This is a genomic window from Vibrio chagasii (assembly GCF_002954585.1).
GTDB lineage: Bacteria > Pseudomonadota > Gammaproteobacteria > Enterobacterales > Vibrionaceae > Vibrio > Vibrio chagasii_A.
In genome coordinates this window covers 1266-58936 of sequence record NZ_MSCI01000002.1, presented here as the reverse complement: position 1 = coordinate 58936, position 57671 = coordinate 1266, and the positions used below count along the sequence as shown (strand labels likewise).

Sequence of the window (57671 nt, the reverse complement as noted above, 5' to 3'; positions counted from 1 at the left end):
ACAAGCGATAAAGCCATCAATATTATCCATTAAGATATCAGACAGTTTTTGAATAGAGCTGTCACTACCCCACGCTACATGAGGTGTGAGTAGCAAATTTAGCAAATGGCTATTGGCCAACAGTGGATTTGAGTTGTCGGCTGGCTCTTGAGTAAACACATCCATGCCCGCTCCAGCAATGTGATTGTTCTTCAGAGCTTCAATCAAGGCCTGTTCATCTACTAGACCTCCGCGCCCGGTATTGATTAAGACTGCGCTCGGTTTCATCATTGTAAGCTCTCGCTCTGAAATCAGATTTTGGGTCGCATCAGTCAACGGGCAATGTAGGCTTATCGCATCCGCTTGCTGTAATACCGTATCAAAAGGCAGATACCCTTCTCGACAAGACTCTGCTCCTTTTCGTTCGGCAAACATTACCTTCACACCAATAGCTTTGGCTAACATTGCGGTGGCTTGGCCTAAACTGCCACTGCCCATTAAACCCAATGTACTGCCAGCCACGTCTTGAATCGGATGAGTAAAGAAACAGAACTGCTTGTCCTTTTGCCACTCGCCCGACTCAATGTCTTTATGATACCCGACAAGGTTTCTTTTAAGTGCAAACAGCATTGCGATGACATGTTCAGGAACCGATTGAGTCGCGTAGCCTTGTACGTTTGTCACTGCAATGTCTTTAGATTTGCAGTATTCCACATCGACATTATTAACACCTGTCGCTGAAACCGCGATCAACTTGAGCGTTTTCGCACCAGCTAGATTCGACTCATTGAGCACTACCTTGTTAGTGATCACCACATCAGCTTCTTCAACTCGCTCCGATACTTGCTCAGGAGCTGTGAAATCATACTCTACCCATTCATGCTCAAAGCTCAGAGGTTTTAAATGAATTTGAGACGGGATGGTCGCTCTATCGAGAAACACAACTTTCAGCGTTGGCATTGTTCTTCCTTGGTTAGATCTATAATCAGTCCATTCTAAGCTTTTAGCTTACTGTAGTCTGGAAGCTCAGGCGCAATTTCAAAGTGCTGTTCGATTTGCGGAGATGCTTGAGGGTAAAAGTCACAGGGAACAAAGGCTTTGAACAGCTGATTATTCGCTGGATGATAAAAACTCAACTCACACGCATGTAAAGCTAGCCTATCACTGTATTCAAACGCTTCTGGAGTTGCGTAAAACTCATCGCCCACAATCGGTGCGCCTATTTCCATGCAATGCACTCTCAATTGGTGAGAACGCCCGGTAATTGGCAGTAACTTCAGTAAAGTCGTTTGGGGTTCTTGCTGTTCTACCACATAACGAGTCTGTGATGGTTTACCGTCTTCAAAACAGACTTTCTGCTTGGGGCGGTTTGGCCAATCACAGATGAGTGGTAGATCGATCAAACCTTCTTTGTGCTCAACCGCTCCCCATACGCGTGCGTAATACAGTTTGTGCGTCAGGCGATATTGGAACTGCTTCTTCAAGTGACGTTCTGCCTGCTTATGCTTAGCCAATAACATCAAGCCAGAGGTCGACATATCCAAGCGGTGAACCACTTGAATATCAGTGAACTCCTCCACCAAACGACTCCACATGCTGTCGTAATGCTCTGGCAACCTGCCCGGTACTGAAAGTAACCCCGCAGGCTTGTTGACCACCAAAATATCATCATCTTGATAAACAATATCAACCCAAGGTTCACGTGGTGGTGTGTACTGCTCTAGCGCCATTGAAGCCTCTTATTTACTAGTGAAAAAATAATTCACAGTTAATTCGTTTATTAATAAATACAATTTTTAATGTTTTCGTACATAAAAGTTGACGAGTTTACAAAACATGGTATTGATAGGGTAACGGAAAATAACAAGCCAACATCGAAGGAACCATGATGGACAGTACGGTTAAAACAACCACAACAAAAACCTCAGCTCCCCTATCCAGTTTAATTAAATCTCTTGGCCCAGGTATTATGATGGCCGCTGCTGCAGTCGGCGGTTCACACTTAGTTGCCTCAACCAAAGCCGGCGCCATCTATGGTTGGCAACTGGCAGCTCTAATCATCCTAGTAAACCTATTCAAGTACCCATTCTTTCGAGCCGGTATCCAATACACACTTGGTACTGGACAAAGCTTGGTTGAGGGTTACTCAAACCTAGGTCGCCCTTACCTAGTGATCTTTTCGATACTAAGTGCTATTTCAGCCGTCGTAAACACAGCCGCACTACTGCTGTTTAGTGCGAGTTTACTTAGCTACTTCATTCCTTTTGAGTTAGCAACCAGTACGCTTTGTATGATCGTACTCGCGACCTGCTTGATCATCTTATTTGCAGGGCATTATCGTGCTCTGGACACCCTTTCAAAAGCGATCATGGCGATCCTTACGATCACCACTCTAGCCGCTGTCGCCATTGCTATCGGCTCGCCTGTCGAACCAGATGCTGCTTTTGTTCCACCATCACCTTGGTCATTGGCAGCAATTGGCTTTATCGTGGTGACCATGGGTTGGATGCCTGCCCCTATCGAGATTTCAAGCATCACCTCTATGTGGCTAAAAAGCCAAAAAGAGAAGCAAGAAGTCACAGCTCAATCTGCCTTATTCGATTTCAACGTCGGCTACATTGGTACTGCACTGCTTGCGTTAGTGTTTGTCGCTTTGGGTGCTCTCGTACTTCACGGTTCAGGTGTAGAACTGTCTCGATCTGGTGTGGGCTTTACTCACCAATTAGTTGGTATTTACGCATCGACGATTGGCGAATGGTCGCGTCCACTAATCGCTATCATTGCTTTCTTCTGTATCTTTGGTAGCACGATTACGGTTATCGACGGCTACTCTCGCGTGCTTGCGGAATCACAACGTCTGTTACTTAATAAAGAGTCGAGCCCGCGCATGCTACAAGGCTGGATCATCATTGTCTCTATCGCCGCACTCGCGATTGTGATGTTCTTCAGCGCTGCGTTGATGCCAATGCTGGATTTCGCAATGGTACTTGCTTTCGCAACGACGCCATTCTTCGCGCTGCTTAATTTCATCTTGGTGAACAAAGCTAAGCTTCCAGAAGCGTTAGCCATTGGCAGCAAACTAAAATTGTTGTCTGTCGCAGGCCTAGTTTACTTGTTCGGTTTCTTAGCCGTATTTGTTTGGTGGAAATGGTTGATGTAACCCATCAATCACTACCATCTACAAACTCGAGATAAAAATAAGGCCTTCATGGTGAAGGCCTTATTTGTTGTTCACGGACTAGCTAATATTAATTGTGAGAAACTACAATCAAGCGTAGCGAGTCTAGTTGAACCTGAGCTTTGCTGATGTAGCCGGTCAGTTCGTTAATCTGAGCTTCGATAACTTCTAACTCTTCATCACGAATGTTCGGGTTCACCGCTTTCAGAGCTTGTAGACGCTCTAGTTCACCGTTGAGGTTTGTCTGCATATCTCTTTGCGCTTGCTGACGCACTTCTTCAACTTTAGGAAGAACTTGTGCCTCACCCGCTTCGATTAGCTTGTGAATTTCGCCTTGTACCGAGTTAACTAACTTACTTGCTAGATGACGGTTCACCGGGCTCAACTGGCGGTTAAAGCTATCAAATTCAACCTGAGAAGATAGGTCGTTACCACGGCCATCCATCATCAAGCGAATCGGAGTCTTAGGTAAGAACTGGCTGATACCACTGCGTTTTGGTGCTTGTGCATCCACCAGGTAAACCAGTTCAAGCAAGATAGTACCAACCGGCAGCGCTTTGTTCTTAAGTAGTGATACCGCAGAAGTACCCACCCCTTCGCTAAGTAGTAAATCAATACCACCCTGAATCATTGGGTGTTCCCAACTAATGAAGTTCATGTCTTCACGAGAAAGCGCTGTATCACGGTCGAACGTGATAGTTGCACCTTCATAAGGTAAGCCAGGGTAGCTTGGTACCATCATGTGCTCAGATGGCGTTACTACTAGCGCATTTTCACCTTTGTCGTCTTGGTTCAAACCAATGGTATCGAACAAGCTCAATGCAAAAGTAACTAGGTTAGTATCGCCATCAGTTGATGCGATCTTCTCTGCAATCTCGTGCGCTTTATCACCGCCGTTTGAGTGCATCTCTAGTAGGCGATCTCGGCCTTTTTCTAGATCCGCTTTTAGGCTTTGATTTAGCTTAGCTGATTCTTCGATCACTTCATCAAGCTGCTCTGTGTTACCAGAAGCTAGCATCTCGATCAGCACGTCTGAATACTTGTCATAAACTGTGCGACCTGTTGGGCAAGTTTCCGCAAATGCATTCAGGCCTTCATCAAACCAACGCGCTAGTATTGCCTGTGATGTGCCTTTCAAATAAGGAACATGAATATCGATATCACGCTGTTGACCGATACGATCCAAACGACCAATACGTTGCTCAAGCAAGTCTGGGTTGAATGGAAGGTCAAACATCACTAATTGGTTAGCAAACTGGAAGTTACGGCCTTCAGAGCCGATTTCACTACAGATAAGCACCTGAGCACCGCCCTCTTCTTGAGCAAAATAAGCCGCCGCTTTGTCACGCTCTAGAATCGACATACCCTCGTGGAATACAGTTGCACGTACACCTTCACGCTCGCGCAGTGCCTGCTCTAGTTGCAGAGCCGTACTTGCACGCGATGCGATCACCAGGATCTTTTCGCTACGCTTGTCTTGGATCTTTTCAATCAGCCAGTTAACACGTGAATCGAACTGCCACCAGCTTGAGTCTTCACCTTCAAACTCTTGGAAGATCTCTTCTGGATAAAGCATCTTCATCGCGCGAGCTTCTGGTGCCATCTTGCCACCGATCATGCCTGATACACGCATCGACGTGGTGTACTGCGTTGGAATGTCCATCGGCAGTAGGTTTACGTTACGCTTAGGGAAGCCTTTGATAGCGGCACGTGTGTTCCTGAATAGAACACGACCAGTACCATGACGATCCATAAGGTTATCAATCAGTTCTTGGCGCGCTAATGCTTGCTCTTCTTCGCTGCTATCACCTTCAATAACACGGAATAGAGGCTCAACATCTTGTTCAGAAAGCAGCTCAGTAATCTGATTCTTCGCGCTGTCTTCAAGTTTCACGCCTGAGAATAGTGCGGTGACAGCATCAGCAACCGGTGCGTATTGATCTTCTTCTTCAACAAACGCTTCGTAATCGTAGAAGCGGTCAGGATCCAATAGACGCAGACGTGCAAAGTGACTCTCACGGCCCAGTTGCTCTGGAGTCGCTGTCAGCAAAAGCACACCTGGAGTATTTTCTGCCAAGCCCTCTACCACTTGGTATTCACGGCTTGGTTTGTCTTGGCTCCACTCAAGGTGGTGCGCTTCATCGACAACCAATAGATCCCACTCACCTTCCAGTGCTTGCTCATAGCGTTTGCGGCTCTTACGTAAGAAATCTAACGAACACAGAACGTATTGCTGAGTATCAAATGGATTATCTGATTCTGCAAAGGCTTCAATACAACGCTCTTCATCAAAGATAGAAAAGTGCAGATTGAAACGACGCATCATCTCAACTAGCCATTGGTGTTGTAGTGTTTCAGGTACCACAATCAGAATACGTTCAGCGCGGCCAGACAACACCTGCTGGTGAATGATCATACCCGCTTCGATGGTTTTACCTAGACCAACTTCATCAGCTAATAAAACACGTGGCGCATGACGACGCCCCACTTCATGAGCGATGTACAACTGGTGAGGAATTAGGCCAGCACGCATACCACACAAGCCACGCATGGGGCTCTTATGTTGTTGGTATTGATTGCTTAGTGCACGGTAACGCAACACAAAATTATCCATACGGTCGATTTGACCTGCGTACAGTTTGTCTTGTGGCTTATTAAAACGAATCTGATTGCTTAAGAAGATTTCACGCAGAGTCACTTCTGATTCTTGAGTATCCTCACGTGTACCTAAGTAGGTCAGCAGCCCTTTATCTTCGATTACTTCTTCGACAGATAGAGACCAACCTTCTTGGCATTCGATGACATCGCCTACATTAAACGTTACTCGGGTTACGGGAGCATCCGTACGTGCATACACACGGTTTTCTTCTGATGCTGCAAACATTAGTGTCACTGTGCGAGCATCCATTGCTACAACGGTACCTAAACCTAAATCGCTCTCCGTATCGCTTATCCAGCGTTGCCCCAAAGCAAATGTCATGAATCGACTACCTCAATCTTTTAGTTGGAATTTGACCTTTTTAACTGATATTTGAAACAAGAACCTTACCGCTCTTGAACTAAAAATATAGCCAAAAATGCCTAGTTTGCAGCCACTTTTTAAGTGCGCTCTAGATAATAAATATCTCGAGAAAATGGTGCAGAAAAAGGTCGCTAATCTTACTCGATGCTGTGATTTAGGTCACGTCTAAAGGAGATGATTTCATGCTTTTTTTCTGTTTTCGCCAATGCAATCAAACTGTCAAAAAAACATGGTTAACCTATTGGTAGTAGATTGCTGCCGTTAGTGAACATGGCATATTCATCCATCACAATATGGCAATATTTCTCTCGTTGAACTTTAGGTGAGCAGTTGACTATCACCAGAATGAGAGACTAACCTTTAAGTGAGCTTAATCTACGTTCAATCGATGCAAAGCAAGCCGTACGCGGCAAGGAGATGCTATGGGCGAGACCAACCGGAAGCTATTTGTTCTAGACACCAATATCCTACTTCACGAACCCTTCGCTATATTTTCTTTCCAAGAGCACGATGTCGTTATCCCCATGACAGTGCTAGAAGAACTAGACAGAATCAAAGACAGTAAGAGGGACGTTGCAAGAGATGCAAGAATTGCAATTCGAACTCTCGAAGATTTATTCAGGGAAGCCACACCAGACCAAATATCGGAAGGCATCCCTTTCACCAAAGACATTAAGGCCTCAGGCAGTATCTCAATACTCGCCGATTACGAACTTCAAGAAAGCATCAAAGCCTTTGCCGACGACAAGGCTGGCGACAACCGAATCCTCAACGCTGTTCTTTACCTTCAAAATAAACGTGCGCCACGTGAAGTGGTTCTCATCACCAAAGACATCAACATGCGTTTACGTGCAAAAGGCGCGGGCGTACGCTTCGTTGAAGATTATCAAACCGACCAACTGATTGATGATATCCAATACCTCACCAAAGGTTTCCAACAACTTGAGGGCGCATTTTGGGATGGTATCGACAATGTGGAAAGTAAAACCCTAGCTGGTAAAACCTTCCATACGCTAGCAAGAGAGCCTTTCGAACCAACCTTCCTTAATCAATATGTGATTGATGAAGAGAGTGACTTTGCAGCAAGAGTGGAAGAGATCGATACCGAAACCGTCACACTCAGAGACTTAAGTCGTGAACGCTTAATGAATCGCAGGGCCTGGGACATCACACCAAAGAATATTTATCAGGGAATGGCTATTGATGCGCTACTCGACCCAGATATTGACCTGGTGATCCTAACGGGTGCGGCTGGTAGTGGTAAAACGCTGCTCGCGATGGCCGCAGCGCTTGAGCAAACCATTGAACGTAAACAGTTCGATAAGATCATCGTCACCCGAAACACACCTGACATTGGTGAGTCTATTGGCTTCCTTCCTGGAACAGAGGAAGAGAAGATGCTGCCTTGGTTGGCTGCCGTGACCGATACACTGGAAGCGCTGCACAAAAATGACCACTGCACCGAAGGGTCACTGAAGTACATCTGTGATAAAGCGAATATCCAGTTCAAATCTATCAACTTCATGCGCGGCCGTTCAATCCAGAATGCGTTTGTGCTTCTCGATGAGTGTCAAAACCTGACCGCTTCACAAATCAAAACCATTATCACCCGTTGTGGTGAAGGCACCAAGATCGTCTGCTCAGGTAACCTAGCGCAGATAGATTCTTCCTACTTAACCCCTGTGACTTCAGGTTTAACCTACATGGTTGAGCGTTTTAAAAACTTCGAAGGCAGTGCCAATATCCACCTCAACGGCGTGGTACGTAGCCGACTGGCAGAGTTTGCGGAAGAAAACATGTAATCACTTTTTGCGATTACTCCCCCTCCTTTAAAAACAAAAAGCGCCTCACAATGGAGGCGCTTTTCAATTCTATTTTTGTGCTAACATTGCTGCAGCGAGCCTGATTTACTCAGTACCACCAACCGTTAACGAATCTAGCTTCAATGTTGGTTGACCAACACCCACTGGCACACTTTGACCAGCCTTACCACACACACCCACACCACGATCGATGCTTAGATCGTTACCCACCATAGACACTTGCTGCATCGCTTCAATACCAGAGCCAATCAGCGTTGCGCCCTTCACTGGGTGAGTGATCTTACCGTTTTCAATCATGTACGCTTCAGAAGCTGAGAATACAAACTTACCAGACGTAATATCTACCTGACCACCACCGAAGTTTGGTGCGTAGATACCTTTATCTACTGTCGCGATGATCTCTTCTGGTGTGTGCTCCCCCGGCAGCATGTATGTGTTCGTCATACGTGGCATTGGAAGGTGCGCGTAAGACTCACGACGACCGTTACCTGTTGGAGCAACCCCCATTAGACGAGCATTCAGCTTGTCTTGCATGTAACCTTTTAAGATGCCGTTTTCGATTAACGTATTGTACTGACCGTTAACACCTTCATCATCGACGTTCAATGAACCTCGAAGATCAGTCAATGTACCGTCATCGACAATCGTACATAGGCTTGAAGTAACTTGCTCGCCAACTTTACCAGAGAATACTGAAGACTCTTTACGGTTAAAGTCCCCCTCTAAACCGTGACCTACCGCTTCGTGTAGTAGAACGCCCGGCCAGCCAGAACCCAGAACGACAGGCATTGCACCAGCAGGCGCAGCAACGGCTTCAAGGTTAACAAGCGCTTGGCGAATCGCTTCATCTGCAAACTGATAAGCAACTTGAGTGCCTTTATCATCGCTTAGAAAGAAGTCGTAACCAAAACGGCCACCACCACCAGCACTACCACGCTCACGGCGATCGCCTTTCTGAGCAAGAACACTAATAGATAAACGAACCAGCGGACGAATATCGCCAGCGTACGTACCATCAGTCGCGGCAACAAGCATCTGCTCATGTACACCGCTTAGGCTCACTGATACTTCAGTCACCATAGGCTCTTTAGTACGAATGTAAGCATCTAATGATTTTAGTAATTCTGTTTTCTGCTGTTTTTCCCAGCTTGCTAGCGGGTTAACTGCATCATAGTAAGTTTGGTTAGCGTTGCGTTTGAAGGCTTGTACCTTGCCGTTTTGACCTTGTTTCGCGATACCACGAGCTGCAATTGCGCTCTGTTTAAGGCCATCCAATTGGATTTGGTCTGAGTAAGCAAAGCCAGTCTTTTCACCAGATACTGCACGAACGCCAACACCGCAATCGATATTGAAAGAGCCGTCTTTAATAATGCTGTCTTCTAGCACTAAAGATTCGTGCCAGCTTGACTGAAAGTAGATATCAGCATAATCAATTTGGCGTGTAGCAATGCTCGCCAATGTATCTGCGATATTTTGCTCCGTAAGCCCTGTTGGGTTCAGTAGCGCTTCTTCAATTTGATTAATGCTCATAGATGGCTCTTGTTTGTAATTAAAATTGATTGGTAAATCGAGTGTGTTGTGTGATTGGCATATTTTGCCTAATGGATTCACAACTGGATGTGTCTATCTCGACAACCATACTTTTAGGATCTTGGTCTAACTGTGCGACCACTCTTCCCCAGGGATCAACCACCATAGAGTGTCCCCATGTTTCTCTTTGGCAAGGGTGCTTACCACCTTGCCCTACCGCAACAATCCACGATTGTGTTTCGATTGCCCGGCATCTTAACAGTGCTTCCCAATGCGCCTGACCGGTTACCGCAGTAAACGCCGCTGGTACCACTATGATCTGCGCGCCTTGCTTGCGTAACTCTGAATACAAGTGAGGAAAGCGCACATCATAACAAATACTTAAACCTAAGTGACCAAAAGGCGTTTCCGTTGTCACAACTCGATCACCTGGAGTGAAAATATCAGACTCTCGATAGCACTTGTGAGCATCAGCGACATCCACATCAAACATGTGTAACTTGTCGTAATGAGCCACTAAGCTGCCAAAGTCGTCTATCACCAAAGTCGTGGTAGTGACACCTTTCGCTGCGCTTATCGGCATACTGCCCACAATGATCCAAATACGATGAAGCCTAGCTAGCTCAGCCAGTTTTTTCTGCAATGGACCACCATTCAATGGCTCGGCATGCTGGTGATAATCCGCTTTGCTACCGAATACCAATGCATTCTCTGGGCAAACGACCCATTTAGCCCCTAACGCCTTACACTTAGCTACCTCTTTGGCGAGATAATCAAGGTTACTGTCAGGGTCAGGGCCCGAAGTCATTTGAATCAAACCAACACAATCCATGTGTAATGCTTCTCCATTCATTATGATTCAGAAATCACTATTTATCTGTATATTAGGGCTTACTTTTACTCAGCCAACTTTCTTAGATTTTCTGGAAGTTGGAACTCACCAGAGCTACGAGAAAGCTCACTTACCGTTGGTGAATCCAGAGGACCTTTCACCGAGTAATTAACCTGAGTAAAGACCTCAACAACCGGTGAAATAACCGTAGTTACCGCCAACACATACAACGCTGTTTGAGGTGTTACCGCAAACGCTGTTAGCACTGGAATACCCGATGTGATATCTGGCGTAAAGTTTACTTCTGCATCTACCTGACGAGTATTTAGGTTAGCAATACCTTTGATCTTCATCTCACCCGCCACGGCATCCATGTTCAGGTCGTTGGTCAGGAAGATACCATTTTGCATCTTGCCCGTGCCTGTAATGCTGTTAAATGCCATGCCTTTATCAAACACATCAGAGAAATCGAGCTGCATCTTACGAATGATCGAATCTAAACTGAACAAACCAAGCAAGCGAGCTGCCCCGCTCACATCTGAGATAATACCTTTACCAAACTTGGTTTTTACGTCGCCATCTAGAGTATCCATCTTGATACCCCAAGGTGAGCCGTCCCAGTCAAGTTGAGCTTCTAGCTCAAATGGTGCTTTTTGAATCCCCGAGGTGATGCCAAAGCGCTCCATCAACTCACTGTTATTTTCACCTTCCACATCAACTTTCAGCGAAGAGTGACTCTTGTCGCCATTCAATTCCCACCAGCCACTGACATCCGCTTTGTTGCCACCGCTGCGTACCTGAATTTTCTTCCACGCAAGGCGGTTTTCTTCTCTCGCTAGTTCAACATCTACCTTGCCAACTTTATAGCCTTGTAGCCAGAAGTCGTTCAGGGTTAGCTTGAGATTCGGCATCACATCATGAACCTTTCGATCCAATTCAGAGATCAACGGTGCTTCTTGCTCTTTGCGTTGCAGCAATGGCTCTTGCTTTGATTTGTCGCTCCATTCTGGAACAAACAGATGTAGGCGATCCAACGACACAGTTAAATCATAAGGGGGCAGATAATTAATATCCCCCTCTAACTCTTGGCTCGATACTTCCATTTGCCAAGCTTGTTTATTCTTGCGTGCACTAAAATCTACATCATTCCAAGAAATACCACCAAGAGTCAGCTCTTTACTTTCAAAAGTCACACGACTTGGAGCAGGAATTGTTGGTGTGTTCATTTGGCTTAAAACAGCAGTTGATGGCTGTACTGGCTCCATGATCACCGAAAGCCAATCATCAGCATTAAACTTATCAGTACGAATCAATGCATGGTGCCCAACCACAGGGCTAATCTTATAGCCGCCTCGACCTAATACTAGGTTGGTCGCGGTTAGTTCAGGCACATCACCTGTGATATCAATTTCAGCTTGGTACTTGGTATTCGGCAACTGCAAACGCGCAGTAATCGCTTCTTGGTTACCTGATGCTTGTAGCCTTGCTGAACCACTCTCTAATGACTTCTTGGCCAATGGATACGGGTAATCACTCGCGAGATATTTTAGGTCAGACTGTAAATCCAATTGGTAAGTAAAGCCGATGTCATTCAATTGGATATCAATCTGGCTTTGCCATTGCGCATGACCAGACAGACGACTCAGCCATTGCTCACCAATGTAAGGCTCTAAAGGCTTCACATCCCAGTCGCCTAGCACATCGATATCAACAGCATAGCCAGGACCATCATTCTGTCCTTTAAAATCAATAGAGATGCCTTGTTTAAGCAAGTCTGCGGCTAAACCATTCGCTGTCACCACATCATTATCAAACTCAATCCGACCTGTGGTGTTTTCCAACACCATCGGTGGCGCTTCAATTTCAACATGATTGCCGCTTAGGTCAGCGTAACCCCACGCTCTGGCTTCTTTATCAGAGTCGAATGGGATATTAAGCTGGAATTCAGAAGAGACATCACCGCTCACTTGAAGTGCGGTTAACGCAGCGCCCACCGAGTCAACCAGTGGCGAAGCTGTCATGTAATCACGCACCGCATTGCCTGACGCGGTGGCCTTAGCTTCTATCTCGATATGGCCGCCTTCACCCAAGTAAGGAATACGACCTGTGATTCGATCGGCAGTCACATCCATTAGTTGTGCAGAGCGAGAATCGAGATACATCGCATCATTCTCAAAAAACAGATCAAGTTGTAGGTCTGTGATCAATGGCCATGCGGTATCAAAGCTAAATTTAGCGTCCTCTAATCGAGCCCAAACTTGAAAAATACCATCGTGATTGGTGTACGGATAGTTATCCAATTGACCGTGCCACAGCAACTTCACCGTATCAGCCTTACCCGCCTGAATCGCGGTGGAAAGGTAATCCGTCAACTCTTGACCAAGTGCTAAGGCCGGTAGATAACGCCATGTTTCACCGACGTTATAAGCATCTACTTCACCGTAAAATGATAAGAAAGGGCTTGAATCTTTAGGGAAATCTAAGCGAAATGCACCCAGCACCTGTAAATCTGGCGTGGCTGCCGTGACTTTATCAGACCAAAGCTTCCAGCCGTTCTCATCTTGCTGCCACACAATGTCAACCTGACCTTGTTTGATGTTTAAAGGTGCTTGGAAAACATCGCCATACGTGAATACATCGTCAATAATATATAAACTGGCTTTTGCTTCTGTCATAGAGCCGAACACGCTACCAGAGACTTGGCTAAAGCCCGGTACTAAATCCCACTGCTCGATCGCAAAATCAGAAAAACTAGCCGAGTAACGTAAGCTCTCAATACCAGACTCCATCGATAGACGAATATCAGACACCGTACCGCCCGGAGACAGCACATTTATCATCTTGGTTGAATCTTCTGAGTCTGGCAGCAGCTTAATCAGTGGTGTGATGGTCGAAATATCAAGCTCAGAGACGTTAAGCAGCCAAGGACCTTGTTGCCATTTAAATGCTACATCGAGTTCAGGCCAAGGCGTGTCATCGGTTCTCAAGTTAAGTGAGTGACCATTCACTTGCCAACCATCATCGATTGGAGATAACTTAAAAACGCCTGATTCAAGCATCAAGTCATGCTTACCATCTTCGTTCCAGGTCAATTCTGAAGGCAGCACTTCAACATAGGCGCTGACTGGCTTGCTATTCCGTAGCGTAAGCCAGCTATTTAAGCTTATGGTCCCCTTTTCAATGCCAGACTCAGCCTGTATGTAACGGGTTAACCAAGGTTTAATCGAGATTTTATCTGCGCTGACATAAAACTCACCCGTAACATCCGTCAGTGAGCCACCATCAATAAAGTTAGCACTTACTGACAAAGAATTGAGGTTAGCATCTTTTATACTTACTACGCCTTCTGCCAGGTGGTGTTTACCTGAGTTCTGCCACTTTAAAGTTTCGATATCAAGCTGACGCTCTTCATCAGAGACAGAACGATAAAAGATGGTAGAATCTTTCGCGGTGAAATCGACCAGTGTTTTTAGCAGTAGGTTATCCAGCTCTTTCATTACTCGCTTAGAGGAGCCAGAATCTTTAGGTTTATCTGTCTCGTTTTGCCCAGCAAATAGGTCAATAGATCGGATATCAAGATACATCTGGTTCATAACCAGATCAGCCACAACGGGACGCATTTGAACGAGCGATTGAATCAAGTCGAACTCGACTTCGACACGTTCAACAGAGAAGGTCACATCTTCAACATTAGGAAGGTTGGCTTTTACACCTTGCAGTGCAATGGAAGGGTGTGTGTTACGCCAGAAACCACCCACGTCTTGAATAGAAAACTCAAAACCAGAATGTTGATTTACCCAAAGCTCAATTTCAGATTGATACTTATTTAAATTGGGTAAGGCTACACGCAGTGTAGTGACAGCAATGGCTAGCGCTACTAAGAGAGTAACCACTAACCATAAGCATGCACGTAGAATCAGAGTAACGCTTGAGCTCACAAAATTTCCATTACATCATAACAACATCAAACTGCTCTTGTATGTACAGAGGCTCAGCCTGGATTTTAACTTGTTTACCAATAAACACTTCAAGCTCAGCAAGCGCATGAGACTCATCGCCTTCTAGCGCTTCAGCAACCGCTGCAGCAGCATAAACCACAAACTTGTCAGCGTCATAGGCACGGTTGACACGAGTGACCTCTCGAAGTATCTCATAACAAACGGTTTCAACTGTCTTCACACTGCCACGACCTTCACAAGTAGGGCAACTCGAACACAAAATATGCTCAATGCTTTCACGCGTGCGCTTACGCGTCATCTCTACTAAACCAAGCTGTGTGAAGCCATTGATGTTGGTCTTGACACGATCTTTGTCTAACGCACTCTCTAAAGAAGTGAGTACTCGCTTACGATGGTCTTCCGATAGCATATCAATAAAGTCGATAATGATGATGCCACCTAAATTACGCAAACGCAGTTGACGAGCAATCGCTTGTGTCGCCTCTACATTGGTGTTGAAAATCGTCTCTTCTAGGTTACGACGACCAACAAACGCGCCAGTGTTAATATCAACCGTAGTCATTGCTTCCGTTTGGTCGATGATCAGATAGCCACCAGACTTGAGCTCGACTTTACGATCCAGAGAGCGCTGAATTTCGTTCTCAGTGTCGTACATATCAAAGATAGGCTTATCACCTTCATACAGCTCAAGCTTATCAGTCAGCTCTGGCACGTATTCAGAAGTAAACTCTTTAAGGTTTTCATACTCAAGGCGAGAATCGACCTGAATCTTGCTCAGTTCCGTTCCCACAAAATCACGCAAGATACGCTGACTTAAACACAACTCACCGTACAAACGAGTACGTGCTTTATGCTTGCCACGACGTTCCAATACCTTTAGCCATAAGCGCTTCAAGAATGCCGCATCTTGTGCCAGCTCGTTCGAATCAGCGCCTTCTGCAGCAGTACGGATAATAAAGCCACCATGCTCATCACAGTAATGAGAGACGACCTTCTTGAGACGATTACGCTCGGATTCGCTATCGATACGTTGAGAAACACCAACGTGACTCGCTCCCGGCATAAACACGAGGTAACGAGATGGCAGAGTGATATCAGTGGTTAGGCGGGCACCCTTGGTACCAAGCGGGTCTTTTACGACTTGAACCACAATGTCTTGCCCTTGACGAACAAGCTCTGAAATATCGCGAACCTGAAATTGCTTCTTTTCATTTTCAGCGACACATTCAGTGTGTGGGACAATATCAGAGGCGTGTAGAAAAGCTGCTTTCTCAAGACCGATATCCACAAACGCAGCCTGCATTCCCGGAAGAACACGACTAACGCGACCTTTATAGATATTTCCTACGATTCCGCGTCGAGCGTCTCGTTCGATGTGGATCTCTTGAAGAGTTCCCCCTTCAATCATGGCCACGCGAGTTTCACTCGGGGTCACGTTCAGCAACAATTCAGCACTCATGGTGCACCTCAGATTAGTAATTATAAGAATTCTTGCAGTAGCTGGTCCGTTTCAAATAAAGGTAAGCCGACAACGGCGTAATAACTACCTTCGATTCGGGTGACAAAACGCCCACCCAAACCTTGGATCCCATAGCTACCGGCTTTATCGCATGGCTCCCCTGTTTGCCAGTATTGTTCTATTTCTTTTTCACTGAGGGGTTTAAACCATACGTCGGTAATAACGATTTCTGTTTTTTGTTTTTCTTTTGAAACCACTGAAACAGCCGTCATCACTTGGTGACGTCTATTCGCTAACTGAGTCAGCATACGCTTAGAGTCAGAAAAATCAGCGGGTTTCTCGAGCACTTGCCCTTGGCTTACCACTACAGTGTCAGAGCCAAGCACTACAGTATCAGAACCAGAAGCTACATGCTGCTTTTCAGAAGGATTCGTTGTTAATAAAGACAGCGCAGCTAGAGCTTTATCTAAAGATAGTCGCTTAACGTACTCTTCGGCGGTTTCTTGAGTGTGTTTACACTCTTCAACATCGGTGACTAAGACAGAAAACTCATAACCGAGTTGAGATAGTAATTCTTTACGACGCGGCGAACCGGATGCCAAAACTAAATGTTTCTTTTCCATCGTCTCGTTACCTCACATGCCAATGGCGACGTACGCGTCTCATCAACAAGAACATCCAAGGCCAAAGTATACAGTTTATCAATGCACTCCATAACGATAATGGATTGAAGACAACATCTTGAATCAAATATTCACCGAAAAATATCAGCACTTCAAACAATACAGTTAACGCCGCAATGATCATGGCTTGTTGCCACAGCGCCATATTACGAATGACGAGGAAGTTTAACGCAACAATGTACATCACTATTGCCATCATCATGCCTCGAATACCTAATGTCGAACCAATCAAAAGGTCCCACAAAAGGCCCAGAATCAAAGCGCTGCCTACATTAACACGATGAGGTAAAGCCAGAACCCAGTAACAAGTAACCAGCAGTAACCAAGACGGCCTGAACAGGTCTAAACTACCCGGCCATGGAATGGTTTGCAGAATAAGCGCGATCAATAATGAACAGCCAATTACTGTCTTGCTTCTTAAAACGCTATTGGCCATTTTCATCCTCTAACATTGCTTGCTCTATGTTGGATTGATCGGTCTGTTTCTGTTTGTTTTCGTCAGGCCACACAAGCAGCAGATATCTAAGCTTATCAAACTCAACCACAGGTTCCGCTTTGATTACCGCAAACTCACGTTTCGGATCGTAATCAACCTTAGAAACATAAGCGACTGGGTAACCTTCTGGATAAACACCACCAAGGCCTGACGTTACCAAGAGATCTTCTTCCTGAATGTCAGTACTGGTTGGAATGTGCTCTAGCTGAATTTCATCAATCATGCCATTACCAGAAGCAATCACACGGATATCGTTACGGATAACTTGAACGGGAATCGCATTGTTTGCATCCGTCAGCAGCAAGACTCGGCTATTGTGAGCCGCAACAAACGTCACTTGACCAACAATACCTTTCTCGTTGATCACCGGCTGTCCTTCATACACCCCATCAATCTGACCTTTATCGATCACAACTTGATGACGATATGGAGAGGTATCCACGGCCATAACTTCAGTAACGACTTTCTTTTCATCACGTATAAACGGGGAGCCTAATAGCTTACGAAGGCGCTTATTTTCTTCTTGATATTGCTCAAGCAGAATAAGTTCGCTCTTCAGTCGCAAGACTTCTCGCTTCATCTTATGGTTTGATTCGATCAGCCCTTTACGAGTGCTAAAACGGTCGTATACACCGTCAAACATCGTACGAGGTAGGTTTGCTGCATATTGAATTGGGGCAACCATGCTGTTCAATAGATAGCGGACATTTGAGAAAGCATCTAAACGACTATCAGCCAGCATAAGGCTGGCTGATAAAATTACAGCAAAAAACAGGCGCAATTGTAGAGAGGGACCTCTACCAAAAATTGGCTTCATTCTATATTTGATCCTAGATCTACATTTGATCCTATAGACAAGGTCCTAGGCTCTTTACATAAAACTAGATAATAAAAGAGCCTAACACTAGATATTATTCTTCGCTAAACAGATCGCCGCCGTGCATGTCGATCATCTCTAGGGCTTTACCGCCACCTAGAGCAACACACGTTAGTGGCTCTTCTGCAACAACAACAGGAATGCCTGTCTCTTCTGTTAGCAGACGATCAAGGTCTTTAAGCAGTGCACCACCACCTGTTAGTACCATGCCGTTTTCTGAGATATCAGAAGCAAGCTCTGGTGGACACTGTTCAAGTGCAACCATTACTGCAGATACGATGCCAGATAGAGGCTCTTGAAGTGCTTCAAGGATCTCATTTGAGTTCAGGCTAAAGCTACGAGGCACACCTTCAGCAAGGTTGCGACCACGTACTTCGATCTCTTCTACTTCATCGCCAGGGTAAGCTGAACCGATTTCATGTTTGATCTTCTCTGCCGTCGCTTCACCGATCAAGCTACCGTAGTTACGACGAACGTAGTTGATGATCGCCTCATCAAAACGGTCACCACCGATACGAACAGAAGACGAGTAAACCACACCGTTTAGAGAGATAACCGCAACTTCAGTAGTACCACCACCGATATCAACAACCATTGAACCCGTTGGTTCTGATACGCGCAGGCCAGCACCAATCGCTGCCGCCATTGGCTCATCGATTAGGTAAACTTCACGAGCACCAGCACCCAGCGCAGATTCACGGATAGCACGACGCTCAACTTGCGTTGAACCACAAGGTACACAAACCAAAACGCGAGGACTTGGTTTAAGCACACTGTTGTCATGAACTTGTTTAATGAAGTGCTGAAGCATTTTTTCCGTTACGTAGAAATCAGCAATTACGCCATCTTTCATTGGACGGATCGCTGAGATATTACCAGGCGTACGACCAAGCATTTGCTTAGCAGCGTGGCCAACAGCAGCGACACTTTTTGCAGAACCCACACGATCTTGGCGAATAGCTACAACTGAAGGCTCATCAAGAACAATGCCTTGGCCTTTGACATATATAAGGGTATTGGCAGTACCTAAATCAATCGATAGGTCGTTTGAAAACATGCCACGAAGTTTTTTAAACATACTCTTCGCTCATCCTGCAAGAATTAGAAGACAAAAATTGCACTAAATGTACCAATGCCTTGCTGTCACGGCAAGGCATTGAAGTATAAACATGGACTGAAATCCGTAATTTCTTACAGATTCCTAACTTAACCATCAAAAATTATATTATTACTGACCTGTTAAGCCAGTTTCACCTCGGTAGATCACTCGATCGTTACCACGGTAGATGCCGAATGTGACGACAGTTGAGGGATCTTCATCGCCTAACTGACGCCAATTGTATTGCAACCAAGGTTGATCCTCGTAATCTGTCGAACATGATATCTCATTTTCGCCCGTCTTCTTGCTTGGCTTCGAGTTGCCCATTCTTGACCATAAACGAACTTGCTCGCGCGGTGTATCTTTACCAGCAGGCGTATTTTGATCCGCGGTGACCTCTTCTTCACCACTATCGACGCTGCCACTGCCGTTAAGCGAAGCTAACGTGGTTATCGCCCCGTCACTGTGCCAAATCACTTGTTTACAAGCTTTTGAACCATCAAAGGCGCTGCGATTATCATCATCGTTGACGACAAATTCGCTGCCATCCCAGAACTCAGCTCGCAATGGAATAGTTAAGGTAATGCCTGAGTTGCCACCAATATCATCTAGGGCCATTCGACCATATCGAGCAGGAGGTTGAACCAGAAACTCTGCAGAGTCTGTCAAAGTATCAGAATCAGTAAATGACACGGGATCAACGCCATCTACCGTCAAACCAAAATGTGTGACTGAAGAGTTAGCATCTGATGTATTAAAAGGATTATCCTTGCGGCTAATCCCATCAGTACCCGTAACTCGCTCAAGAATAGCGGCACCATCGTTCAACAACCAATGCTTGCGATCTGTAGACCAAGCCCCAGCATCGGTATCTAGTAAGAACCTATTATCGACGGCTGTGTCATCTAGAACCCCAAATTTCGCCTGTAAGTCTGGATGGAAGAAGCGATAATTGTTGAGCGCGTTGCCGACACTGCTTTCACCAGATGCCATTGGATACACTTGATGAACGCTTGAGTCATAAGGCTGACCTAAATAAGCAATGTCGTTTTGGTTAGCGACATTCCATTCAGGATTCTCTTGCAGGAAGTACTTCGGATAGAAGCGGCCAATGGCTAAGCGGCCATCCTCAATCTTAAATGCCTGACTGCCCAAATACACTGACTTACCAATGTCCCCACTACCAAATTGGCGTGCAATCGGAGCTTGGACAGTCAACTCAAAAGCACCCACTTCTGATACGGCCTGAGGTACTTTAATCTCTCCCTCCTTCCAAACAGCTCCTTCCGGAAGTGTCGTATTTAACAACTGTCCATCAACGCCTTGCACAGGGTATAAAACATGGTTACCCATCAACAGGTCACTTTCTTGGTAATTTCTCGCAACTGAATTATCGTATTGATAAGCAACTACCGTTGTTTCAAACACCTCCCCTGCCGCGACAAATCCTCTAGAGCACTGCTCAGTTGTATCCGAGCAATCTCCCTTGGTTCCCGCATGATTGTAAGCACTTAATCTGAGGCCAGCAGGAAAACTTACAAAACTCTTAAAGCCTGAAGAATCATCAATATCAGCCACACGTGCTTTAAGTTTAATTTTCCCTACTTCAGCGTATCTTATTTTAAACGCAGCGCTTCCTTTGTTATCAAAATACACATCCTTTAGCTTTGTATTACTCGTATTCAACTCGAAAGGTTGGCTCCAAAATAGCTCTCCACTCTTGCGTTTTTTCTGATAGATAAACGAAACAGGTTTTGAACGATCAACAGGTGCTACTTCATACTCGATCGACATATTAACGTCTCTTGAGAGCCCTTCTTGACTGGTGTTTTGACTACAAAATGACAAATAATTATCACCAGGGCTCTGTTTGCTCGCCACAATATCCTTAACTTTTACAGCTAGAACATGACTTGAGAAAGTGACTTCACAATTGGCAACAGATAACGGTCCTCCGTTAATACGGCATCGTGCTTCATCAAAACCAGATTGAGGGATTGAACTTTTGGCAATACCCAATTTGACTTTACCAGCTCGCTCTCCTTTCAATTTAAGACGAACTTCATTATCGAATCTAACTGATGTTCCTCCTTCCCAGTTTGCGACATCACTCCCTTGCGCAGGCAACAAGTCAACCGAAAGAGCAGGCAGAGAACCATCGTTATATGCATCTCGAGGATACAACTTAGAGCAACTCTCATTTAAACAAGCCCTCAAAGTAATATCTGAGCTTTGGCAGGTACTGCCCGACCCCGCGTAGTCAAACTCAAAATGATGGATACCTTCTGTGATTTTTTGGTGCTTGTCGGCACAGACTTGAAAGTTGTCGAGATCATGGACATTGGTCAACGACCCAGTTGAAGCCGTAATAGATACACGAAAGTTTTCCGGTATGACGGATTGACCATAACGCTGCATTACATCGAATCGAGGGATCACTGTTTGCCAGAGGTTAGTATCTCCAACCATGCGCTTTACTGTCACGAACACTTTCCCAGAGTCTCGGGAATCAATGATCATTTTATAGCGATGTGCTTGCCCTTTACGCCCATCTAAATTGCCCAGGCTATGATTACCTTTTATATAACGATACCCAACGACCCAATTACCAGCGGCATCCTGTCGCCCAGAACCTCGTAGCGCGACATTATTGGGGGTAAAACCAGGACCTATATCGGTTCCACCCGAGCGAGCATAGTTACCATACTCATCAATACCCAAGCCAAGCCACCCCCCAGCAAAGCCCTGAATCCCGGGTTTGAGCCCGTAACCCAAAGGGCCGCCAAAAGCCCCCGTTTGCGGTGGAACACTCGCATCAGAAAGTACCAACGCTAGGCCATCGGCACCGCTACCAGAGTGAGCATAATGATCAAATTCCACTTCCAAATAGTTATCGTCTGATGGAAACAGATAGTTATAAACAGCGGCCGTAGCTTGATCGTACCTCAATGAATTCATTCTAAAGCGACCATTTTCCACATGCGGTTTGATGCTATTTTTATAAGCAACGATCGACCAATTGTCGGTATTACTCGAGCTGAATGTCTCTTTTGGCAAATATTCACAACGAGCAGGCTGTATTTCTTGGTCTTCAATCACACTCTGATCACTGACGGTCAGCATTTGAGTATTCACCCTGCCACTGATCACAGAGCCATTATTGAGGCTTACATAAGACTTGGCGTATACATACCCTGATATTTTTGACTGTTGCTGAGATGACCAACTGTAATTTAACTCGACACCATTTCGAGAAACCAATATCAGTTGAGCTTTAGAATCTGCATACTCAATCTGTGAGCCATTTAACTGGGCTGTTTTTTTCACATGAATTTTGACATGGCCGTGTATGATGATACGCGAGCCGTCATGCATACCGAGATCTTCAATCCAATGCTCACCATCAAAAAAATGAATTACAGAAGCTTCATAAAGCACTAAGCTTTTTATTTTATGCTCAGAAGTCATGAAAGCAGCATGACACCCCTGAAAACCGGTAAAGAATTTCAAGTCTGGTGAATAAATGTTTTGCGGTGCAGTACAACTAACACTGTCACGACCACTGGCCTTTTGAAAAGGCTTTAATTGCAATGCTGGGTATTGTGTATAACTTATCGAACAAGCTCTACGGCCGCCATATTGATCGTCGCATGAGGTAGAGGGCATATAGTTAAAGCCACGACAGAAATGCAAATCGAGGCCTTTTGTTCCTTTGATGGTGGCATCATTGTAGACAAAAAGCTGACTCGCATTTCTTGATAAACTACACTGTATACCTCTATTCGCATGTCCCTGCACAACATTTGGAAAGTGCTCAATACCGATTTCATCGTAAGCGTACGAAGGTGTAGCCACACCGAATGCCACAACACACAAAAAGAAAAAAATCACTGAGGGAAAGCGAATGAGTATACTAATCACGAAGCCATACCTCTTGAATGCGCTGCACTTGGTTAATACCCGAACCACAGATTACCGAAGACTCTAAAATATAGAAAGTAAAGCCATCAAGCTCTCCCCGATTGGAACACTGTATTCGGTCAAGAGAACAATTCACTGGAGCTGTGTTAACCATAGAGCTTGCTACAGCAAAGATCCCACCTCCAGGCTGCAGGTCATTACTGTTACAAACACTACCAACGGCAGAAGAAGCCGCAGGGTCAGGATCTGGGTAGAACTGAGTCATAACATATTCGTTAACAGAATGGCTTAGCAGCCAAGCTTGCGAGCCCAGTACAACTCGAGTGTTTGAATCGTTATCAGACCAACTCGTCCGACTCAAACTTGTCGCTAAGAAACCAAGCACCACGATAACAAAGATGACAATGACAAGCGCACTACCTTTTTGGGTTGATTTACGGGACATTAATCACCTGTATATCTTGCTCAAACACTGTGGACTCATTATTTTCTGAAAACTCAAGGGTCAACTTAACAACCCCATTCCTCTGAACTTCCGCAGGTTGATAACTCAGAGTACTATTCTCACTCATAACTCGATCGCTTATTGTGACACCATTACGAGTTAGTAAATTGCCATTCGCAAGGCAATACTCAACAAGGTTGTTTGAGTCAAAGATGTAGTGCCTTTTACCTACAGATTCACTGACAAGAGTATTGGCTCCGTTTGGAATAGAAAAGTATGCAGCGGATGCACTTGGAGGAACTACATTATTGAGGGGGTATATATTATTTAGGTTGCTGATATCAGTATGTGGTCTAGTCGGGTTTATAACCAGTGACATAGATTGTAATGAGCTGCTTGTCGCTCCTGTATCACTAACTAAAAAGTTAATATCTGCTCCCGAGGTAGCGTAAAAACCTGAATCAACAATTGGATAAAATGATACGCAACCGCTACTTACAGAAGCAGGAAACAGATTAGGTACAGCATGCCTCACTTCACGCGAAAGCTTTTCCAGTACAAACCTAGCTTCGGTTTGTAGTCGAAAGCGCTCTACTGAGCCAAAATAGCCTCTCATTCCGAGTTCAGTAAAATTCGCGACACCAAGCAAGACAATACTTGAGATGACAATAGCTAAAATCATCTCTATAAGCGTAAACCCTTTCCCTTTCATTAATACTCCCCTTTATAAGCGACTAAAGTGATAGGTGGATTATTGCTTGCGGTAATTGTTAACGTAAATTTCTGCATCGAAGCAGTTGGGGTATCGTTGGCGACAACCAAATCCACATTAAAATTAGTATAAGTGCTGCCAAGTTCAATTGGAGTACCAGAGCTAACCGAGCCGTAATCTCGCGCTAAAAGATCGGTCATAATACTTTGAGCTAATGCTGAAGCTCGGTTGGAATAATTCACTTGCCCTGAAAGTGCGGATTGTGGTGCAAGAAAAGTAGAAAATGCGAGCATTGCAAACCCAAGTAGCACAATAACAATGATCGACTCGATAAGCGTAAAGCCATTATTTACGTACTTCATGGGCATACCTGATTACTTGGATAAACAAAACCTTGAGAATTGATACAAACCCAAGCCCTGTCTGAACTATTTCTTGGTGAAATGGTAATTTGAACGCCAGCTGAAGCGGCACTCTCAGGGTTACCCAATAAGTTGAATTCTATTGGGGAAGAAGTCGTAGAGAGAGGTTGAGATGAAAACGTGTAATCATCACTAGAAATAACATCACTTCTAGTTTCGACTAGATTGTCACAGCCCGATTGAGAGCCAAGGCAACCATTAGCTGCCACCAAACGTAAGCTTTCAGCCCCAGACGCAGACATATCCATATTCGATTGCATTCTATTGAGCTGAATCTGTCGAACAACAGAAGAGACTTGCTCTTGAAGAGCATATAATTCATAAATTTGGCGACCACCAAATCGGCTGATAGCTGTCACAGAGATAATCGCAAGTAAAAGAATCACCACAATTAATTCTACTAGAGTGAAACCTTTGTTTGGCTTTGTATTCATATAAGCCTTAATTGGTTAATTTGACTATCTAGATTATAAATTACTGTATGGAAGGATAAAGTAGCAGTTTAAACATATTAAATACAAAAAAAGACCAGCCGAAGCTGGTCTAGAACAAAAACCTAGTTACCACCACAGCCATCAGCTGCAGTACCTAAATTTACAGTAGTAGTTGCAGCACTTGCCGCTGTTGTACCAGTAGCTTGCGTATAAGTAACGATACATGCCGTTGCGTTAGCATTCGCACCTACAAATGAGTATGTAATACTGGTATTTGCAACACTAGCAGTTACAGCCCAATCTGTAGACAAGCCAACAACTGCTGCACCAATACCATCAGCATCCGCTGTTGGGTAACCAAAAGAAGTTGTAATGCCTTCTACTTCTGGAGCTGGGTTTGCTGTGTACTCTTGAGACTCAACGCCCTCTACAGCAGCTTTGCCATAAACGATACCAGCAGCACTATCAATTGCACCTTTTAGACCTTGAAGTGAAGACTCACGAGCATCATCTTGTAGGTTAAGGAAACGTGGTGCAGCAGTTACAGCAAGAATACCAAGAATAACAATTACCACCACGAGTTCGATTAGGGTGAAACCGCCTTGTCTTTTCATAGTTAAGCTCTCTCTATGTTTAATTTTACGCAGACTTACTGCAAAGTTACGGTCACACGACCAGTTTTAATTTCGTAAACAAATTCATGCTCGGTACTACCTTCTAATTGAACGTAAGTACAGGTTGCATCACCAGAATTTGCTTGCGCTGAATACTTGTAGTTTGAGTCGTTCGCTACATCTGAAACAGAGCCCACTTTCGGTGGGTTTTGCAGCAAGTTTTCCATCAACTCAGAGCATGCTTTATCTGAAATAGTTTGTGGGGCAGTGCCCGATTTATTATTCAGAGTCCATGGGTAGCCATCTCGGAAGCCAGTCTCAAGATTGCTACTGTTCTTCGAACGGGTTAACCAAAAATCAACACCATCGTAATTAACGGTGTTGTACCTTTCGGAACCGATCGTCTCTGAGGGTCTCGCTTGTGCTTCCCACTGTGCTCTCGCCGACAAAACTGCCGTTGCAAAACCACCAGCGACACCTTCAATACTGGATTTTTTGGCTTCATCCGTCACATCGAGAAAACGAGGCAACGCAGCAACCGCCAATAGCCCCACTACAACGATCACGATCACCAACTCAACAAGTGAGAAACCCCTTTGATTTTTAAGCATTTCTACCGACTCGACTTATTATTAATTTGCATTATACATCTACCAATTTCTAACACCAGATAAATACGTCAAATTATCTACAAAGCCAAAATATTGGCTGTAACATTGAATCTTTCGTTCTTAAGCAGGATATCTATATGATATTTATCGCCATAATAATAAACACAATGAAACTGCATGTTATCACTTTGGTCTTCAACCCTTGGCGAGTCTAACCCCAGAATGCTCTTCGGTGGATATAATTGCTCTAGCCAGTAATGACAGTCTACCTTCGAGCCCAGAATCGGCATTACCCACCCGGTGCTGCTGTAACTTTTGGGAGATTCAGAGTCGCTTTGTTGTTCTGCGCCTTTTAACAAATAGTGTTGTTTGAATCGATTTGCTTGCTCAAGGATACGCTTACTCGCCACGATTAATGCCGTATTGGTCGCATCTTCTTCTACTGACTCCCATGCAGAAAGCAGCCCTATAATTAGAAAAAGAATCACCACAGTCCAAATAACAAAACGTGAACGTTGTAGGTTATTTAGCATTCCTTAACCTTTGATTGCATCCAGCATTCCCCACATCGGTAAGAAAATACCGAGAGCAAGAATCAACACCATGCCTGCTACTATGGTCAACAAGATCGGTTCTATTCTTGCGGTCAAGGTTTTCAGGTCATAATCGACTTCTCGATCATAATAGTCAGCCACTTCAAGCAATAACTCATCGATACGACCAGTCTCTTCACCTACCGAGATCATTTGTATCACAAGCGGCGTGAAAATTTCGCTGTTAATCGCCGTCGAAGAAACCGTACTACCCGCTTCGATAGCCGACTTCATGGCTTGTACCCGCAGCTCTAAAAAGCGGTTATCCAAGGCTTCAGCAGATAGTGCTAAAGATTGATTGAGCGGCACACCCGCTTTCAGCATCAACGCAAAGGTACGCGAGAAACGTGACAGTAATGCTCGGTTCACGACCCCGCCGATGACAGGTATCTTTAAGCGAATCCTATCCCACTTCTCTAGGCCTTTATCCGTCTTAACCCAAGCTTTAAATGCAAAGATAAGACCAAAGATCACACCGAGCATGATCCCCCAGTAATTAACAAAGAACTCAGACATGCCAATTAAGATACGAGTCGGCAGTGGCAAATCGACACCAAACCGAGCGAACATACTGGAGAACTGTGGAATAACCTTAATGTTAAGTATGAACATCGCGATCAAAATAAAGCTGATCACGAAGGTTGGGTAGCGCATCGCGGTCTTGATTCGCTTTCGAGTCTCGACTTCTTGTTCGTAGTAACCCGCTAATTGCAGCAAGGCCTGATCAAGGCGACCTGTATTTTCACCAACACCGATCATAGAAACAAACAGTGGACTAAACACCTTAGGGTGCATCTGCATCGATGCCGCTAAACCACGGCCATTGGTTAACTCAGCAACCACCTCTTCAAGCGCGGCCTTCAACTGCTTGTTTTCACAGTTTTGAGTCAGGCCTTTCATCGACCTTAACAATGGAACGCCCGCTTTAGTTAAGCTGTATAACTGACGGCAGAACAGCACCAGGACCTCAAGTGGCACACTCGGTGAGAATAGAGCTGAGGCATCCATATCCAATACGGAGCCGCCACTTTTCCCAAGCTTGATCGAGGTTGGGATTATCCCTTTACTCATCAAACTTTCAGCGGCAAGATCTTCGTTATTCGCGTCTAGTTGGCCACTTACTTGGCTACCATCAGAGCTGCGACCTACATAACGATACGTTGGCATATCACTCTACCCCTACAAATAAATTGGGTCAGTTGATCCAGATGCGTCACCTTCACCAAGGTTCATTATCTCGTCGAGGCTCACTACGCCCTGCAAAGCCAACTCCATCGCAGAGGCTAATAGCGGTTTGTAATTTTCAGACTGTCTTGCGGTTTGAGCAAAACCAACCGCATCGTTAGCTCTCAAAGCATCCATCATGTTGTGTTCAAGCTCCAACATCTCGAATACACCAATACGCCCACGATAACCGGTTAAGTTGCAATTCTGACAACCACGTCCTTTCATGAAAGGAACATCGACCTGATTTGGAAAACGAACACTCAGCCATTGTTTGCGCGCTTCATCCAGTTCGTCATCAACTTTACAGTCGGTACAAACTTTACGAACCAATCGCTGCGCAACTACCGCACGAACCGCACTCGCAACTAAGTAACCGGGCGCCCCCATATCCATCATGCGTAGCGCACTGTCTACCGCATCGTTGGTGTGAAGCGTACTTAGCACTAAGTGACCGGTCAGTGCTGCTCTCAAACCAATCTCAACCGTTTCATGGTCACGCATCTCACCAATAAGAATAATATCGGGATCCTGACGTAAAAAGGTTCTTAAGATAGTAGAGAAATCGAGGTTGATTTTAGGGTTAACCTGAACTTGGTTGATTCTAGGCAGTCGATATTCCACCGGGTCTTCCGCGGTAATGATTTTTTTACCCGGTTCATTCAGTTCACTTAGCGCACCATAAAGAGTGGTTGTTTTACCAGAGCCCGTAGGACCAGTAACTAGAATCATCCCATGCGGGCGGCGTAACTGTTTACGAAGACGAACCAGCAGATCACTTGGGATGCCCGACGCTTCCAGTTTACGTAAACCAGCAGACTGATTAAGCAGACGCATAACCACAGATTCACCATGCTGCACTGGCATCGTCGACATACGAATATCGACAGACTGACCTTTCGCTCGAATATTGAAGCGACCATCTTGAGGAAGACGCTTCTCTGAGATATCGAGGTTTGCCATCAGTTTTAAACGTAATACTAGCGCCGACGCTATATTTACTTCGTTAAGGAGAGTTTCATGTAACACGCCATCAATACGCTGGCGAAGACGCAGTACATTAGAATCAGGTTCAATATGAATATCGGAAGCGCCTACTTGAATCGCATCTTCAAACAGCGAGTTGATCAGCTTAACCACTGTCACTTCGTCACTGTCTTCCTCTGCAATATCAAAGTCAAAGGCTTCATTAACTTGGTGTTCAGCATGGAGCTGCTCAGCGAATGAGGCGATCTCTTTGGTTCTACGGTAGTAGCGATCAAACCCATCAACAAGTTGTCTTTCTGGTGCAACAACAAATTCGAGTGCGTAATCACCCAATTGACCAAGCAGTGATTCCTGAGCAAAAAGATCCGCAGGATCACTCATCGCCACACGCAGCGTGTCACCTTGACGACCAATAACCAATGCACGAAGGCGGCGGGCATGTACTTCAGGTAAAAGCTGAACCGCTTCAACATCAACGTTCGCTCGACTTAGATCGATAAGAGGAATAGCAAGCTGTTGCGACAAAAAGCTCAGCATTTGCTGCTCAGACAAGAAGCCAAGTTCGATCAAAGTATCACCAAGCTTACGACCAGTACTCTTTTGAGAGGCAAGTGCTTGATCAACATGGGCCTCGGTGATGATGCCTTCTTCAACAAGCAAATCACCAAGCCTTTTTCTTAATCTAATCTGCATGGCTGCTCTCCTCTAAAGCACTGATTATTTTCAATCGGTCACGCACAAAGCTTTGTGATTGAGATGAGATACCGACTCGAGTTAACGCACCTTGATATGATTGTTTTGCTGCAGCGAAATCCAACTGCCGCTCTTGCTGTATCGCTAAACCTAGCCACCAGCGAGCGTTCTCAGAATCGATTTCGACTAGCTTTTGGTAACTCTCCAGAGCAATCTCTTCTTGCTGTGATTTTTGGCTCAACGCAGCACGCATTGCTAAGTATTCTTGGGTTGGGTACGGGGGCATGTGTATCAGAGGGCTTAACGCTGCCTCTGCTTGGTCCGCTTTAACTAACAGTTTTGACAAGCCCAAACGTAGCTTTTCACTATTGACGTTAAGCTTAATACCCGACTGAAAAAGCTCGTAAGCTTTACGAGTATCACCCTTGCCGAAATAGAGAATTGCGAGCTTTTGACGAACATCCTCATTTCTTGGCGTATAACGCAGTGCTTCGCTGTACCCGTTCAATGTACCTGTAAGATCATTGGCATCGAGCGCTTTCTGAGCTCGCCCTTGAGCATTTACAGAAAGTTGCTCTGGGGTCAGTTCGACTTGTTCAATCAGTATTGCACTGTTTTCTATGTCTTTAGGCTCATCAGAAATAGGATCAGAGCTGCTTTTCGCAACACTCGCAATCAAAGTCGGCTCAGGAACTTTTGTCGTATTTACTTTTGTTGTTGCTATAGGTTTAGCTTGTACCTGCGGTTTTGTTATTAGTGGCGTTTTAACCACTGAATCCACAACTTGCGCCTGATTTCGAGAGCTTGTTTCTGGGCTTACTTGAGTTAGATAGGAAGAATCGACTGCCGCTAACTTCTTCGTTGGCGATGACGGAGCTCGAGTAACAATGGCAGGCACGCCTGGCGAGCTGCCTACAACAGAAACCTGAACTTGTCTCTCTCGAGTAGAAATTGAGTTATCAACCGTTGGCCCCTGTGATATCGCCCAACCACCCATGGCCAAACTTAAGGTAAACCCACCCGCAACCCATACTAATGGCGAGCGCGTTTTAACTTTAGGCACGACAGCCGCTTCTATCGATGTTGTTGATTCTTTCTTGGCCAATTCAGACAAGGCGTTATTAATAGCGCTCATAGTTAATTCCAACCCCACAGTATTGGCTTTTTAAATTTAGGCTTACATACATCGTATGTTTCGTGCATAGCAGCAAATAGATGTTGGTTTTCAACCGTTTTTTTATCTTCGCTAAATGAAAGTAATAAGGCTTTATGACACAACTGATTAATCAACCTTGGAACCCCTAGAGAAGAGCGCCAGATTGCTTTTTTATGATTCAAACTAAATAGATTTTGATTGCCACCCGATTTAGCTATTCGGTTATCGATATAAGCCACCGCTTCGTCAAGGTTAAGCGGTCTTAGTGTTGAGCCAAACGTGATTCTTTGACGAAACTGCCTAAGATGATAGGCTTCTAAGCGGGTATCCAATTCAGGCTGTCCGAGTAACACTATCTGTAATAATTTCTTGTCTTCAGTTTCCAGATTGCCGAACAGTCTCAATGTCTCTAGTGCTTCGTCAGAGAGAGCTTGAGCTTCATCAAGTATCGCGACGACTCTTAGCCCCGAGCTGTGTAACTCAATCAATTTATGCTGAATGCTATCGGCTAAGGTCGCTTCGTTTTCAACCACAACATCAAGCTCTTTCGCAACAGCATGACGCAAGTCGGTTCCGGACAAAACTGGGTTTGGCAAGTAAATTAATGCGGTACAGTCTTTTAGGTGATTGACCAACATCCGGCAAACCATAGTCTTACCGGTGCCCACTTCTCCGGTCACCTTGATGACCCCCTCCCCCATCTCTAATGCCGAAATAACCGTTTGAATTGCCTCAAAATGCGGGGCTAATCCGTAAAACAAATCGGTATTCGGCGTTAAAGTAAATGGTAGCTGTTCAAAACCAAAATGAGTTTGATACATAGGTTCGCCCAGCTTAGTATAGCGCTGCCAGCTTACAAAGTGCGCATTTACTCTTCATCTGGGAACCATTCCTGAAGTAAATTACGAGAACGCTCCAGCTCAGTTTGCCAAGTATTCACACCCACAACCGTCGGTTTAAGCAAAATCACGAGCTCAGTCTTTTGTGTCAATTGGTTGGTGTTGCGGAATAAATGCCCTAAAGCTGGAATATCACCTAAGAATGGAACTTTAGAAGTCACATCACTGGTGCTGGATTTCATCAAACCGCCAATAACCACCACATCACCATCTTGTGCACGAATCACCGAGTCAGACTCACGAATAGAACTTTTCGCTAGCGGAAGCTGCACGATCCCTGTAGTTAAACCAAGGTTAAGCTCTTTAATTTCTTCGTTGACCTCGATAACCGCAGGGTGGACATGAAGAAACACATTGCCTTTATCATCAATCTGAGGGGTCACATCCAAGGAAATACCTGAGAAAAATGGTGTCAACTCGACTTCAGGAACCACATTAGCATTATCACCACTGCCAACCGCACTTGATAACTCAGTCACGTAGTATTCGTCAGTACCGACTTTGATCACCGCTTTTTGGTTATTTGCAGCTGTGACTCTTGGACTGGAAAGCACATTGAGGTCGCCTTGAGTATCCATAAAGCTCAATACCGCCTCGAAGCTACTCCCCGAAACAACAAGATTGGATTGACCACCAAGTGCTGCGCCGATAGGGTCCATCCCAGGTAATGTACTCGGAATAATAGCTCCTGCCGCATCCTTGACGATAGAGCCCATACCAATCGTGTAATTAGTTCCGTTCGACGAGAACATTTTCGTCCAGTTAATACCTTGCTGGTAGCCATCACTCAACGTCACTTCCATAATTTTGGCTTCAAGGATAACTTGGCGTTGCAAGCGCTGTTGGGAAACACCTAAGAACTCGCGAACCTCACGAATTTCATCAGGGAAAGCACGGACTGTAATCACACTCGCTTGAGGTGTTACGACAACACTTTGCCCATTTCCAGAACCAATTAGGTGTGCAACCGCAGCCTCAAGTTGTGGCCAAAAGTCACTATCAGATGTGGTTTGAATCTCAGTACCACCGTTCGAGGTAGAGTTTGAATTATTTGAAGAGTTAGATGAATTCGACGAATTCAAGTCCGAACCTGAAGATCTCGACGAACTGTTGTCTGAATTAGAGATCGTCCCCGTCGTTATCGTAGTCAACGAGCGACCAGCACGTTTAACCTGTAAGTAGTCGACAGGGATCGTCACAGTGCGAAGGCCTGCAGGGTAGACTTGAATCACTTTGCCGCGCTTTTCAATATCGTAGCCATACATGTCCTGAGCTACAGCCAGCACCTCATCTAGCGTCACATCCGTTAAGTTCAGCGTAAGCTTTCCAGACACGCTAGGATGAATCGCTGCACTGTATTCTGTGCCTTTCACTAAACTGGCAAAGAAGGTTCTCGCTTCGACACCTTTTGCTTGAATACGGAAACGCTTCACGGTTTCCGCCACAGGAGACATAGCATCAGTATTAAGCTGAGGCATAAGGTCATCTTGTACAGACAAAGGCAGTTCATGAAGCGCCTTGCTGTTCGCTTCATTAATAGATTCGTTTAAAGACTCTTTTATCTCAACAGGGTCACGATGCCCCATCGAACAACCGACCAAAGATGACACTAGGATTGCTACTACAAGTTTACGCATGTCTTCACTCAAACCTTAATTATTCTTAATATCTAAAGAGAACATCTCTAATTTCCACTGCTTAGAGCTTCTCTGCAGAGTGACGTATTCTGAATCTATTTTCTTAACTCGATACCCTCTTACCATCTCCCCTTGAGCAACAATTTCACCATTGAGAATGGCGTAGCAAGGCGTATCCGCTTTACACACGATACTTTCCAAAGAGGGTAAACGATAATGAGTTGGCGCTCTCTTCGCCGGCGCTGTTTTTTGCTGAGGTGCCATCCAACCCAGAGGAGCGGTTGGATCTTGCTCTGCCGAAACCAATGAACTGGTAAGCAGCAGAGACAACAATAGAGCTCTAACCACCGATAAACTCCTGTCTAGTACCTAATGTATAAACCTCAAATACAAGTCGAGCTTTCGGGTATTCTTCTACTGTGTATTCAAATGTACGCCAGTAGTAGCTCACAGGAAGAGACTCAAGAGCCTCAAGGTAAGCTGCAATGTCAAAGTAACTACCGGTCAATTCCATTCTCACCGGGTGAAGAAAATAACCTGAATATTCACTGGTCTCTTTGTTGTTCGAAATCGCTTCTGGCTTAAGTGACTCCAACGACTCCAATTTCAAGCCATTACCTGCATTAAGTACACTTTCGAGCAATTGCGACATTTGGGATGGCGAAATCAACCTATCAATCATTTCGGCAAGTTCGAGAGACAGTTCTTGACTCTCTCTCATCAGTTTTTTGTATTCGAGGTTGATCTCTTTATCAGGGTCTTTGTTCAATTTAGCTTGCAGAACAAGTAACTCACCTTGCTGCCTCTGATTCGACTGAGTCAAATTCGTCATCTTGGCGTTTTTAGCTTGCAACTCGAGGTATGCAGGCTCCACCAGTAAAGTAAATAGCAACATGGAGAGACCAACGAAACCACACACGAAAAGCAGCCACTTCTCTCTTAGGCTTAATGCAAGAAACTTATCGCTAAGCTGATTCCACTGCTGCATTACTTGCTCTCCCTACGAGTACTTAACTCAAAGGTCACCACATCTTGATCATTACGACCTATTTTCAGTTTTTCAAAAGAACGACCAACAAGATTAAGCTCATTTTTAAATTGGCCAATCCAGTTAGGGACGACATTAGCATTACGAGCTAAGCCACTCATATCTAGCGTGTCATGGGTCATATAGATGTGCGAAAGAGAGATGTCATTTCGGCCTAATTGAGCTAAGGAATTCATGACGCCAGAATACCCGACTTGCTGAGATTCGTCGTATTGCCCGACCGCCTTTAAAGCCTCTTTTTTTGCTTGAGTCTCACGTTTGAGACGCTCAACTGCCGCTACTTTATCAGGGGAAGGTTTATGTTGAGTTAACTTACTATTCAATTGGTTAAGTTGCTTGTTAAGCTGGCTCGACTCTTGTTGCAGAGCTGTTAATTCAGCATCTAAGTTGGAAGCTTGGTAGTTCATCACAAAGTAACTGCCAAGCAACAATGCACCAACTAATCCCCAACTCGCAGCGACATTCGCTAAAGTAAAATACTCTTTTTTAGGCTTTAAATGCTCAGGGTAAAGATTGACGTTAAACGTCTCTTTTTTAGCCGCAAGTTGAACCAAAAAACTCTCAGAGTTTCCACGCTCTCCTTCAACGAGCAAAGAGACCGTCGAACTCAGTGTATTATTTAACGCACTTTGTAATTCCGCTTCATCCTCTTCATCACAACAGAGCTTTAATTGATGAAGCTGCGTGCCTTTAATTTGAGAAGACAAATAATCAATAGAGCGTTGAAGCTCCAAGGCAAGGCCATCTAATTGCAGAGCACTGGACGCCACTCCAGTTAAGGGGGGCACAACACTACGAATGGTTCTTTGGAAACAAACGGTATGTTCAACAAACGCACCCAGCTTGAAGTGCGAATTAGTACTGCGTTGTAAAAGGATAAAATTCGACAGTTCACCAGCACTATAACCCCAGATTTCATCTTCTGGCACTACACCTTTGAGCTCAATTTGCGCCGAGCTCGTAATATTAACCAGCTTGTCCAATAGCTTTTTCGGCAATACATACACTTGTAGCTTATTCGAAGTTGGTAGAGCAACCGCACTCGCGGTGATCTCCGTAACTCTCTCCGCAACAAGGTCTTTGAGTAGAAATGGTAGGGCTACCGACCATTCGTTTTCTGGGATGTCCGGCTTATCAAGCTGATGGGTTTGGTAATAGTTGGTACTAACAATAAGTTGAAGAGTATTGCTGGTAAACTCCCCACTATTTAACGACTTTTTCAGCGCACTTTCCCAGTCACCATTAACGAAAGGAATACTGGTTACTTGGGATTCTTGCCCTGTCGATGAAATATAGACAGCATCGTTGCCCAGCATGACAACTTGAGTGTTGCCATCGCTTTTGCTTGGCTTTAATTTGTCTACAATCGCTTTAAAATTCATACTTAGCTACTACTCTTACGCCATCGATTTCTTCGACCAATTTTTACTAACGATTCAGTTTTCACTGACTTTGAGTCTTTATTAGGCAAAGGGATAATTTGTTGTTCTTTGTCGAAATACCTTCCCTGATAGCCGTTTATACCTATTTCTATCAAAGTGTTCTTTTCTTGTTTTGTCTCAACTCCCACCGCAATTACTTGAGTTGGGGCGTCACCACATGCCCCGACTAAACTACGGACAAACAGCTGATTCTCATGCCGTTGATCGATTCTCTTAATCAAACTTCGATGAAGCTTTATATAGTCAACCTTCAGGTCCTTGATGTAATGAGTGCTGACAATAGTTCGCCCAGCTTGACCAACAATGATTTTGCACCCCAGTCCGCGCAGCATCTTCGCCACTGGCCTCATATAATCAAGATGGGCAATGAGATCCCCCTCAGAGAACTCAAAAGCGAGTTGCGAACGATGCTGTGCAGAGAGCTGCAGCAATTCACTCCTAAACCATTTAAAATGTTGCTTACTCGCAAATGGCGTGACATTGAGGTTAATTGAATAATAAATAGGTTGAGTTGATTCTTTTAATGATTTCAACACCACCTTCAAAACCGATTGATCCATTTGAGCTTGATAACCCACTTGCTCTACCGCAGGCATGAATCGAGAGGATTTCAATAAGCCTCTCTCTGGGTCCTGAATTCTAGTAAATATTTCTCTATGCAATTCATTAACTTGACCCACCTCTGACATAAGATAACACCGCTGGGCAAAGATTACTAAATTATCAGGAAGCAACGCTGTATCAAGCAGCGTCCTCCAGCGAACGCTACCTCTATCAAGATCATTTTTGTTTTGTTTCGGGAAGCGGCTCCAGTTATTAATACGCTCCAATTGCGCACTTTTTAATGCCGTTTCTGTTTCACTCATGATTTGGCTGTGACGTTCACCTTCGGTGTACATGGTCACACCGATATGGCACCAATTATCTGACTCTAAAGGCTCTGGTGGTGTTAGCTTATCAAGTTGTCTTAAACACTGGGCTGCCAGTGTTGCAATATCTTTAGCACCTTGATGCGGAATAAATACAGCAAAATCGGCTTCGTAATAGCGAGAAAAAATTACATCTGGGCATCTCTGAACGATATTCGATAAAATTTCACCAACCTCAATAATAAAATTATCTGTAACTTGTTTATCATTATCATCACGTACCTGTTCCCACTCATCGATACGTATCAATAACACACCACCACGAGCGCCACTTTCATGCAATGCCGATTCGAGCTTGTTGTCAAACAATACTCTGTTGGCAGTGCCTGTGAGTTTATCTAAGAAGGCATGGGTACGAATAAAGGTATCAAAGCGACTACGCTCTTGCCGAGCGTCTTTTAACTCTTCAATAAGAACATCGAGAGCTTCACTCGCGGTAAAAGGCCACTCTCGCTCATCACCTTTTGCATGAGCTTCAACCTGACCAGCAAGAATCATCCTTCCACGCTCTTCCAGCATTTCAGACCCCATCAATTGCTCCTTTAACCATCGAACGCCACGAGCTAAACAGAAAATGATCAAAGCGACCGCTAAAGTGATCGACCACATCGCCTCTAATGAGTAGCTATATCCAATGTAAGGAGGCAAAGCCTTAAATTCAATTTGGTAACCGGTATTTCGCTCTAATACATAACTTTTTAGATACAAGCGGCTAGGATCAATCTGTGGGGAGGTGTCTTTGAAACGATAGACAATGCCGGTCTTATTTGTCAGCTTCATCTCAACAATGTTGCTTGCTTGCAACATCTTAGGCATCCAACGTTGCATTGAATATGCGGCGTCAGGATCTTCCATTTCCTTATCTACGACGTCGACAATACCCTCCAAATAGTGGTCTAAATACTCTTGTCCGATACGCTTAAATGATAGGGTGCCACCAATAAAAAGAATGAACATCGCACTGATCACTATCAAGGTGACAAATGCGACCAAACGGGTGCTCAATTTTAGTGTGGGGGTATATCTCATGAATAAAGAAATCCTTTTCAACTCACATTATACCGTATTACTACTTATACTATAAATTGAGGTTGTTAATAAAGCGTTAAGAATTATAGGTAGCAAAAAGCCGCTGTAATCGCAGCCTTTCCGATTGAAAACTGTCTTTACAATACATAACAAACAGAGCTAAAAGGGGAAGTCTTATAGGCTAGACAATGACAAGTATGTTTATTCATCAGTTCATCAGTTCATCAGTTCATCAGTTCATCAGTTCATCAGTTCATCAGTTTAAAACAACGATTGCGAAGTATATAGATATAGAGTAAGAAAACGTTAACTTTACCAACAAGTAAATATAACCTTAAACCAACCGATGCCTTCTTCCTTTACTCATTCCTTATTCAAGAACTTAGATGATCAAATTAAGCACATAACATTGCAGTGAGGACACGAGAGTGGAAAATAATATGATTCTGTAGCTTTAGATAATACGCGTTGGCTCCTTTCCCAAAAAATTGAACACTTGGTTTTCGTATTTTTTCAATTGAAAATTCCAGTTCCATCCCACTTAAGAGACAAAAGTACGGTCATTATGTTAACAAGCCAATATGAAACAGTTATAGTAATAAGCCTGTTGCATATGCTTTATTTATGATTATTAGAACGAACTTTTTGGCTAGATGAATTAGGGTGACCAAGTGAATATGAATCAATCAAAGGTAGCGCTATCCCTTTGCATTACTTTAGGCTTAGCCGCATGTGGTGGTGGTGGTAGTGGTAGTGGCACCAATGCTAGTGGGACCAATACTAGTGGGACCAATACTAGTAAGGGTGTGAGATTTAACCTGGAAGGTGCTGTCAGTGTTGTCACCGCAGAAAATAGTACATCGCTAAGTAAATCCAAGTCATTGGCAACAACAGATTCATCGCCGGCGGCAACCAACTTGTTTACCATGGATGCTCAAGGTCAGTTTCAAGCTGCGCTTGAATCACCTTACCAAGCCAATGTTGAATTTACAGTGCAAAGCAAGGATGGTAAATCCCTGTATGTGGTCATGGCTAATGATGACTGGGAAAACCATGAGCTGATTGGCAATACCAACTGCGCGATATTTAAAGTTGATATCTCTGACAGTGGTTGGAGCTGTTTAGTTGAAGGCCATATGGCGCTAAAACCTGACTCGTATTGGAATGAGATTAAAGATGGCCGCTTCAAACCCCTTCAGCTTGACAAAGAGGGTAATGTTTATTTCCTGAGTCGTACTTTTAAGATCGATGAGTTTAAAAACCCTACATATGACTTTAGCACCCCTGGCACTATAGTTAAGGTGAACCCAAATGACGGCACTGTGAAGCACCTGACCTCAGACAAAGCAGCTATCAACAGTTTCCTTGTAACTCAAGCCAACTCTCTAATCTATCGAGCAGAAAAACTCAAGTTCATTCCAAATTTGACTGCTGAGAAGTTAAGTACAATTGAGCTAGAAGAGTCTTTATGGCATCAAGGTTCGTATACCGTGGATGATCATAATACGGTCATCTATCACGACAGGGATCCTATTAATAACAAAATACAGTTTGCTCAGCCGAGTGACAAATATCTAGGCGGTATTGAAAAACGCTCTATTGAACACAGGTCGCCTTCCAACCAACTGAGGCAAGTTTTGATGGGGGATGATGGTTTTATCTATGGCATCTTCAACAGAGCTAAATCTAATGATGATGGTAATTGGAGTGAATATGCTCAGCTTCAGCGCATTCTACCGTACGCTTCGGAAGAGATCGTTTCATTTCGAACGCCGAGTGATAATTGGTGGTGGCAGAACCAGCAAATGCAAGTAACAAAAGGTCATGTCTACTATATCGAAGAAGAAAAGAATCATAACTTTGGTGTGCGTGATGTAATCGGCGTGACTCGTATCGCCGATGGCAAAACGGTTAAGTTGTTTGGCGGTGACTGGTCGACAGAACGCTACGACATTGAATCATGGAAGCTAGTTGAGGGTATTCTTTATTTCACCGGGCTTGATAATGTCACCTCCGAGATGGTTTCAGGCCAACTTGATACTACCAAACTGAACCTGAATGAGAGCACGAGTAAAAAGAATTACCTGACAGTAAACAGGACTGCATCAGTACATGGTGAAATTCTATCTTTCCAGGACATGGAGGTATTACGCCCAGCTCGCACTGAAAAATTAGGGGGGAATCCGAAAATCGTAGACTTTATCATTTCAGATGATGATATTTATTCCGGTACTATCGAGTTTAACAAATGGATGGATCCGAGCAGTGTTGGACGAGAGTTGATGGTAAGTGAAACGACCGGAACAGAAGATATCAAGGTTGATAAGGTCGACACCATGGTTGTCTGGCTAGGTCGAATGGCACACCTGATTTACGATACAGGTAATAACCCAGAAAAACAGAACGCTCCACTGAAATTTGGTCAGTCATATCGTGCCTTTATTGGGGCTGATGCTCGTGACAGCGACGGCTTGAGTATAAGATCAGCGCAACCTGATGATGCAGACCGTACTACCGATTGGGTGGTGCGTAATGACAGCGGAATGAAGCTTAGCAAGGCTGAATATAATTCTGCTTTCTCAAGCAATAAACTCCTGAAATTCTTTATAGGCACCTTACGGGCCAAGGCATTTGATTCTGCTACCTCGCTGAATCATAAAGTTGAGTTTACCACCAGCGTTAAGAATCGGTTCACATTAGAACTATTAGAACCGTCCGCTCACCCCTTCTGGCCTAATAATGCTGTACAAGGGTTTTCTTATGACTCGTTGAATGACGATTTTGGCTGGTACACAAGGGTTGAAGATGCAAGCCATAGAGAACTAGATGCAAATGTGAGCTATCTAGGGGGGGGGTTAATGCGAGTTGCGGTGCACCTGTATGAGAAAGATGCAAACATCGTGTTTGCAGTTACCCTGACCGATGATACCGGTAAAACTCAGAGATTCCAGAATACGATGACTAAACCGAATTCTGCAAGTTACTCATTTGAGTATAAATCAACAGTATCTGGCTTTCGCGGTGGCATAATCGATAACTTCAAAGTTACTGAAGAACCTGGAAGTATTGCTGAGAACATATTGGTAGATGAGGTATTTGATAGTGCTTTGACTATAAGTAACGGTAATACCTTTACCTTTAGTTCTTAGTAGATGAGGCATTTGATAGTGCTTTGACTATAAGTAACGGTAATACCTATACCTTTACTTCGAATCAGTAATGCCCTGAGCAATAGTAAAGCTATCAATGAAACTAAAAACGGCCCTCAAGGCCGTTTTTTATCTCAAGGTATATTTTGAATACAAACAACACTAGCCACACTGAATCAAACTTAATAAATACAAAAGTGACACAATAAAAAAACCCAGCATTTCTGCTGGGTTATTGCATCTAAATCTGTAAATTAACGTTTTTATTTACAGTTTGTGTTTATGCATGATCTAGAACGGGATGTCATCATCAAAATCCATCGGAGGCTCATTATATTGAGGTTGAGCCTGCTGAGGAGCTTGTTGAGGTGCTTTCGGCTGCTGTTGAGCTGGGGCACTGTATTGCTGCTGCTGTTGCGGCTGCTGAGGTTGACCCCAACCGCCTTGCTGTTGCTGGCCACCCATGCCGCCTTGAGCTGGTGCGCCACCTTGAGCACGACCGCCTAGCATTTGCATTACGCCGTTAAAGCCTTGAACCACAACTTCAGTTGTGTAGCGATCTTGACCGCTTTGATCTTGCCATTTACGAGTTTGCAGTTGACCTTCAATGTAAACTTGAGAACCTTTACGTAGGTACTCACCAGCAACTTCAGCTAGCTTGCCAAACAGAGCAACACGGTGCCATTCTGTTTTTTCACGCTGTTCGCCAGTTGCTTTATCACGCCATGACTCTGACGTTGCAATGGTAATGTTCGCTACTGCGCCGCCATTTGGCATGTAACGAATTTCTGGGTCATTACCTAGGTTACCCACTAATATAACTTTGTTAACTCCACGGCTAGCCATGATTTGCTCCGTCTAAATTCATAGTCTCAGAAAATTTTTAGCGCACAAGAATAGCATGCTTTTCTGCTGTGATAAATCGCATTCCTATTCTCACTTCACGACAAAGAATAAAAACGTAACAAATCATGATATTCAGAGCGATGTTGCTTTTTTCTCCACTGACAAACCACTCATTTACTTTAAGAGTTGATGTTCAACGCAAGTAACAACGATGGTGCTAGAGAAGCAAAAGTCTGCATGACAACGTGAAACCTCATTAAATTTAGACATGGAGTTTCAATGAGAAAGTCTCGATACGCTCGCACTTTACACTTTATGTGCATCGACCCAAGTGATACTTACTTACACGTAAAAGAAATAGAAAAACACCTGTCTATTATCTTGTACAAGATGACGCCAGGCGACTTAATGTTAGTAGACAGAAAGCAGAGTAATCGCATTCTTCTTGTCGACTATAAGCAAGTGCCAGAGCTATTAGCAACCAGCCCTAACTTGACCGTGATGTGGAAAAATCATGAGATCATTTTGTTTAATGTCCCACAGCAACTGCCGACCTCAGAGCTTTTGATTTTTGGTGTGTTAAAAGGGCTGTTTTATAACACAGATAAAAAAGACAAAATTGCTCATGGTTTACAAGAGATAATCAATGGCGAAAACTGGCTACCAAGAAAGGTTACCAATCAATTGCTGTTTTACTACCGTAATATGGTCAATACCAACACAACGCCTACTAATGTTGATCTCACTATTCGCGAGATCCAGGTCATTCGTTGCCTCCAATCAGGCTCATCGAACACACAAATAGCTGACGACCTATTTATCAGTGAGTTCACCGTGAAGTCCCACCTCTATCAAATATTCCGCAAACTGGCGGTAAAAAATAGAGTCCAAGCGATCGCATGGGCAAACCAGAACCTGCTTGCATAATTGATCCACCTCTTAAAGTGATGATAATTTTGAGGGAAGCTCTGGTTAGCCATACGGATTGTTGCTGAATTTTCGACAAAATTTGTGCTAGAGTTGCCCTCAGAAATATCAACCGCTCAGGTTGAATCAATAATTATTATAGATAAAGGGTCTTACGATGATCAAAAAGTGCCTTTTCCCGGCAGCTGGCTACGGTACACGCTTCTTACCAGCAACCAAATCAATGCCGAAAGAAATGATGCCAGTAGTCAACAAACCACTGATTGAGTACGGCGTTGAGGAAGCCATCGAAGCTGGTATGGACGGAATGTGTATCGTAACGGGTCGTGGCAAGCACTCGATCATGGATCACTTCGACAAGAACTACGAGCTTGAACACCAGATCAGTGGCACCAATAAAGAAGACCTTCTGGTTAATATTCGTGAAACAATTGAAGCTGCAAACTTTACCTATATTCGTCAACGTGAAATGAAAGGTTTAGGTCACGCTATCTTGACTGGTCGCGAACTTGTGGGTGACGAACCATTTGCAGTAGTACTTGCCGATGACCTATGTGTGAATGAACAACAAGGCGTGTTGGCGCAAATGGTAGCCCTTTACAAACAGTTCCGCTGTTCTATTGTTGCGGTTCAAGAGGTACCTGAAGAAGAGACCCATAAGTACGGTGTTATCTCAGGTGAAATGATCAAAGACGATTTGTTCCGTGTTGATGACATGGTGGAAAAGCCAGAGCAAGGCACCGCACCAAGCAACCTAGCGATCATTGGTCGTTACATCCTGACTCCAGATATCTTCGAACTGATCGAGCAAACGGAGCCTGGTAAAGGTGGTGAGATCCAAATCACCGATGCGCTGCTTAAACAAGCAAAAGCAGGTTGTGTATTGGCATACAAATTTAAAGGTCAGCGTTTTGACTGCGGTAGCGTAGAAGGCTACATCGAAGCAACAAACTACTGCTTTGAAAACTTATACAAGAAAGACCAGCAGCAAGTTGAGTTAGGCAAACACGCAACACAGAAAGAAGCATAACTACTGACCGGTAAGTAACATTTCATACGATGTAAAGGGCGGCTTTAGGAGTCGCCCTTTTAATTACTGTTTTTTTATCCAGTAAAACTTTGCACAAATCTCACTCTATGTAATACTTTAGCCACTAAAAATTACATGGTCTGTTGAGATGGATAAAATAGAAATTAGAGGCGCTCGTACGCATAACCTCAAAGACGTAAACCTCACCATCCCTCGTGATAAGTTGATTGTTATCACAGGTCTTTCTGGTTCAGGTAAGTCATCACTTGCGTTTGATACCCTCTACGCTGAAGGGCAACGCCGTTATGTTGAGTCTCTGTCTGCCTATGCTCGCCAATTTCTATCCCTCATGGAAAAGCCCGATGTCGACCACATCGAAGGCTTATCTCCCGCCATCTCGATAGAACAGAAATCGACGTCTCACAACCCTCGCTCGACGGTCGGCACAATTACAGAAGTGTATGATTACCTGAGACTCCTTTACGCGCGAGTCGGCGAACCTCGCTGCCCAGAACACAATACACCGCTTGCCGCACAAACCATCAGCCAAATGGTGGATAAGGTACTTGAGCTACCTGTTGGTTCAAAGATGATGCTCTTAGCACCAATCATTAAAGAGCGTAAAGGTGAGCACGTAAAAACACTGGAAAACTTGGCGGCTCAGGGCTTTATCCGCGCGCGTATTGATGGTGAGACATGCGACCTATCCGATCCACCAGCTCTAGAACTTCATAAAAAGCATACCATTGAAGTCGTGGTAGACAGATTCAAGGTTCGTCCTGATCTTCAACAACGTTTAGCTGAATCATTCGAGACCACATTAGAACTATCTGGTGGTATTGCTGTCGTTGGTTGGATGGATGAAACAGACCAAGAAGAGATCGTATTCTCTGCAAACTTCGCTTGTCCAAAGTGTGGTTATAGCATGCAAGAGCTTGAGCCTCGCCTATTCTCATTCAACAACCCAGCTGGTGCATGTGGCACTTGTGATGGCCTTGGGGTTCAGCAGTACTTTGATCCGAGTCGGGTAATCTTAGATGAGAATCTTAGTATTGCAGACGGAGCAATTAAGGGCTGGGATCAAAAGAACTACTACTATTTCCAGATGCTAACATCGCTCTCTGAACACTATGGTTTCGATCTGTTTGCACCATTTAATTCTCTACCGAAGAAGATTCAAGAGATTATTCTGAAAGGTTCAGGTCGTACTGAAGTTGAATTCAAATACATCAATGATCGTGGTGATATTCGAGTCAAACGTCACCCATTTGAAGGCATTTTGAATACGCTAGAGCGCCGTTACCGTGATACAGAATCAAACGCAGTCCGTGAAGACCTTGCTAAATACATCTCAACGAAATCATGCTCTAGCTGTGATGGTACACGCTTGAGATTAGAAGCTCGTAATGTCTTCATTGGCGATACAACACTGCCTGAAATCGTTGAGCTAAGCATTGCTGACGCACTGCAATTTTTCCAAGAGTTGAAGTTAGACGGTCAACGTGGACAAATCGCCGATAAGGTAATGAAAGAGATCAATGATCGCCTGCACTTCTTAGTTAATGTAGGTTTGAACTATCTCAACCTATCACGCAGTGCTGAAACCCTATCTGGTGGTGAAGCACAACGAATCCGTCTCGCAAGTCAGATCGGTGCCGGCTTGGTGGGGGTTATGTATGTATTGGATGAACCATCGATTGGCCTTCACCAGCGTGACAATGAGCGACTGCTGCAAACCCTGATTCATCTCAGAGACTTAGGCAACACAGTGCTTGTCGTTGAGCATGATGAAGACGCTATTCGCTGTGCAGACCATGTGATTGATATTGGTCCAGGTGCTGGCGTGCACGGCGGCCACGTCGTCGCAGAAGGTACTATGCAAGATATCATCGACAACCCAAACTCGTTGACAGGTCAGTACCTGAGTGGCGTAAAAGAGATTGAAGTACCAAAACAACGAACACCAATCGACAAGAAAAAAGTCGTCGAGATCATTGGGGCTACCGGTAATAACTTGAAAAATGTCACAGCGACTATCCCTGTTGGCCTATTCAGTTGTATCACAGGAGTATCGGGGTCAGGTAAGTCGACACTGATTAATGATACCTTCTTTAAGATTGCTCACACCCAACTCAACGGTGCAACGACAGCAGTACCGGCACCTCATAAGAAAATTAAAGGCTTAGAGCATTTCGATAAAGTCATCGATATTGACCAAAGCCCTATCGGTCGAACACCAAGATCAAACCCTGCAACCTATACAGGGATCTTCACACCAATTCGTGAGTTATTTGCGGGTACACAGGAGTCACGTTCGCGCGGTTACAAACCGGGTCGCTTCAGCTTTAACGTGCGTGGCGGACGCTGTGAAGCCTGTCAGGGCGATGGTGTTATCAAGGTAGAAATGCACTTCCTACCGGACGTTTATGTACCGTGTGATGTGTGTAAGGGCAAGCGCTACAACCGTGAAACACTAGAAGTTCGCTACAAGGGTAAAACCATCGACGAAGTACTGGAAATGACCGTAGAAGACGCACGTGAGTTCTTTAATCCGGTTCCAGTAATCGCGCGTAAACTGCAAACTCTCATGGATGTCGGCCTTTCTTACATTCGCTTGGGCCAAGCCGCGACTACCCTATCTGGTGGTGAGGCTCAACGTGTTAAATTGGCTCGTGAGTTGTCGAAGCGAGATACAGGAAAGACGTTATACATTCTGGATGAACCAACAACAGGCCTTCACTTCCACGATATCCAACAGCTACTAACCGTGTTACATCGACTGCGTGATCACGGTAATACCGTTGTGGTAATTGAACACAACTTGGATGTCGTTAAAACTGCAGACTGGATACTCGATCTCGGCCCTGAGGGTGGTCAAGGTGGTGGTGAAATTGTTGCAGAAGGCACACCAGAAGATGTGGCACTAATCGAAGGTTCACATACAGCACGCTTCCTTAAGCCTATGTTAAATTTGAACTAGGTGTAAAATAGCGTCCTGCGGGCGGACAGAAAAATGTTAAAGTAACGGAGCTTGTTTCAAAAGGAACAAGCTCCGTTTTTATAAGGTTAGGGATTTATGGCAACAATACACACTAGCGGAACCCAGCTAGAGCATCAGGTCACTCAGCTACCTCTCAACAAAGCATTCCTTGCTTCATTAGCTGTTGTGTTCTTACTCGCCATGCATTTTTTCATGCCTAACCCAGGTGGTTCGGGCCTTGCTCTATCCTTTAATCCGACGACTTGGCTGGCTCTAAGCTTCACTTTAGCGATTGGCTTTTATCAACTAGCGACCAATCGAGTACTCAAGTATTCCAAGTTAACCATAGGTTTGCTGATAAGCTGCGTGATACTGACATTGCCTATTCTATACAGCAACGCTTCGCCGCAAGGGGCTTCAGGCCGATTACTTGGGTTATGGGCTGGCTTTGCCTTATTTGTGGTTCTTCAACAATTCAAATTCAGTAATAAACATAAACAGCGCATGCTGTGGTTCATCGTACTTGCTGTCGTCATACAGGCACTGTTTGGCTATGTGCAATATTTTTTGCTGGAGCCTGGTAACCTATTTGGTTACAACACTGAAGCCAATCGTCCTTATGGGATCTTCCAGCAGCCTAATGTGATGGCGAGCTTTTTAGCGACGGGTTTTGTCCTTTCTGCTTACCTATTAGCGAGGCAGCCAGCCAAGTACAACCACAAGATTAGTGAATCATTTTTACTTTACCTGACACCAACGTTAACGGTACCACTGCTGATCATAATCGCATCACGCACAGGTTGGTTAGCAGCACTCATTGGGTTCGTGTGTATTCTGCCTTACCTCTACAAGTTCTCGACCAAGAAACGCTTCTACGGATGGTGTGCATCCGTTGCTGTCGGTATCGTAGTTGCATTTTCAGTAATCAGCCTTAGCACTACAAATAGTATAGCGAGTAAAAAAGCGGACCTAGAGAGCGCTCGCGCTTACATCTTCCCGCAAACATTACACATGTTGGTGGAGAAGCCATTTACTGGTTACGGATACGGAAAATTTGAATCAGAGTACACCCTGTATACCGCTCGTCAGCACCAACTCAATCCAAACTACCATCCGGGGCTTCCAGCAATGGATCATCCCCACAATGAGTTTCTATTCTGGGGAGTTGAGGGCGGTATTGTACCTATCATAGGAATATTGATTGCCGCAGTACTAGTATTGTCGCGTATCTCGAGCTCAGCGAAAGGAACACGCTTAGCTTTATTGGCGCTATTCATACCGATACTTTTACACTCTCAGCTAGAGTACCCGTTCTATCACTCAACGATACACTGGATAACCTTTATCATATTGATTTATTGGGTCGACCAGCGTGCTTCACGTCACTATCAGCAGTCGTTTAGCATCATCAGTAAAACACTATTTAGAGTGATCAGCTTAGTGTTACCCATTCTGGTGAGTGTTTACATGTTGAGTGCACTGCATAGCAACTACGTACTGACCAAATTTGAGCTATCTAAACCTAAAAACCCAGATATTCTCAAACAAGTCACCAACCCTGTAGTTTGGAAAGATCGCTACGATTGGGACATATACAGCACCTACCTGAACATTGGTCTTTATAAAGGCGATCCGAGCCTTATTCAGCCTTACGTAGATTGGTCACTAGAGATTATAAAGAGTAAACCAAGACCAGCGTTCTACAGTAACCTGATCCTTGCTTACCAAGGTTTAGGGGAAGAGAGCAAAGCGGAACAAATCCGTAGTGAAGCAAAGTTTTTATTTCCAAACAAAGACTTTTCACAGGTTCAATACAAGAAAGTATCTCAAGCAGAAAACAATGTTTCATCCGCAGAATAGTTAATAAATAACTTTCGTACCTTACCTTGAGAGAAAAACAAAAAAAGCGCACGATCCTCGTGCGCTTTTCTTTAGAACTAGTCTAATTCGATTATTTAAGTACGTCTTGCAGCGCTTTAAGACACAGTGCGACATTCTCTTTGCGAGCACCGTAGCCCATCAAGCCAATACGCCATGCCTTACCAGCCAAAGAACCAAGCCCTGCACCAATCTCAAGGTTATACTCTTCTAAAAGCTGCGATCTGACTTTCGCTTCATCGATCCCTTCAGGGAAGTAAAGAGCATTAAGTTGTGGTAAACGGCTCTCTTCATTAACAACAAATTTCAGTCCTAATGCTTCCACGCCCTCTTTCAACTCTTGATGCATAGCGTGATGGCGAGACCAAGCATTATCTAAGCCTTCATTTTTCAATAGCACGAGAGACTCATGCAGCGCGTAAAGACTATTGACTGGTGCAGTATGGTGATAACTACGCTTACCTTCTCCGCTCCAGTAACCTAATACTAGGCTCTGATCCAAGAACCAGCTTTGTACTGGTGACTGACGCGCTTTCATTTTATCAACGGCACGCTGAGAGAAAGTAACTGGTGATAAACCAGGAACACAAGACAAGCATTTTTGACTACCAGAATAAACCGCATCGAGCTGCCATTCATCCACTAGCAGTGGAACACCGCCTAACGATGTTACCGCATCAACAATCGTCAGTGCATCAAACTGGCGAGCCACCGCAGAGATAGCTTGAGCATCCGATAGCGCACCAGTAGAGGTCTCAGCATGCACAAACGCAACCGCGACAGCATCTGGGTTTTCTGATAATGCTTGCTGTACCTTTTCGACAGATACCGGCTTACCCCATTCGTCATCAACAAGAATTGCTTCGCCACCGCAGCGCACGACATTTTCTCGCATACGTTCGCCAAACACGCCATTGCGACAGACGATGACCTTTTCACCGGGCTCAATCAAGTTAACAAAACAAGTTTCCATACCAGCACTGCCCGGTGCTGATACAGCAATCGTAAACTCATTCTCTGTCTGAAAGGCATACTTAAGAAGCTGTTTAACCTCATCCATCATTGCAATAAAAAGTGGATCGAGGTGACCAATGGTTGGTCGACTCAATGCTTGAAGCACTTGAGGTGAGATATCAGAAGGTCCAGGCCCCATTAACGTTCGATGTGGTGGATAAAAGCTATCGATAGTAGAATTATTTGTGAAGTTAGACATGTAAATCCCTTACGTTAATGGTGTTGATATTCCACCCTAAAGCAAATCGAACATGTCAGCAATTAACCTTAGGTCTTGAGGTCAAACCACTGTCACATAATTGTTAAAATTATTTTTAAATTATCTCAAGTTACCAATTGACATTGTGAGCGCAAACACGTTCAATGAAATGGCTATCTAGCAGAAGAGGAGCACTGCCCAGGCAGGTGTTTTGTGGAACCGCATTTCCGATACAAAGCATTTATGGGGAGCAGTGCCGAGATAATAAAAGGATGCAGGACCTTTATTATCGGTTGAGCGGGCTGAATCCCGGCAACTGTCACCATTTCTATATGGTGAAGAGCTTCTGAGGTTACTATTCACATAATTCCTCTCTTTTTGCTCTAAAACTCTCTTCGAAAAACATTGGACGTTGGATTACCCAACCGTAATTTTATTTTAGGAAGTCGTGGGAGATATATCGTGAGTGCATCTAATGTAGCTGGTTCTTTTAATGTCGCTAAGTTTGGTGGGACAAGTGTTGCCAACTTTGAAGCAATGAGCCGTTGTGCTGCCATTATTGAAAACAACTCAAATACCAAGTTAGTCGTAAGTTCTGCATGTTCAGGTGTAACTAATTTACTTGTCGAACTGGCAAACGGTGTGCAAGACAAAACTCGCCGTCAGGAAGTGATGACCCAGTTGACGGACATTCATAATGCAATTCTTGACCAACTTGCTAACCCAACCAGCGTCGAAAAAGAAGTTCACTCCATTCTTGACGACATTGCGAGTGCTGCCGAGGCTGCATCATTTCAAACAAGCACTAAGTTAACCGACCACTTAGTTGCGTGTGGTGAGTTGATGTCGACACACCTTCTTGCTCAAATCCTTCGAGAACGAGGTGCACCTGCGGTTCGCTTCGATATCAGAGAAGTGATGCGCACCAATGATGCCTTCGGAAAAGCAGAACCTCAGCTTGAAGAAATTTCAGTGCTAGCGAAAGAGAAACTGATTCCATTGTGCCAACAACAAGTTGTAGTCACACAAGGCTTTATTGGTGCAGACAATGACGGCAACACAACAACCTTAGGTCGTGGTGGTAGTGATTACTCGGCAGCGCTTATTGCAGAGTCAGTACAAGCGATTGGCTTAGAAATTTGGACGGATGTTCCAGGCATTTACACCACTGACCCTCGTATTGCACTTAAAGCTTCTCCAATCCCAGAAATCAGCTTCAGTGAAGCCTCTGAGATGGCAAACTTTGGAGCGAAGATCCTGCACCCATCAACGCTAGTTCCGGCATTGCGTCACCAAATTCCGGTGTTTGTCGGCTCTTCAAAAGCACCAGAACTAGGTGGAACTTGGATTCGCCAGCAGGTGGAAAGCTCTCCGCTGTTCAGAGCCCTGGCCCTTCGCTGCAACCAAACCATGGTTACGCTGCGTAGCGCTAATATGTTCCATGCTTACGGTTTCCTTGCGAAAGTATTCGAGATCCTTGCTAAACATAAGATCTCCGTTGATCTTATCACTACCTCGGAGATCAGTGTTTCACTTACCCTAGATCAAACTGATACATCTGGTGGTGCTCCTGAATTACCAGAAGCAGCACGTCTTGAGCTAGAAGAACTGTGTTCAGTCGATGTAGAACATGACCTATGTTTGGTGGCATTGATTGGTAATAACATGAGTGAAAGTAAAGGCTACGCTAAGCAAGTATTCAGCACCCTTGAAGATTTCAACCTGCGCATGATTTGTTACGGAGCAAGCCCTCATAACTTATGCTTCCTGCTCAATGAGTCAGTCTCTAAACAGGCAATTCAAAAGCTACATCAAGAGCTCTTCGAATAAGGTAATAATGAATTAAGAAGAGTTCAACGCTCAAAGTACAGAGACAAAAAGGGTTGCAATTAAGCAACCCTTTTCCTTTCTAGTTTGACAACTAACTCGCTGATTTAATGTCTAATTAATATTTGGACCTAACCACTTCTCAGCTTCCAACATATCCCAACCTTTACGGTCAGCATAGCTGTCTACTTGATCTTGTTGAATCTGGGCAATTGCAAAGTATCGAGAATCTGGGTGAGAGAAGTACATCCCTGATACTGAAGCACCTGGCCACATCGCGTAGCTGGACGTCAGTGACATATCGATGGTTTTCTCAACATCCATCAACTCCCACAACGTGCCCTTCTCTGTATGCTCAGGACAAGCAGGATAACCAGGAGCAGGACGAATACCTTGGTATTTCTCTCGAATAAGATCATCGTTAGATAAGTCTTCATCTGGAGCGTAGCCCCAAATGTCCTTTCGCACCTCTTGGTGTAGGTATTCAGCAAACGCTTCCGCTAGTCGGTCAGCCACAGCCTGAATCATGATGGCATTATAGTCATCACCATTGGCCTTATATTCATCCGCTAGCTCACGCTCACCAATACCACCTGTCACAGCAAAACCACCAATCCAGTCTGCTTTGCCGCTTTCTTTTGGAGCGATGTAATCTGACAAACAGTAGTTAAAACCTTTAGGCTTCTCAGTCTGCTGGCGAAGATTATGCAGAACTTTTAGAACTTCAGTACGAGACTCGTCGGTATACACCTCAATGTCATCACCAACACTGTTGGCTGGGAACATCGCGCACATACCACGGGCTTCAAGTAACTTCTCTTTCTCTACACGATCCAGTAACTCGTTCGCATCTTTGAATAAACGTTTTGCCTCTTCGCCCACCTCTTCGTGGTCAAGAATAGCTGGGTACTTACCGACTAATGACCATGTCATGAAGAATGGTGTCCAGTCGATATAGTTACGCAGTGTTGCCACATCAAAATCATTGAATACATGCACACCCGGTTTAGCTGGTGCTGGCGGAGTATATGCGTCCCAATCAATCGCCACTTTATTTGCGCGAGCTTGCTCTAGTGTCACTGGCTTAGTACGAGGCTTCTTACGATTATGCTGATCACGAACGCGCTCATAGTCTAAGTCCAACTTCTCAACGAAAGCAGGTTTTAACTCTTCAGAAAGTAGTGAGGTACATACACCAACTGCACGAGAAGCGTTATTAACGTAGACCACAGGTTCTGAGTAGTTCTGTTCAATTTTAACAGCAGTATGCGCCTTTGATGTCGTTGCACCACCAATCAATAAAGGTAGCTTAAAGCCTTGTCGTTCCATCTCTTTGGCAACATGCACCATTTCATCAAGAGATGGAGTAATCAGACCCGACAGGCCAATAATATCGACGTTTTCTTCTTTCGCGACTTTGAGAATCTGTTCACACGAAACCATCACCCCTAAGTCAATGATGTCATAGTTATTACACTGAAGAACGACGCCAACAATGTTCTTACCAATATCATGAACATCGCCCTTTACCGTCGCGAGAAGAATCTTACCGTTACTCGCACCGACTTGTTTGGATGCATTAATGAACGGCTCCAAGTGGGCTACAGCTTGCTTCATTACACGGGCTGATTTAACAACTTGAGGAAGGAACATCTTACCTGCACCAAACAAGTCGCCAACCACGTTCATACCGTCCATTAACGGACCTTCAATTACCTCAATTGGACGAGCTGAATTGACACGAGCTTCTTCTGTATCTTCAACGATGAAGTCAGTAATACCTTTTACCAATGAGTGCTCTAAACGCTTCTCTACAGGCCAAGTACGCCACTCGAGTGCTGATTTATCTTCAACTTTACCAACAGCTCGCTCTAGATACTCGGTAGCCATATCCAGCAAGCGTTCCGTAGAGTCTTCACGACGGTTTAGTACCACATCTTCAACAGCATCACGCAAGTCTTCTGGTACATTATCGTAAATTTCCAACTGACCAGCGTTTACGATGCCCATATCCATACCATTTTTAAAACAGTGATATAGGAAGACAGCGTGGATTGCCTCACGAACGTAGTTGTTACCTCGGAATGAGAATGACACGTTCGATACACCACCCGAGATCATCGCATGAGGTAGATCGCGTTTGATATCGCCTACCGCATCGATGAAATCAACTGCATAGTTGTTGTGCTCTTCAATACCAGTCGCAACCGCGAAGATGTTCGGGTCAAAAATAATATCTTCAGGTGGGAAGCCAACCTCATCAACAAGAATGTTGTAAGCATTGGTACAGATTTCGACTTTACGTTCGCGTGTATCAGCCTGACCAACTTCATCAAACGCCATCACGATGACAGCTGCACCATAGCGACGAACCAACTTAGCTTGCTCGACGAACTTCTCTTTGCCTTCTTTTAGAGAGATGGAGTTAACGATACCTTTACCCTGAATACATTTCAGACCAGCTTCGATAACCTCCCACTTTGATGAATCGACCATCACTGGGACTTTTGAAATCTCTGGCTCAGAGGCACATAGATTAAGGAATTTAACCATGCACGCTTCAGCGTCTAGCATCCCTTCATCCATGTTGATATCGATGATCTGGGCGCCGTTTTCAACTTGCTCACGAGCAACGCTCAGTGCTTCATCGTAAAGCTCTTCTTTAATCAAGCGCTTGAAACGTGCAGAGCCGGTCACGTTAGTACGCTCACCCACATTTACAAACAAAGACTCTTTAGCAATAGTAAGAGGTTCTAAGCCGGATAAGCGACATGAAACGGGTAGGTCTGGCAATTGACGAGGAGCTACGCCTTCAACCGCTTCCGCCATTTGGCGAATATGCTCTGGCGTAGTACCACAACAACCACCAATCAAGTTCAAGAAGCCACTTTCAGCCCACTCTTTAACATGTTCAGCCATGTCTTCAGGTGAAAGGTCATACTCGCCAAACGCGTTAGGTAAGCCAGCGTTAGGGTGAGCGGAAACATAGCTCTCCGAGATACGGGACATCTCACCAACATACTCACGTAACTCATCAGGCCCTAATGCACAGTTCAATCCAAACGAGATAGGTTTAACATGACGAAGTGCGTTATAGAAAGCTTCCGTTGTCTGGCCTGAAAGCGTACGACCTGATGCGTCAGTAATGGTACCTGAGATCATAACAGGTAAAGTGACACCAACTTCTTCGAAGACAGATTCAACCGCAAAGGCACAAGCTTTGGCATTGAGTGTATCGAAGATGGTTTCGATAAGAATAAGGTCTGAGCCACCTTTGATCAGTGCACGAGTCGATTCAGAGTAAGCCTTGACTAATTCATCAAAGCTCACATTACGATAGCCTGGATCATTAACATCTGGAGAGATTGAACAAGTTCGGTTTGTTGGGCCTAATACTCCGGCAACAAAACGAGGCTTCTCAGGAGTCTTTGCAGTCCATTCGTCAGCGGCTTCACGTGCTAACTTGGCTGCTGCAAAGTTAATTTCTTCACTAAGGCTTTCCATGTCGTAGTCGGCCATAGCAATGGTTGTAGCGTTGAAAGTATTGGTTTCAAGGATATCAGCCCCAGCTTCCAAATATTGCGAATGAATATCTTTGATAAGCTTAGGTTGTGTAAGCACCAAAAGGTCATTGTTACCCTTTAAGTCACTATGCCAATCCGCAAAGCGTTCACCACGATAGTCTTGCTCTTCCAATTTATAATCCTGAATCATGGTACCCATACCACCATCAATCAGTAAAATTCGTTGCTTTAACAGAGCGTCAATCTTTTGCCTTACATTACTTCCCACGGTACAACCTCATTCCTTTAATTATACTTCCATCCTATCACACATTAAAAAGGAGTCTAGACGTCTAAATGAGGAAATTGATTACCGAGTCCTGACAAAAAGTGTTTGCTATTTGAGCATGAGACAACGAAAATTCATATTCATACTTTGTTACATGTTGGTACCCCAATGTCGGTCTATTACACCCTATGCTTCTTGTCTGCTGCAGCCATGCTTATTGCTTTTGTTAATAGCAAAATTGGTAAAATGCAAACAACCATCGCCATCACAGCAGGCTCAATGATGCTGTCTCTTTTAATTATCATTGCGGGCCAAAACAACTGGTTTCAGTTGGCCGACATTGCTTCTGAAACGGTTGCCAGTATCAACTTTGAAGACTTCCTACTTAAAGGGATATTAGGCTTCTTACTATTCGCAGGCGGTTTAGGGATAAAACTACCAAACCTAAAAGACCAAAAGTGGGAAATCACAGTGCTCGCACTCGGCGCTACTCTTTTCTCGACCTTCTTTATTGGTTTTGTTCTTTATGGTTTCTGTCAGTTCATCGGCATCCAATTCGATCTCATTTACTGCTTACTATTCGGTTCTCTTATCTCCCCTACCGACCCAATCGCTGTTTTAGCCATAGTAAAGAAACTCGATGCACCGAAACGAATCTCAACTCAGATTGAAGGTGAATCGCTATTTAACGATGGTTTTGGCTTGGTAATCTTCGTCACTCTATTCACCATTGCGTTTGGCACAGAAGCACCGACAGTTGGCAGCGTGACCATGCTATTTGTCCAAGAGGCTATTGGCGGTATCGTTTATGGTTTTGCATTAGGTCTTATATTCCACTACCTAATCAGTAATACTGATGACCACTCAATGGAATTGCTACTCACCATTGGTGTCCCTACTGCAGGTTATGCTTTTGCTGAAGTTCTCCACGTATCAGGTCCATTAGCTATGGTAGTATCAGGTATCATGATTGGTAACTGGACTCGCTTCATCGGCTTCTCAAAAGAGAGTGAAGACCACTTAGACCACTTCTGGGAACTGATAGATGAATTCTTAAATGGCGTATTATTCTTATTGATTGGTATGTCGATGCTGCTGTTCAAATTCCACCAAGAAGACTGGATCTTAATGGCATTCGCCGTTCCTCTCGTATTGAGTGCACGCTATCTAAGTGTTTTCTTGTCCTACATTGGGTTTAAACGCTTTAGAACTTACAACCCATGGTCGATTAAGATTCTAACTTGGGGTGGCTTACGTGGCGGCTTAGCGCTAGCAATGGCTCTTTCAATCCCTTCAGGTATCTGGGTGATTGAAGATAAGGCGATAGATGTTAAAGAGATAATCCTTGTCATGACCTATGCCGTTGTAGTGTTCTCGATCCTGGTTCAAGGCTCAACAATTACTCCGATGATAGAAAAAGCCAAGCAAGCAGAAAAAGAGTTAGATTAGGAACCATATACTAAACAGAGGCCGCTTATATAAGCGGCCTTTTTTGTACCCGTCATCAACCAACGTTCCTACCCTTGGGTTGTCCCATAAACCCTAATAAGTCCCAGCAGTGCGAGAGAGCCCAATACAACGGCTAGGCTCCCTTGATCATCTAATCGAACTGTATTTCAGATACAAAAATTCAATATCGTATCTTTGCCGGAAAAGTTAGATCAGATACGGAAAATACCGAGACTATGGGGATTAACTTAAAAAGTAGTGGAGTCACTACCTAGAAAAACCATGTACCCGAAATGGTTCGAAGAAAACGAAAAGCATCTTATGACTAGAGGGGACCCAAGTCATGCTTAAAGACCTGGCGATCATATTTACAGAAAAGCTATAAGCACGTGAGCTAACCTATAGATAAGTAACTCTTCTAAATAACTACAACCTGCTGGCTTATTTAGATTCGACTCTAAAGCAAACAGAGAGCTCATAGCTATCTCAATACTTACTTTATTTATCGTTGGAGAAACCAACCGAATTAAAAGGCCAAACGCACCGAAATTTCAACTAAAGCCATAAGATTGTAGATTGTAGATTGGAGGGGGAGTTAACCTGAGGTAGCCTCTATTATCTAGGAATAACCTTGCAGCAGAACGAGCGTAAAGCCCCTACACTTCTGAAGTAGCTTCTTATATAACACTTGGGATATTCACTCTACATTTTAGTAAATTGTCAGAATCAGTGTCGCTACCGATAGCACTAATTCGTACCCAGAAAGCAAAAAGGCTCTAGCATTTCTGCTAGAGCCTTTTAATGTGGCAGGGGTGGAGAGATTCGAACTCCCAACACGCGGATTTGG

At 44.4% G+C, this 57671-nt stretch carries 40 protein-coding genes and 1 riboswitch (1 of these 41 only partly in view); of the genes, 9 read left to right on the top strand and 31 right to left on the bottom strand.

The features are described from left to right. Both BTO10_RS08420 and rluA read right to left on the bottom strand, forming a co-directional pair. On the bottom strand, positions 1 to 939 hold the 5' portion of the coding sequence (locus BTO10_RS08420; protein WP_105024289.1) for a D-2-hydroxyacid dehydrogenase. 24 nt of this gene lie to the left of the window's left edge; 939 of the gene's 963 nt are visible here — the first part of the coding sequence; its start codon is at positions 937 to 939; the stop codon falls past the left edge of the window. A gap of 35 nt (positions 940 to 974) precedes the next feature. Further along, positions 975 to 1709, bottom strand: a complete 735-nt coding sequence (rluA, locus tag BTO10_RS08415) for a bifunctional tRNA pseudouridine(32) synthase/23S rRNA pseudouridine(746) synthase RluA (protein ID WP_004740832.1) — start codon at positions 1707 to 1709, stop codon at positions 975 to 977. Between the two features lie 158 nt (positions 1710 to 1867). Between rluA and BTO10_RS08410 the strand changes: the two genes are divergently transcribed. Beyond that, positions 1868 to 3139: an NRAMP family divalent metal transporter gene (locus BTO10_RS08410; protein WP_105024288.1), complete on the top strand. Its 1272-nt coding sequence runs from the start codon at positions 1868 to 1870 to the stop codon at positions 3137 to 3139. Between the two features lie 88 nt (positions 3140 to 3227). Here the strand turns inward: BTO10_RS08410 and rapA are convergent, their stop codons facing one another. Further along, positions 3228 to 6137 (bottom strand): RNA polymerase-associated protein RapA, encoded by a 2910-nt coding sequence (gene rapA / locus BTO10_RS08405; RefSeq protein ID WP_105024287.1) that lies wholly within the window; start codon positions 6135 to 6137, stop codon positions 3228 to 3230. Positions 6138 to 6601: 464 nt separating this feature from the next. On the opposite strand from rapA, the gene BTO10_RS08400 reads away from it, so the two are divergent. Further along, positions 6602 to 7981, top strand: coding sequence for a PhoH family protein (locus tag BTO10_RS08400; protein ID WP_004740835.1), 1380 nt, complete (start codon positions 6602 to 6604; stop codon positions 7979 to 7981). Positions 7982 to 8086: 105 nt separating this feature from the next. Here the strand turns inward: BTO10_RS08400 and tldD are convergent, their stop codons facing one another. The 25 genes from tldD to csrD all read right to left on the bottom strand — a co-directional run bounded on the left by tldD (position 8087) and on the right by csrD (position 37733). Beyond that, a complete protein-coding gene (gene tldD, locus BTO10_RS08395; RefSeq protein WP_052880149.1) occupies positions 8087 to 9532 on the bottom strand; it encodes a metalloprotease TldD in 1446 nt (481 codons plus the stop codon). Positions 9533 to 9551: 19 nt separating this feature from the next. After that, the gene (locus BTO10_RS08390) at positions 9552 to 10364 is read right to left on the bottom strand and encodes a carbon-nitrogen hydrolase family protein (RefSeq protein ID WP_105024286.1); all 813 of its coding nucleotides are present in this window, start codon (positions 10362 to 10364) and stop codon (positions 9552 to 9554) included. Positions 10365 to 10429: 65 nt separating this feature from the next. After that, positions 10430 to 14302, bottom strand: coding sequence for a YhdP family protein (locus tag BTO10_RS08385; protein ID WP_105024285.1), 3873 nt, complete (start codon positions 14300 to 14302; stop codon positions 10430 to 10432). A gap of 10 nt (positions 14303 to 14312) precedes the next feature. Beyond that, entirely contained in the window at positions 14313 to 15782 is a 1470-nt protein-coding gene (rng, locus tag BTO10_RS08380; protein ID WP_105024284.1) for a ribonuclease G, read from the bottom strand. A 20-nt stretch (positions 15783 to 15802) separates the two neighbouring features. Further along, positions 15803 to 16405 (bottom strand): Maf family protein, encoded by a 603-nt coding sequence (locus BTO10_RS08375; RefSeq protein WP_105024283.1) that lies wholly within the window; start codon positions 16403 to 16405, stop codon positions 15803 to 15805. Positions 16406 to 16412: 7 nt separating this feature from the next. Beyond that, a complete protein-coding gene (gene mreD, locus BTO10_RS08370; RefSeq protein WP_032498535.1) occupies positions 16413 to 16901 on the bottom strand; it encodes a rod shape-determining protein MreD in 489 nt (162 codons plus the stop codon). Further along, entirely contained in the window at positions 16891 to 17778 is an 888-nt protein-coding gene (gene mreC / locus BTO10_RS08365; RefSeq protein WP_004740842.1) for a rod shape-determining protein MreC, read from the bottom strand. The genes mreD and mreC overlap by 11 nt, the downstream gene beginning before the upstream one ends. A 94-nt stretch (positions 17779 to 17872) precedes the next feature. Beyond that, a complete protein-coding gene (locus BTO10_RS08360) occupies positions 17873 to 18916 on the bottom strand; it encodes a rod shape-determining protein (RefSeq protein ID WP_004740843.1) in 1044 nt (347 codons plus the stop codon). A 150-nt stretch (positions 18917 to 19066) separates the two neighbouring features. After that, positions 19067 to 22858 carry a DUF6701 domain-containing protein gene (locus tag BTO10_RS08355; RefSeq protein WP_105024282.1) on the bottom strand — a complete coding sequence of 1264 codons (3792 nt, stop codon included), beginning with the start codon at positions 22856 to 22858 and terminating at the stop codon, positions 19067 to 19069. Beyond that, positions 22851 to 23303, bottom strand: a complete 453-nt coding sequence (locus BTO10_RS08350) for an MSHA biogenesis protein MshP (RefSeq protein WP_105024281.1) — start codon at positions 23301 to 23303, stop codon at positions 22851 to 22853. Before BTO10_RS08350 ends, BTO10_RS08355 begins: the two co-directional genes overlap by 8 nt. Next, on the bottom strand, positions 23293 to 24015 hold the full coding sequence (locus tag BTO10_RS08345; protein ID WP_105024280.1) for a PilW family protein: 723 nt from the start codon (positions 24013 to 24015) through the stop codon (positions 23293 to 23295). The genes BTO10_RS08350 and BTO10_RS08345 overlap by 11 nt, the downstream gene beginning before the upstream one ends. Then, the gene (locus BTO10_RS08340; RefSeq protein ID WP_105024279.1) at positions 24015 to 24377 is read right to left on the bottom strand and encodes a type IV pilus modification PilV family protein; all 363 of its coding nucleotides are present in this window, start codon (positions 24375 to 24377) and stop codon (positions 24015 to 24017) included. Before BTO10_RS08340 ends, BTO10_RS08345 begins: the two co-directional genes overlap by 1 nt. Further along, on the bottom strand, positions 24374 to 24871 hold the full coding sequence (locus tag BTO10_RS08335) for a type II secretion system protein (protein ID WP_105024278.1): 498 nt from the start codon (positions 24869 to 24871) through the stop codon (positions 24374 to 24376). Before BTO10_RS08335 ends, BTO10_RS08340 begins: the two co-directional genes overlap by 4 nt. A gap of 122 nt (positions 24872 to 24993) precedes the next feature. Further along, positions 24994 to 25485 carry a type II secretion system protein gene (locus BTO10_RS08330; protein ID WP_105024277.1) on the bottom strand — a complete coding sequence of 164 codons (492 nt, stop codon included), beginning with the start codon at positions 25483 to 25485 and terminating at the stop codon, positions 24994 to 24996. A 35-nt stretch (positions 25486 to 25520) separates the two neighbouring features. Further along, positions 25521 to 26096 (bottom strand): prepilin-type N-terminal cleavage/methylation domain-containing protein, encoded by a 576-nt coding sequence (locus BTO10_RS08325; protein WP_105024276.1) that lies wholly within the window; start codon positions 26094 to 26096, stop codon positions 25521 to 25523. A 77-nt stretch (positions 26097 to 26173) separates the two neighbouring features. Beyond that, positions 26174 to 26629: an MSHA biogenesis protein MshF gene (locus BTO10_RS08320; protein ID WP_105024275.1), complete on the bottom strand. Its 456-nt coding sequence runs from the start codon at positions 26627 to 26629 to the stop codon at positions 26174 to 26176. A gap of 3 nt (positions 26630 to 26632) precedes the next feature. Beyond that, the gene (locus tag BTO10_RS08315; RefSeq protein WP_105024274.1) at positions 26633 to 27856 is read right to left on the bottom strand and encodes a type II secretion system F family protein; all 1224 of its coding nucleotides are present in this window, start codon (positions 27854 to 27856) and stop codon (positions 26633 to 26635) included. Between the two features lie 12 nt (positions 27857 to 27868). Then, positions 27869 to 29593 (bottom strand): GspE/PulE family protein, encoded by a 1725-nt coding sequence (locus BTO10_RS08310; RefSeq protein ID WP_105024273.1) that lies wholly within the window; start codon positions 29591 to 29593, stop codon positions 27869 to 27871. Next, the gene (locus BTO10_RS08305) at positions 29583 to 30728 is read right to left on the bottom strand and encodes a tetratricopeptide repeat protein (protein ID WP_105024272.1); all 1146 of its coding nucleotides are present in this window, start codon (positions 30726 to 30728) and stop codon (positions 29583 to 29585) included. The genes BTO10_RS08310 and BTO10_RS08305 overlap by 11 nt, the downstream gene beginning before the upstream one ends. A gap of 2 nt (positions 30729 to 30730) precedes the next feature. Then, entirely contained in the window at positions 30731 to 31570 is an 840-nt protein-coding gene (locus tag BTO10_RS08300) for an ExeA family protein (RefSeq protein WP_105024271.1), read from the bottom strand. 47 nt (positions 31571 to 31617) lie between these two features. Beyond that, entirely contained in the window at positions 31618 to 33285 is a 1668-nt protein-coding gene (gene mshL / locus BTO10_RS08295) for a pilus (MSHA type) biogenesis protein MshL (protein ID WP_105024270.1), read from the bottom strand. Positions 33286 to 33300: 15 nt separating this feature from the next. Next, positions 33301 to 33633 carry an MSHA biogenesis protein MshK gene (locus BTO10_RS08290; protein ID WP_105024269.1) on the bottom strand — a complete coding sequence of 111 codons (333 nt, stop codon included), beginning with the start codon at positions 33631 to 33633 and terminating at the stop codon, positions 33301 to 33303. Then, positions 33626 to 34273 (bottom strand): type 4a pilus biogenesis protein PilO, encoded by a 648-nt coding sequence (pilO, locus tag BTO10_RS08285; protein WP_105024268.1) that lies wholly within the window; start codon positions 34271 to 34273, stop codon positions 33626 to 33628. The genes BTO10_RS08290 and pilO overlap by 8 nt, the downstream gene beginning before the upstream one ends. Further along, entirely contained in the window at positions 34273 to 35715 is a 1443-nt protein-coding gene (locus BTO10_RS08280) for a PilN domain-containing protein (protein WP_105024267.1), read from the bottom strand. Before BTO10_RS08280 ends, pilO begins: the two co-directional genes overlap by 1 nt. 2 nt (positions 35716 to 35717) lie before the next feature. Then, positions 35718 to 37733 carry an RNase E specificity factor CsrD gene (gene csrD, locus BTO10_RS08275; RefSeq protein ID WP_105024266.1) on the bottom strand — a complete coding sequence of 672 codons (2016 nt, stop codon included), beginning with the start codon at positions 37731 to 37733 and terminating at the stop codon, positions 35718 to 35720. A gap of 671 nt (positions 37734 to 38404) precedes the next feature. On the opposite strand from csrD, the gene BTO10_RS08265 reads away from it, so the two are divergent. After that, positions 38405 to 40882 (top strand): hypothetical protein, encoded by a 2478-nt coding sequence (locus BTO10_RS08265; protein WP_146106819.1) that lies wholly within the window; start codon positions 38405 to 38407, stop codon positions 40880 to 40882. Positions 40883 to 41173: 291 nt separating this feature from the next. Here BTO10_RS08265 and BTO10_RS08260 read toward each other — a convergent pair whose 3' ends face one another. Beyond that, a complete protein-coding gene (locus BTO10_RS08260) occupies positions 41174 to 41728 on the bottom strand; it encodes a single-stranded DNA-binding protein (protein ID WP_061033509.1) in 555 nt (184 codons plus the stop codon). Positions 41729 to 42007: 279 nt separating this feature from the next. Between BTO10_RS08260 and BTO10_RS08255 the strand changes: the two genes are divergently transcribed. From BTO10_RS08255 to BTO10_RS08240, 4 genes are all read left to right on the top strand, one after another. Next, complete coding sequence (locus BTO10_RS08255; protein ID WP_105024263.1) at positions 42008 to 42655, top strand: LuxR C-terminal-related transcriptional regulator; 648 nt, start codon at positions 42008 to 42010, stop codon at positions 42653 to 42655. A gap of 157 nt (positions 42656 to 42812) precedes the next feature. Beyond that, positions 42813 to 43685 (top strand): UTP--glucose-1-phosphate uridylyltransferase GalU, encoded by an 873-nt coding sequence (galU, locus tag BTO10_RS08250; protein ID WP_063523508.1) that lies wholly within the window; start codon positions 42813 to 42815, stop codon positions 43683 to 43685. Positions 43686 to 43833: 148 nt separating this feature from the next. Beyond that, the gene (uvrA, locus tag BTO10_RS08245; protein WP_004740864.1) at positions 43834 to 46665 is read left to right on the top strand and encodes an excinuclease ABC subunit UvrA; all 2832 of its coding nucleotides are present in this window, start codon (positions 43834 to 43836) and stop codon (positions 46663 to 46665) included. A gap of 96 nt (positions 46666 to 46761) precedes the next feature. Continuing rightward, positions 46762 to 48525 (top strand): PglL family O-oligosaccharyltransferase, encoded by a 1764-nt coding sequence (locus BTO10_RS08240; RefSeq protein WP_105024262.1) that lies wholly within the window; start codon positions 46762 to 46764, stop codon positions 48523 to 48525. Between the two features lie 91 nt (positions 48526 to 48616). Here the strand turns inward: BTO10_RS08240 and BTO10_RS08235 are convergent, their stop codons facing one another. Continuing rightward, entirely contained in the window at positions 48617 to 49756 is a 1140-nt protein-coding gene (locus BTO10_RS08235) for a pyridoxal-phosphate-dependent aminotransferase family protein (protein WP_105024261.1), read from the bottom strand. Positions 49757 to 49932: 176 nt separating this feature from the next. Then, positions 49933 to 50110, top strand: a riboswitch (Lysine riboswitch). 108 nt (positions 50111 to 50218) lie between these two features. On the opposite strand from BTO10_RS08235, the gene lysC reads away from it, so the two are divergent. Beyond that, the gene (lysC, locus tag BTO10_RS08230; protein WP_105024260.1) at positions 50219 to 51586 is read left to right on the top strand and encodes a lysine-sensitive aspartokinase 3; all 1368 of its coding nucleotides are present in this window, start codon (positions 50219 to 50221) and stop codon (positions 51584 to 51586) included. A gap of 111 nt (positions 51587 to 51697) precedes the next feature. Here the strand turns inward: lysC and metH are convergent, their stop codons facing one another. Further along, complete coding sequence (metH, locus tag BTO10_RS08225) at positions 51698 to 55375, bottom strand: methionine synthase (RefSeq protein ID WP_105024259.1); 3678 nt, start codon at positions 55373 to 55375, stop codon at positions 51698 to 51700. Between the two features lie 168 nt (positions 55376 to 55543). On the opposite strand from metH, the gene BTO10_RS08220 reads away from it, so the two are divergent. Continuing rightward, a complete protein-coding gene (locus tag BTO10_RS08220; protein ID WP_004740869.1) occupies positions 55544 to 56824 on the top strand; it encodes a cation:proton antiporter in 1281 nt (426 codons plus the stop codon). Positions 56825 to 57671: the final 847 nt, after the last annotated feature.

Bases quoted from the DNA above. Each gene is read 5' to 3' on its own strand.
- BTO10_RS08350 (WP_105024281.1), bottom strand. From the start codon at position 23,303: ATGTCCCGTAAATCAACCCAAAAAGGTAGTGCGCTTGTCATTGTCATC.
- mshL (WP_105024270.1), bottom strand. From the start codon at position 33,285: ATGCGTAAACTTGTAGTAGCAATCCTAGTGTCATCTTTGGTCGGTTGT.
- galU (WP_063523508.1), top strand. From the start codon at position 42,813: ATGATCAAAAAGTGCCTTTTCCCGGCAGCTGGCTACGGTACACGCTTC.
- BTO10_RS08260 (WP_061033509.1), bottom strand. From the start codon at position 41,728: ATGGCTAGCCGTGGAGTTAACAAAGTTATATTAGTGGGTAACCTAGGT.
- BTO10_RS08310 (WP_105024273.1), bottom strand. From the start codon at position 29,593: ATGCAGATTAGATTAAGAAAAAGGCTTGGTGATTTGCTTGTTGAAGAA.
- BTO10_RS08360 (WP_004740843.1), bottom strand. From the start codon at position 18,916: ATGTTTAAAAAACTTCGTGGCATGTTTTCAAACGACCTATCGATTGAT.
- BTO10_RS08325 (WP_105024276.1), bottom strand. From the start codon at position 26,096: ATGCTTAAAAATCAAAGGGGTTTCTCACTTGTTGAGTTGGTGATCGTG.
- BTO10_RS08315 (WP_105024274.1), bottom strand. From the start codon at position 27,856: ATGCCAACGTATCGTTATGTAGGTCGCAGCTCTGATGGTAGCCAAGTA.
- BTO10_RS08400 (WP_004740835.1), top strand. From the start codon at position 6,602: ATGGGCGAGACCAACCGGAAGCTATTTGTTCTAGACACCAATATCCTA.
- BTO10_RS08375 (WP_105024283.1), bottom strand. From the start codon at position 16,405: ATGGAAAAGAAACATTTAGTTTTGGCATCCGGTTCGCCGCGTCGTAAA.
- BTO10_RS08300 (WP_105024271.1), bottom strand. From the start codon at position 31,570: ATGTATCAAACTCATTTTGGTTTTGAACAGCTACCATTTACTTTAACG.
- BTO10_RS08320 (WP_105024275.1), bottom strand. From the start codon at position 26,629: ATGCTAAATAACCTACAACGTTCACGTTTTGTTATTTGGACTGTGGTG.
- BTO10_RS08330 (WP_105024277.1), bottom strand. From the start codon at position 25,485: ATGAAAAGACAAGGCGGTTTCACCCTAATCGAACTCGTGGTGGTAATT.
- BTO10_RS08390 (WP_105024286.1), bottom strand. From the start codon at position 10,364: ATGGATTGTGTTGGTTTGATTCAAATGACTTCGGGCCCTGACCCTGAC.
- uvrA (WP_004740864.1), top strand. From the start codon at position 43,834: ATGGATAAAATAGAAATTAGAGGCGCTCGTACGCATAACCTCAAAGAC.
- BTO10_RS08240 (WP_105024262.1), top strand. From the start codon at position 46,762: ATGGCAACAATACACACTAGCGGAACCCAGCTAGAGCATCAGGTCACT.
- rapA (WP_105024287.1), bottom strand. From the start codon at position 6,137: ATGACATTTGCTTTGGGGCAACGCTGGATAAGCGATACGGAGAGCGAT.
- BTO10_RS08255 (WP_105024263.1), top strand. From the start codon at position 42,008: ATGAGAAAGTCTCGATACGCTCGCACTTTACACTTTATGTGCATCGAC.
- csrD (WP_105024266.1), bottom strand. From the start codon at position 37,733: ATGAGATATACCCCCACACTAAAATTGAGCACCCGTTTGGTCGCATTT.
- BTO10_RS08305 (WP_105024272.1), bottom strand. From the start codon at position 30,728: ATGAGCGCTATTAATAACGCCTTGTCTGAATTGGCCAAGAAAGAATCA.
- rluA (WP_004740832.1), bottom strand. From the start codon at position 1,709: ATGGCGCTAGAGCAGTACACACCACCACGTGAACCTTGGGTTGATATT.
- BTO10_RS08235 (WP_105024261.1), bottom strand. From the start codon at position 49,756: ATGTCTAACTTCACAAATAATTCTACTATCGATAGCTTTTATCCACCA.
- BTO10_RS08345 (WP_105024280.1), bottom strand. From the start codon at position 24,015: ATGAAAGGGAAAGGGTTTACGCTTATAGAGATGATTTTAGCTATTGTC.
- BTO10_RS08340 (WP_105024279.1), bottom strand. From the start codon at position 24,377: ATGAAGTACGTAAATAATGGCTTTACGCTTATCGAGTCGATCATTGTT.
- tldD (WP_052880149.1), bottom strand. From the start codon at position 9,532: ATGAGCATTAATCAAATTGAAGAAGCGCTACTGAACCCAACAGGGCTT.
- mreD (WP_032498535.1), bottom strand. From the start codon at position 16,901: ATGGCCAATAGCGTTTTAAGAAGCAAGACAGTAATTGGCTGTTCATTA.
- BTO10_RS08220 (WP_004740869.1), top strand. From the start codon at position 55,544: ATGTCGGTCTATTACACCCTATGCTTCTTGTCTGCTGCAGCCATGCTT.
- BTO10_RS08410 (WP_105024288.1), top strand. From the start codon at position 1,868: ATGGACAGTACGGTTAAAACAACCACAACAAAAACCTCAGCTCCCCTA.
- BTO10_RS08280 (WP_105024267.1), bottom strand. From the start codon at position 35,715: ATGAATTTTAAAGCGATTGTAGACAAATTAAAGCCAAGCAAAAGCGAT.
- BTO10_RS08335 (WP_105024278.1), bottom strand. From the start codon at position 24,871: ATGAATACAAAGCCAAACAAAGGTTTCACTCTAGTAGAATTAATTGTG.
- mreC (WP_004740842.1), bottom strand. From the start codon at position 17,778: ATGAAGCCAATTTTTGGTAGAGGTCCCTCTCTACAATTGCGCCTGTTT.
- pilO (WP_105024268.1), bottom strand. From the start codon at position 34,273: ATGCAGCAGTGGAATCAGCTTAGCGATAAGTTTCTTGCATTAAGCCTA.
- rng (WP_105024284.1), bottom strand. From the start codon at position 15,782: ATGAGTGCTGAATTGTTGCTGAACGTGACCCCGAGTGAAACTCGCGTG.